This window comes from Mesorhizobium sp. M0317 (assembly GCF_040321555.1).
In the GTDB taxonomy this organism is placed as follows: Bacteria; Pseudomonadota; Alphaproteobacteria; order Rhizobiales; family Rhizobiaceae; genus Mesorhizobium.
In genome coordinates this window covers 1-57042 of sequence record NZ_JAMYRV010000004.1, presented here as the reverse complement: position 1 = coordinate 57042, position 57042 = coordinate 1, and the positions used below count along the sequence as shown (strand labels likewise).

Genomic DNA, 57042 nt, shown 5'->3' with positions numbered 1-57042 from the left:
AGCGCCAGGAGATCGGAGGCTGCCGTCATGCCGAGGAACAGCAGCAGCACATGCGAGGGCGGCAGCGGCAGGATCTTTTCAGTGAAGGCGAGACAGCCGACACCAAGCAGGCCGAAGCCCAGGATCGCCGACAGTGGATCAGTCATGCGAAGCGCCAGTCATAGGTTTTGAGGTTCTTGATCCTGGACACCTTATACACCGTCATACACCGTCGCCGGCGGAAAGTTGCGGAATGTCCGGCCAAGCCGGGTCCGCTTCCAGGTCGGAGCGCGCAAGCGTCCAGGAAAGACAAGGCATCGTTTGCAGCATGGTGGCCTCATTGCTGATGCGGGCGATTCGCCCGGCCCGCATTTCGACGAGGCGCTGTTTGCGGCTGCCAAGTTGCATGGACATTGCGAAGAGCGGGATGATTGAAAAACAATTTTTCACCAGAACGACATCTTATGCGGCCGGCGACGCGGCGCGCATGATGCACAACATCGCCTTCGTGGTATCGGGTAGCGGCATGGGCCGGGATCGCGGCGCACCAGTCGCTGGTGTTTGGCTAGGCGGCAGCGATGCTGAGGCGCGCTCCAGCCTCGGCCAGTGCCGAGGCAATGTCGCGCGGCGGCGGCTGGTCGGTGGCGAGTTCGGAAAAACCGTCGAAGCCGCAGACCTGGACTAGACCCTGGCGACCGAACTTGGTGTGGTCGGTGATGACCAGCGAGCGCTGGCCGCGCGACAGCACCATGCGGGCGAACTCCGCCTCTTCCAGATCGTAGTCGGCAAGGCCTGCGGCGGCATCGACGGCGCCGATCGAAATCACCGCATGGCTGACCGAGAAGCGGCTGACGAAATCGATCGCCGAGGCGCCGAAGGCGGCTCCGGAATCGCTGCGCAATTCGCCGCCGGCCATATAGACCTTGTTGCCGTTGACGGTGGCCAGCGTGCGGGCGATGTCGGATGAATTGGTGACCACGGTCAGCCGCCGGTGGCCGAGCAGTTCGCGGGCCAGGAACGAGGTCGTGGTGCCGGTGTCCAGCATGACCGATTCACCGTCGCGAATGGTGGCAGCGACCATGCGGGCGATCAGCCGCTTGGCCTCCGCATTGTCGCGCATGCGCCGCTCGAACGGCGCTTCGCCGGCCATCGACGGCAGGCCGATGGCGCCATGCATCTTGAGCACCGAGCCATTGCCGGTCAGTGGCTTGACATCCCGGCGCACCGTTTCAAGCGAAACCCCCAGCCGGTCGGCGAGGCTGGCAATGGTGACGGTGCCCTCTTCCTTGAGGAGGCGGAGGATTTCGCCATGCCGTTTCGAATGGATCATCTGGCTTCCTGAATTTGCGGCCTGCCCGGTTTTAGGGCAATGCCGCCGTTTTTAAAGGAATTGCTCGTGGTTTCGGGCAAAACACCCAAAAAAAGTCACAACATTTCATTGACAGTTAGGTAGCACTGGCGTGACATTGACGGCGTGACAGCTTCGGAACTGCCACGGGAGGGTGATGGCAGAGCCGCAATTCACGGACCGGACCGTCTGGCCAGACCGTCTGGGTTTGAACTGGCACAAAAGTTTCTCAAATCCGCGGGGGCGGAGACCGGGTATCAAAACCTGGCCAGAGGGGCTCGTCGGTGCGGCGCGGGATAGGAGTTCCTGCGTCCCGCACCGACGAGATTTTTTGCGTTTCCCAACGCTCGTTGCGCGGCGCATGGCGCCCAAGAAAGCTCCGCAAAAGTCAGGGATGGTCCCGTGACTGCTGAAGACCGCATCCGGACCTTGCCTTGCTGGAATGGCAGCATCGACATTGCGCCGTTGCCGGGCGGCCTCAGCAACGCCAACTATCTGGTCAAGGACGCGTCCGGGCGGCATGTCGTGCGCTTCGGCCAGGACTATCCATTTCACCACGTCTTTCGCGACCGCGAGGTGATGACGGCCCGCGCGGCGCACGCCGCAGGCTTCGCGCCGGCGGTCCACCATTCCGAACCCGGCATCATGGTCACGGAATTCCTCGGCGCGAAGACCTATGTCGCCGAGGATGTGCGCGCCAATATCGGCCGCGTCGCAGCGCTTATGCGCGGGTTCCATCGCGAGATGCCCAATCACATCTCCGGCGCCGGCTTCATGTTCTGGGTCTTCCATGTCATCCGCGACTATGCGCGAACGCTGAGCGAAGGCGGCAGCCGCAAGCGCGACGAGCTGCCCAGGCTGCTGGCTCTGGCCGACGAGTTGGAGCGGGCGCAGAAGCTGCTGCCGATCGTATTCGGCCACAACGATCTTCTGCCGGCAAATATCCTCGACGATGGCGACAGGTTGTGGCTCATCGATTTCGAATATGCCGGTTTCAACACCGCGATGTTCGATCTTGCCGGCGTTGCCTCCAACGCCGAGATGAGCGACGCGGAGTCCTTCACTTTCCTCACGGCGTATTTCATGCGCGAGCCGGATGAGGCGATCCGCCGCTCGCACGCGGCCATGCAATGCGCCTCGCTGCTGCGCGAGGCGATGTGGAGCATGGTTTCCGAACTTTACCTCGACGCGCCCGGCATCGACTACGTCGCCTACACCGCGGAGAACCTGACGCGGCTCGACGCGGCGCTGGACAATTACCGCACGAAGTACGGGACACAGTCATGACATTGCCTATACATGCCGGCATCGTCGTCATCGGCGGCGGCATTATCGGCTGTTCGACGGCCTATCACCTGGCGCGCGACCACAAGGCCGATGTCGTGCTGCTGGAACAGGGCAAGCTGACCTCGGGTTCGACCTGGCATGCGGCCGGGCTGGTCGGCCAGTTGCGCTCGTCGGCCTCGATCACCCGCGTGCTCAAATATTCGGTCGAGCTCTACAAGGGACTGGAAGCCGAAACCGGGCTCGCTACCGGCTGGAAGATGACCGGGTGCCTCAGGCTTGCGACCAATGCCGACCGCTGGACCGAATATAAACGGCTGGCGACGACGGCCAGGAGCTTCGGCATGGACATGCAGTTGCTGTCGCCGGGGGAGGTCAAAAAGATGTGGCCGCTGCTGGAGACCGGCGACCTCGTCGGCGCCTCCTGGCTGCCGACCGATGGGCAGGCCAGCCCCTCCGACATCACGCAGTCGCTGGCCAAGGGCGCGCGCATGCATGGCGCCAAGCTGTTCGAGGACGTCCGCGTTACCGGCTTTGACATGACGGACGGGCACATCACCGCGGTGAAGACCAACAAGGGCGACATTGCTTGCGACAAGGTGGTGAACTGCGCCGGGCAATGGTCACGCCAGGTCGGCGCGATGGCCGGCATTTGCGTGCCGCTGCAACCGGTCAAGCACCAGTACATCATCACCGAGAAGATCGACGGGCTGGCGACCGACGCGCCGACAATCCGCGATCCCGACCGCCGCACCTATTTCAAGGAAGAGGTCGGCGGGCTGGTGATGGGCGGCTATGAGCCGAACCCGCAGGCCTGGGCGACCGGCCTGCCCGGCGGCGATGTCCCCGATGACTGGGAGTTCCGCCTGTTCGACGACGACTACGATCATTTCGAACAGCATATGAGCCAGGCGATCGCGCGCGTGCCGGCGCTGGAGACGGTCGGCGTCAAGCAGATGATCAACGGGCCGGAGAGTTTTACGCCGGACGGCAATTTCATCCTCGGTGTCGCGCCCGAATGCGCCAACATGTTCGTCGGCGCCGGCTTCAACGCCTTCGGCATCGCTTCCGGCGGCGGCGCCGGCTGGGTGCTGGCGCAATGGGTTGTCGATGGTGAAGCGCCGCTCGACCTTTGGGTGGTCGACATCAGGCGCTTTTCCAATTTGCACCGCGACCGGCAATGGGTCAGCGATCGCACGCTGGAAGCCTATGGCAAGCATTACACGATCGGCTTTCCGCATGAGGAGTACGTCTCGGGCCGGCCGCGCATCGTCTCGCCGCTCTACGAGCGGCTGAAAGCGCACCGCGCGGTGTTCGGCTCCAAGCTCGGCTGGGAACGGCCGAACTGGTTCGCGCCGCAGGGCGCCACATCCGAAGACATTTATTCCATGGGCCGGCAGAACTGGTTTGGCCCGGTCGGCGAGGAGCATCGCCATGTGCGCGAGAAAGTCGGCATCTTCGACCAGTCGTCCTTCGCCAAATACGAAATGACGGGTTCGGATGCGGCTAAGGCGCTGGACTGGATCTGCGCCAACGATGTCGCCAAGCCGGTGGGACGGCTGACCTACACGCAGCTTCTCAACACGCGCGGCGGCATCGAGGCCGATTTGACGGTGGCCAGGCTCGCCGAAGACAAATTCTACGTCGTGACCGGCACCGGCTTCCGCACGCATGATCTCTCCTGGATCGGCGACCATGTCGGCAAGGGCCTCGACGTGACGCTGAAAGATGTCACCGAGGATTTCGGCACGCTGTCGCTGATGGGGCCGCGCGCCCGCGATGTGCTTTCGGCCGTCACCGATGCCGATGTCTCGAACGCCGCCTTCCCGTTCGGCCATATCGGCGAGATCACGACTGCCGGCCATACGGTTCGGGCGCTGCGCGTCACCTATGTCGGCGAGCTTGGTTGGGAATTGCATGTGCCGATCGCCGCCACCGGCGAGATTTTCGACACGCTGATGGCGGCAGGCAAGCCGCACGGCATCCGGCCGATCGGCTACCGGGCGCTGGAATCACTTCGGCTGGAGAAAGGCTACCGCGCCTGGGGCTCCGACATCACCCCCAACGACACGCCTCAGGAGGCCGGCCTCGGCTGGGCGGTGAAGCTGAGGAAGAACACCGATTTCGTCGGCCGGCGGGCGCTCGAAAAGATCAGCGGCGCCGACCTGAAGAAACGCTTTGCCGGCTTCACGGTCGACGATCCCGATATCGTGCTGGTCGGGCGCGAGACGATTTTGCGCAATGGCGAACCGGTCGGCTATCTCACCAGCGGCGGTTATGGCTACACGCTGGCTAAGAACATCGGCTATGGCTATGTCCGCAACGCCGATGGCGTCAGCGACGATTTTCTCAGCTCAGGGGACTATGAGCTGGTGGTCGCGATGGAACGGACGCCGGCCAACATTCATCTCGAACCGATGTACGATTCTTCGATGAGCAGGATCAAGGCGTAGACGAAACCTGGATTAGCTCACACGGAGTACAAGGCCGCGGCTGGGCACGGTGTCAGCCTCGCCCGGCATCGAAACATAAGGCGCAGTCTCCTCGGCACGAACGACCCTGACCTCAGCCTCGAGCGCAGCGATGCGATCGGCAAAGCCGGCGTTCCACAGCGTGTTCTTGATGGTCAGCACGATGACGCCACCGGGACGGCAGACGCGGATCAGTTCGTCCAGCCCCTCGGCGCCGACATGGCCGGAGGTGAAAACGCCGGCCGAGACGATGCCGGCATAGGCATTGTCGGCAAAGGGCAGTGGCCCGCCGAGCGCCAGGCAATGCAGCGCCGAATAGACGCCCTTTGCCGCCGCTTTAGACAGCATGCCTTGCGAAATATCGAGCGCTTCGACCTGGGGATAGCCGGTGATGGCTAGCCACTCGCCGATCAGCCCGGTGCCGGCGCCGGCGTCGAGAAGCGGTGCGGCGCCGCGCGGCAGATGCCGTGCGAGCAGGGCCAGGCAGATCGTCGGATGGCGGTAGCCGGCGGCCGACATGTCGGCATCGTAGGTTTCCGACCAACTGTCATAGATCGCGGCGACGTCCTCGGGCCGTTGCGCCGCATAGGCGGCGCCAAGCCCGCCATGATCCTTGTTGCCCGCCATGGCTGTTTCTCCGCCAGCTCGCTGCTCACCCTCGATCGGATGATAGCCAAACGGCGAAAACTGTGGAACCGTTGTCGCAAGAAATAACACGCCAGGGGCAACAGGCATGGGGACCGACGAGGCACGCGCAACACTTGCGGCAATTCCGGCATTAGCGGGCTACGACGGACCGCTGGAGCGGCTGGGCGGGATGACCAATCTCGTCTTTCGGGCCGGCGATATCTGCCTGCGTATCCCCGGCAAAGGCACCGAGGAGTATATCAACCGCGCTAATGAGGCGGTGGCGGCGCGTGAGGCGGCCAAAGCGGGCGTCAGTCCCGAGGTGCTGCATGTCGACCCCGCGACAGGCGTGCTGGCGAGCCGCTTCGTTGCCGGCGCCGTGACGATGTCGCCGGAAAAGTTCAAGCTGCGCGCCGGCAGCCCGGCCCGCGCCGGCGAAGCCTTCCGCAGGCTGCACGCGTCCGGTGCGGTGTTTCCGTTCCGCTTCGAGCTGTTTGCGATGATCGACGACTATCTCAAGGTCTTATCGACCAAGGACGTCGCCTTGCCGCCGGGCTACCACGACGTGGTGCGCGAATCCGACACCGTGCGTGCCGCCCTTGCCGCGCATAGACTGCCGCTTGCGGCCTGCCATTGCGATCCGCTGTGCGAGAATTTTCTCGATACGGGCGAGCGGATGTGGATCGTCGACTGGGAATATTCGGGGATGAACGATCCGCTCTGGGACCTCGGCGACCTCTCGGTCGAAGGCCGGTTCGACACCGCGCAAGAGGAAGAGATGATGCGCGCCTATTTCGGCGGCGAGGCGAAACCGGCCGAGCGCGGCCGCGTCGTTATCTACAAGGCGATGTGCGACCTGTTGTGGACGTTGTGGGGGCTGATCCAGCTTGCCAACAACAACCCGGTCGAGGACTTCCGCGCCTATGCCGACGGCCGCTTCGCCCGTTGCAAGGCGCTGATGGAAACGCCTGAGTTTTCACGGCATCTGGCGGCGGTGCGCCAAGGTGAGGTCAATTCACGCCTTTCGGCACGTTCTCCGGCGGCACGACTGTTTCGACCACCTTCTGGCGGTGGAAGATGAACAGGCCGGCGAGCACGACGATGGCCGAGCCGATCAGGATGCGCGGTCCCGGCACGTCGCCGAAGAATGCCAGGCCGAAGATCACCGCCCATAGAAGCAGGCTGTAGTGCAGCGGCGCCAGCGTCGAGGCAGGGGCCAGTTTCAGCGCCCTGGTAATCATCAGATGCGCGCTGCAGGAGACGATGCCGAGCAGGAGCATGGCGCCGAAATCGAGTGCCGAGGGCGTCTGCCAGGCGCCTATGGTCATCACGCCGCCGACCAGCAGCGTGCCGATAGTCTGCCAGGTGACCAGCGTTGTGTCGCTGGTGCCGCGCAGGCGGCGGCTGAGGATGATGGCAAAGGCGAAGGCGATGCTGCCGACCAGCGCGAACAGCGAGGACTGCGAAAACGCCGCCGAAGAGGGTTTCAAGATGATCAGCACGCCGCAGAAGCCGACCAGGATGGCGGCCCAGCGGCGCCAGCCGACCTTTTCGCCGAGCAGGAAATGCGACAGCGCCGCCACATAGATCGGCCCGGCCATGTAGAAGCTCATCACATCGGCCAGCGGCAGATAGACGACGGCCGCGTAAAACAAGGCTGTGTCCACCGTGGTCGCCAGCACGCGAAGAATCTGGAGGACCGGCCGCTCCATCTGGAACAGTCTGCCGGCGCCCTGGTTGGCGATCATCGGGCCGAGCACGATGAAGGCCCCGATCGATCGGATCAGCACCACCTGGCCGACCGAGAAGCTGGCGACCAGCCATTTGCCCATCGCGTCGTTCAGCGCGAACATGAAGTCGCCGGCCAGCATCAAAAGGATGCCGGCCAGAAGCGCGTTCCTGATGGTAAAGGTGCGGACGAGCGACTGGGCCATGCGGCTCCCTAGCTGCAAGCGGCCGCTTTGACGAGGCAAATCGGTAAGACCAGCGGCGGAAATCGGCTGTTTCTACGCAGTTTTGTGCCGCCGGTTCACCTGTCCGGGACGGCCGGCGATCGACAGCCGTGTCTCCTGTTTCGTGCGCTCGGCCACCACCTTGCCCCTGGCGACGACGCACAGCCGTTCGGCACGCAGCCTCAAGGCCTCGATCGGGTTGCCTGCATCGAGGATGACGAAGCTGGCGCGCTTGCCCACGGCAAGGCCGAGATGATCGAGGCCCATGATGGCGGCGTTGACATTGGTGACCATGTCGAAGCAGCGTGCCATGTCGGCAGGGCTCGACATCTGAGCGACGTGAAGCCCCATGAAGGCGACGTCGAGCATGTCGGCGGTGCCCAGCGAATACCAGGGGTCGAGAACGCAATCCTGGCCCCAACCGACGCGGATGCCGAGCGCCAGCATCTCCTTCACCCGGGTCATTCCGCGGCGTTTGGGAAACGTGTCGTGGCGGCCCTGCAGCATGATGTTGATCAGCGGATTGGGGATCGCCGACACACCGGCCTCGGCAATCAGCGGCAGCAGCTTGGAGACGTAGTAATTGTCCATCGAGTGCATTGAAGTCAGATGCGAGCCGGCTACCTTGCCCTGCAGGCCAAGGCGCTGCGTCTCATAGGCAAGCTGCTCGATGTGGCGCGACAGCGGATCGTCGGTCTCGTCGCAATGCAGGTCGACCATCAGCCCGCGCTTCGCCGCGATTTCGCACAATTCGGTCACCGAGCGCGTGCCGTCGGCCATGGTGCGTTCGAAATGCGGGATGCCGCCGACGATGTCGACGCCCATGTCGAGCGCGCGCAGCGTGTTCTGGCGCGCCGTCGGCGAACGGTAGAAGCCATCCTGCGGGAAAGCGACCAGTTGCAGATCGATATAGGGCGCGACAATCTTCTTGACGTCGAGCAGCGCCTCGACCGCCAGCAGCCGGTCGTCGCAGACATCGACATGGGTACGGATGGCGAGCAGGCCCATCGAGACCGCCCAGTCGCAATAGGCGAGCGCCCGCTCGCGCACCGCGTCATGCGTCAGGAGCGGCTTCAGCTCGCCCCATAGCGAAATGCCCTCCAGCAGCGTACCCGAAGCGTTGATGCGTGGAATGCCGTAGGACAGCGTTGCATCCATATGGAAATGCGGATCGACGAAGGGCGGCGAGATCAGATTGCCACGGGCGTCGATCGACGTGCCGGCGCTGACATGCAGTTCGGGCTCGATGGCGACGATCGTCTCGCCGATGATGCCGAGGTCGGCGACGGTGCCGTCGGGCAGCGTTCCGCCGCGCACAACAAGGTCGAAATCCATCTGTCGTCATCTCCCCGCAGATCAATCGCCGCAATCGTGGCGCAAAAGACACCGTGCCGCAGCCGATTGTCTCCGCGACAGCGAAAGGTTCCATCCGGCCACAACTCGCTCTATAAGCCGCCTTTCGCCCTGGTGGCGAATCCGAAATTCGTCAGTCAGGCATGGGATCGGCCATTTGTTTCGCTTCTTCCGTTCGACGGAAAACCAGCGCCTTATCGCAAGGCTTTTGCGGGAATCCTTTCACGCGCATAGATTTGGCTACGCTGCGGCCATTCTGTCGATGCTGGTGGTGGCGGCAACGACAGCAGCCAGCGCCTATATGCTGCGCGAAATCACCAATGAATTCGTGGTTTACAAGCGGATTGGGCAGGTCAATCTGATCGCGGCGGCGACCGGAGCGATTTTCATTCTCAAGGGCTTCGCAAACTTCATCCAGGCCTACTTCATGAGCAGGGTCGGCAATGCCATCATCGCCGACCGGCAGCGCAAGATCTATGACAGCATTCTTGCGCAAGGCATCGAATTCTATCATTCGACCTCTTCGTCCGAACTGATTTCGCGCATGACGAACAATGCCCAGGCCGCGCGCAGCGTGCTCGACCAAATCGTCACGTCCTATGTTCGCGACCTGGTGACGCTGGCTGCGCTGGTGGGTGTGATGGTCTGGCAGCAGCCGGCGCTGTCCCTGATCTGTCTGGTGATCGGGCCGATCGCCATTTACGGCGTCAATCGTATCCTGAAGCGCGTCCGAAAAATTGCCTCGCAAGAATTCCGTTCGCTCGGCCAGATCGTGCAGGTGATGCAGGAAACTGCGATCGGCGTGCGCGTCGTCAAATCCTTCGGTCTCGAAGGCGCCATGCGCAAGCGCATGTACAAGGCCGTGTCGGACGTGGAGAGCCGCGCCAACAACATCGCCACGCTGGAGGCCGCCACCAGCCCGGTTATGGAAACGCTTGCGGGGCTGGCCATCGCTGGCGCCGTTTTTGTCAGCGGCTTCCTGGTTCTGGGCGGCGGCGGTCAGATGCCGGGCAACATCATGGCCTTCATCGCGGCGCTGCTGTTGGCCTATGAGCCGGCCAAGCGCCTGGCCCGCGTACGCATCTCGCTTGAAACCGGCATTGTCGGCGTGCGCATGATGTTCCAGCTCGCCGACCGGCCGCTGACGCTGGCCGAAAAGCCGGATGCAAAGCCGCTGCGGGCCGGGCCGGGCGAGATCCATTTCGACAATGTCAGCTTCGCCTACCCCGAAAGCGCGCCGGTGTTCGAGGGACTGGACCTGACGCTTGCCGCAGGCAAAATGACGGCGCTCGTCGGACCCTCGGGCAGTGGCAAGTCGACCATCCTCAACCTGATCATGCGCATGTACGACCCGCAGAGCGGCAGGGTGATGTTCGACGGGCAGGACATTTCTTGTGCCACGCTCACCTCGGTCAGGGAAAAGATCGCCTATGTCAGCCAGGACACGTTCCTGTTTGCCGGCACGATCATGCACAACATCAGGCTCGGGCGCGAGGGCGCCACGGACGAGGAAGTAATGGCCGCCGCAAGGGCCGCCAATGCACATGACTTCATCAGCGCCCAGGCGAAAGGCTACGACACGGATGTCGGCGAGAATGGCGCGCTGCTGTCAGGCGGCCAGCGCCAGCGCATCTCGATCGCACGCGCCATGCTGCGCAATGCCGAAATCCTGCTTCTGGACGAGGCGACCAGCGCACTCGACGCCGAATCCGAGGCGCTGTTCCGCGACGCGCTGCAGCAGCTGACGGTCGGGCGCACCACCATCGTCATTGCCCACCGCCTGTCGACCGTGCACCAGGCCGACACGATCGTGGTGCTGGAGGCCGGCAAGGTGGTGGAAAGCGGCGCGCATCGCACGCTGCTCAACCAGGGCGGGCTGTATCAGAAGCTTTACGAATATCAGCTGATGCCGTGAGCTTTACCCTCCCCCTTGTGGGGAGGGTCGCTGCGCAGCAGCGGGGTGGGGGTCGGCGCCGCACCCCCTCACTGCGGCACGTGCCTCACCGCGCCCTTGTCTGCGCTGGTGGCGAAGGCTGCGTAAGCGCGCAGCGCGGTCGTCACCTTGCGCTTGCGCTTTTCCTCGGGCTTCCAGGCCATGGCGCCCTTTGCCTCCATGGCCGCGCGGCGCGCATCTAGCTCGGCGTCACTGACCGCCAGACGTATGGTGCGGTTGGGGATGTCGATCTCGATCGTGTCGCCCTCTTGCACCAGCCCGATCAATCCGCCTTCGGCCGCCTCCGGTGAGGCATGGCCGATCGACAGGCCTGATGTGCCGCCCGAGAAGCGGCCGTCGGTGACCAGCGCGCAGGCTTTGCCGAGGCCTTTCGACTTCAGATAGCTGGTGGGGTAGAGCATTTCCTGCATGCCGGGGCCGCCACGCGGCCCTTCATAGCGGATGACGACGACATCGCCGGCCTTGATCTCGTTGGACAGGATCGCTTTGACGGAAGCGTCCTGGCTTTCGAACACGCGGGCCGGGCCGGTGAACTTCAGGATCGACTCGTCGACCCCGGCGGTCTTCACGATGCAGCCGTCGAGCGCGAGATTCCCTTTCAGAACCGCAAGCCCGCCGTCTCTGGAGAACGGCGTTTCGGCCGAACGGATGACGCCCTTCTCGCGGTCGAGGTCGAGCTCGTCCCAGCGGCGGTCCTGGCTGAAGGCGACCTGTGTCGGCACGCCACCCGGAGCGGCGAGAAAGAAGTCGCGGACGCTCTGGCTCGAGGTGCGGGAGATGTCCCAATGGTCAAGCGCTTCGCCGAGGCTTGCCGTATGCACCGTGGGCAGGTTGCGGTTGAGCAGCCCGGCATTGTCGAGCTGGCCGAGGATCGCCATGATGCCGCCGGCGCGGTGGACGTCTTCCATATGCACGTCGGACTTGGCCGGTGCGACCTTGCATAGCACCGGAACCCGCCGTGACAGCCGGTCGATGTCTTCCATGGTGAAGTCGACTTCTCCCTCGTGCGCGGCGGCAAGGATATGCAGCACGGTGTTGGTCGAGCCGCCCATGGCGATGTCGAGCGTCATGGCGTTCTCGAAGGCGCCCTTCGACGCGATGCTGCGCGGCAGCGCCGTCTCATCATTCTGCTCATAATAGCGCTGGGCGAGATCGACGATAAGGTGACCCGCCTCGACGAACAGCCGCTTGCGGTCGGCGTGGGTTGCCAGCGTCGAGCCGTTGCCCGGCAGCGAGAGCCCCAGTGCTTCGGTCAGGCAGTTCATCGAATTGGCGGTGAACATGCCCGAGCACGAGCCGCAGGTCGGGCAGGCCGAGCGCTCGATGACCTTGACGTCCTCGTCGGAGATCTTGTCATCGGCGGCGGCAACCATGGCGTCGACCAGGTCGAGCGCTTGTGTCTTGCCGGCGAGCACCACCTTGCCGGCTTCCATCGGCCCCCCGGAGACGAAGACGCTTGGGATATTGAGGCGCAAGGAGGCCATCAGCATGCCGGGCGTGATCTTGTCGCAATTGGAGATGCAGACCATGGCATCGGCGCAATGCGCGTTGACCATATATTCGACCGAGTCCGCGATCAGCTCGCGCGACGGCAGCGAATAGAGCATGCCGTCATGGCCCATGGCGATGCCGTCATCGACGGCGATGGTGTTGAATTCCTTGGCGACGCCGCCGGCCTTCTCGATCTCGCGCGCCACCAGCTGGCCAAGGTCTTTCAGATGGACATGACCCGGCACAAACTGGGTGAAGGAATTGACCACCGCGATGATCGGCTTGCCGAAGTCCGAATCCTTCATGCCGGTGGCGCGCCACAGGCCGCGGGCGCCGGCCATGTTGCGGCCGTGGGTGGTGGTGCGGGAGCGATAGGCAGGCATGAATTTTCCTTGGCTGGCTGGCTGCGCTCAACGCGGAGCGTGGCGGCGCTGGATTTGGATCGCAGGGTTTATAGACCGGCAAGTATGGTCTGGCCACATTTTTGCAATGCGCCAGAGTCTCGCTGAAATCAGGGTTTCGAAAAAGATTGCCGGCCAGTGTCGGATCGCTAGCCCGGCATCCGTCCTTGGGACGACGGCAAGGGAATGGCACCATTTCAATAAGTCAGCCGCTTCACCTGTAACCGCAACCAAACACCCGAGGAGCATGACATGCAAAAGATCACCACCTGCCTGTGGTTCGATGGCCAGGCCGAAGAGGCGATGAATTTCTACGTCTCCATCTTCAAGAATTCGAAGGTGCTGAGCGTGCTGCGTTGGCCCGAAGGCCATGCCGATGCCGGCAAGGCGCTGGTGACCACGTTCGAACTCGACGGCGTGCAGTTCCAGGCACTCAACGGCGGACCGCAATTCAAGTTCAACGAGGCGATGTCACAGTCGATCGACTGCAAGACCCAGGAAGAGGTCGATTATTTCTGGGACAAGCTCATCGAAGGCGGCGGCGAACCGTCGCAATGCAGCTGGCTGAAGGACAAGTTCGGCGTCTCCTGGCAAGTCGTGCCGGAGCAACTGCCGCGCCTGCTTCTGGATCCGGACCGGGCCAAGGCCGGGCGGGTGATGTCGGCGATGATGCAGATGAGCAAGATCGATATTGCGAAGATCGAGGAAGCTGCGGAGGGGTGAGAAGGGGTCCGCGTAGCGGACGAAAAGCCAATTGCTTGGCTTTTCGAGCTTCGAACGCCCTGAGCCATGCGAAGGGCCGGCGCGCGTTGGAGCCAATTGACCCTTCAACGTCGGCGCTGCCCCTCATCCGCCCTTCGGGCACCTTCTCCCCGTAAGCGGGCAGAAGGAAAAGGGGCGCCTTAGGCCGCCTTGTCGCGGACCTGGTAGTCCTTGACGGTTGCGAAGCGGATCGCCTTCCAGCGTTCGGCTTCGTAGTTCAGCGAGAAGGCGTGCTGGGCCAGAAACACCGGGTCGTTGTCGAGGTCGCGGGCGATGTCGCCGCGATGCGCCTCAATGAAGCGAAGCGTTTCGGCCTTGTCGTCGGCAGAGATCCAGCGGCAGACCGAGAAGCGCGACATTTCGAATTCGACCGGCAGCGTGTATTCGAAATTCAGCCTTTCCTTCAAGACGTCGAGCTGCAGCGCGCCGACAACGCCGACGATGGCCGGCGAGCCGTCTTCCGGCGAAAACAGCTGCACGACGCCTTCCTCGGCCATCTGGTGCAGCGCTTCCTTGAGTTTTTTCGCCTTCATCGCGTCGCCGAGGCGCACACGGCGCAGGATTTCCGGCGCGAAGTTAGGTACGCCGCGGAACAGTATCTCCTCGCCTTCGGTCAGCGTATCGCCGATACGCAGCGTGCCGTGGTTGGGAATGCCGACGACATCGCCGGCAAACGCTTCGTCGGCGGTGACGCGGGTGCGAGCGAAGAAGAACTGCGGTGCCGACAGGCTCATCGGCTTGCCGGTGCGCACCAGCTTGGCCTTCATGCCGCGCTCGAGCTTGCCCGAACAGACGCGCACGAAGGCGATGCGGTCGCGATGGTTGGGGTCCATATTGGCCTGGATCTTGAACACGAAGGACGTCATCTTCTCCTCCGTCGCCTCGACCTTGCGGGTGTCTGCCTCCTGCGCGCGCGGCGGCGGGCCGAAGGCGCCGAGCGCCTCGATCAGGTCGCGCACGCCGTAATTGCGCAGCGCCGAGCCGAAATAGACCGGCGTCAGATGGCCTTCGCGGAAGGCGTCGATGTCGAGCGGGCGGCAGGCTTCGCGCGCGAGTTCCAGCTCCTCGATGAAGGCTTCGCGCTCGTTTTCCGGCAGCAGGCCGGCGACGCGGTTGGAGTCGGGGCCGTTGACCGGCGTGCGGTCTTTCTCTGCATCGCCCCTGCGCACAGCGTTGAGCGCCAGGTGGTAGGTGCCGGCAAAAGTCTTGCCGCGGCCGATCGGCCAGGTGATGGGGGCAGTGTCCAGCGCCAGCTTCTGCTCGATCTCGTCCAAAATCTCGAAGGGGTCGCGGCTTTCGCGGTCCATCTTGTTGATGAAGGTGATGATGGGGATATCGCGCAGCCGGCAGACCTCGAACAGCTTCAGCGTGCGCGGCTCGATGCCCTTGGCGGCGTCGATGACCATGACGGCCGAGTCCACCGCCGACAGCGTGCGGTAGGTGTCGTCGGCAAAATCCTCGTGGCCGGGCGTATCGAGCAGGTTGAAGACATTGTCCTCGTATTCGAAGGTCATCACCGAGGTGACGACCGAAATGCCGCGCTCGCGCTCGATCTTCATCCAGTCGGACCGCGTCTGGATGCGGTCCTTCTTGGCCTTGACCTCGCCCGCAAGCTGGATGGCGCCGCCGAACAGCAGCAGCTTTTCGGTGAGCGTCGTCTTGCCGGCGTCTGGGTGGGCGATGATCGCGAAAGTGCGGCGGCGCGATACCGCCTGTTCGATGTCTTCAGCCAATTTCTGGAATCCTGTCTGTGGCGCGGGCTTCTAGCAGCGCATTGCTGGCCTGTCGACAGTTTCGGGCCGGCAGGCCGACCACACTTGAGCTTGAATCGTTACGGTGGCATCAGAGGAGCCCATTCTGAGAGGTCCGGTATGAGCAGCGCTAAAGAAGTCATCGTCATTGGCGCCGGCATTATCGGGGCGTCCATCGCCTGGCACCTGACCAAGGCCGGGGCGCGGGTGACTGTGATTTCCGATAGTGGTGCCGGCGGCGTCGCCACGCCAAACTCCTTTGCCTGGATCAACGCCAGCTGGGGCAATCCCGAAATCTATTTCCGGCTGCGCATCCGTGCGATGGCCGAATGGAAGCGGCTGGCAAACGAGCTGCCCGGCCTGCCGCTCGCCTGGTGCGGCGGGCTGTGCTGGGATCTGCCGGCCGACAGGCTCGAAGCCTACGCGGCTGAGCACGCTTGCTGGGGTTACGGCATCGAACGCGTCGACGCCGGGCGGGCAGCGCAAATCGAGCCCAATCTCGTCGAGCCGCCGGAATTCGCTGTCTATGTCGCGGAGGAAGGCGTGGCCGAACCGGTCGCAGCGGCCAAGGCGCTGCTGGCCCACGCAGAACGGCAAGGTGCGCGCGTTCTCTCCAGTTCTGTAACCGCACTTGTCCAGACCGATGGCAGGATTGCCGGTGTCGATACATCGCATGGGCTGATGCCAGCCGAAGAGGTGGTGATCGCAGCCGGTGTCGGGGCGCCCGATATTGCCGCTACCGCCGGCATCAAGCTGCCAATCGAGACGCCGCCCGGTCTGATCGTCCACTCGCAGCCCTACAAGAAGCTCCTCAACGGGCTGGTGCATGCCGAAAAGCTGCATATGCGCCAGACGGCGGAGGGCCGCATCATCGCCGGCTCGGATTTCGCGGGGAGCGATCCCGGTGAGAATCCCGACGCCACGGCGCGCGAGCTGTTTGCAGCAATGAAGGCGGCTTTGCGCGGCGCCGACGAACTGGAATTCGATTTCCACACGGTTGGCTACCGGCCGACGCCGATCGACGGCTTTCCGATCATCGGCCGCGCCGAGGGCACGGAAGGTCTCTATGTCGCCGTCATGCATTCCGGCATAACGCTGGCGCCCGCGGTCGGGCTGTTCGCCACGCGCGAAATTCTCGACGGCGAGCGTGATCCGCTGCTGACGCCTTATGGGTTGGGTCGGTTTGCTCAGTAGCCCGGCGGACGCTTGAAGCCGCCGGTCAGCGCTTCGATCGCCTTGGCGATGCCGAGCAGCCGCGATTCCGACCAGCGCTTGCCGACCAGTTGCAGGCCGATAGGCAGGCCGTCGCGGTCTTGCCCGCAGGGCAGCGAGAGTGCCGGATGGCCGGAATAATTGAAGACCGCGCCATAGGCCGGTAGCATCCAATAGCTTTGCTCCTTGCCGTCGACTTCGATCGGCGTGCCGGGCTCACAATGCGCGAAGGCCGTGGTCATGGCGACCGGGCACAGCAAGGCATCGCAGGTTTCGAAGAACCTGTCCCAGGCCAGGATCGAGCGGTCGCGGCGAGCGAGCGCCTCGAACCAATTGGTGATCGGCGTTGGCTGCTCCGGCGGTTCGGGCTGCGCTGCCTCCAGCATCATGCCGATCAGATCGCCGCCCTGCTCCAGATCGTCATGCAGATCGATCTCAGGCAAGTTCGCTTCTTCCACAATCACCCCTGCTGATTGCAACCGCTTGGCCAGGCTTTCGACCGCGGCAGCGATTTTACCAGCCACCGGAAAGCCGGGGAAGGACGGCGCGACGGCGATGCGCAATGTCTTGAGGTCGAGCCTGGGCATGGCCTCTACGGGCACCGGCGCGAGGTCGGTGTCTGCTCCGTCCGGGCCGGCGATGATTTTGTAGATCAGCGCAAGATCCTCCACGCTGCGCGCCAGCGGGCCGAGGCAGGACATCAGCCGCACGCTACGCGCCGCGCCGTTCGGATCGGGGAAGGCGCCGGGCAGGGACACGCGGTGCTCGGTCGGTTTCAACCCGTAGACGCCGCAAAAAGCCGACGGCAGGCGGATCGAATCCTGCATGTCGGTTCCGACATCGAACGGCGTCATCCCGGTCGCCACTGCTGCCGCGGCGCCACCGCTGGAGCCGCCTGAAGTGCGCGATAGGTTCCAAGGATTGCTGGTGCGACCGAACAGCGGATTGTCTGACTGCCAGTCGCCCAGCATGGTCGCGACATTGGTCTTTCCAATCAGGATGCCGCCTGCGGCTTTCAATCGGGAGACGACCGGGCTGTCCGATTTTGCCGTATGGTTGGCGAAAGGCGGGAAACCGACCGTGGTCTCCATGTCGGCCGTTTCGTGCGTATCCTTCAGGGTGAAGGGCACGCCATGCAGCGGGCCGAGCGCATCGCCATGCGCCAATGCCACGTCGGCGTTTTCAGCGCGCTCACGGGCGCCTTCGCGGTCGAGATTGACGATGGCGTTGACGGCCTCGTTGTGTCGGTCGATTTGGACCAGATGGGCGTCCAGAGCTTCGACGGCGGAGATCTTTCGCGCCGCGATTGCGGCGGCGAGATCGATGGTCGAGGAAAAGGCGAGGTCCATGATTGCTCCGGCTGCTGCCAAACGTATCGCGGTTTAAAACCAAGTTCAGCATTCGGAGATCATCGGCGCTTGATCAAAATTGCGCTTGCCGGTCGGTTGAGGTTGGCGCTCTACGGCGCCCCCTCTGTCCTGCCGGACATCTCCCCCATTTTGGGGGAGATTGGCAGCTTTGGCTTCGGCGCCTCTTTTTTCTGCGTTGAAAATTGGCGAAGGCCGCCATGACCTCCAATCTCCCCCCTCGTGGGGGAGATGTCCGGCAGGACAGAGGGGGGCGCGAAGGAATGCGGCATAGACTAGGGCCTAGACGACCAGTGCCAGCCTTGCCACAGCCGGCACGAACGGCCGAATGCTCATCCCATCACCCGTAATGGTCACAAAACTCGCGGGCGGGATGGCCTGCCAGTCGCCGCCTTCGCGGTCGAAGGGTTCGGACACGATGCAACGACCGCCGTTGCGGAGCGACGTGTACAGCGTCGGTGCGTGGGCATCGCTTGCGTAGCGCACGGCATAGAGCGCGCGCCCATCGGAAAGGGCTGCAGTGAGTTTCAAGGCCGGTTCGAGACCGGCGTGGCGTGACGCCTCCAGAACCCGAGCGGTGGCGCGCGATACTGCCCCTTGCGGGTCGCCAGCAAGACCCTCGTCGATCATCAGCAGGAAAAACAATTCGGAATCGGTGGTGCCCTCGCGCTGGTCGAAGACGGCGTCAGAGAGCGAGTTCTCCAGCGCGCGGCGGATCTTTTCGAAGCCGCCGATCTGGCCGTTGTGCATGAACGACCAGTTGCCGGAGATGAAGGGATGGCAGTTCATGCGGCTGGTGGCGCCGCCGGTCGACGCCCTGACATGGGCGAGGAACAGGCCGGATTTGATCTGCCGGCATAGGCTTTTCAGATTGGGATCCGACCAGGCCGGCAGGATGTCGCGGTAGAGGCCGGGCTCGGGCCGGTCGCCATACCAGGCAAGGCCGAAACCGTCGCCATTGGTCGGCGACTTGGCTTCCTGGGCGCAATGGCTCTGGGCGATCAGCGAGTGGCAAGGTGCGGTGACGACGTCTTCGAGGAAGACCGCTTCACCCAGATAGGCCGCCCATCGGCACATGGCTTCTAACCAATCCTAGGCGCGATCCAAGAGAGCCTGGGGCTCCTTGACCGCGTGCGAGCCTCTGTTGTGCGTCCGCTCGTAGAGTTCGCGAACGATTCGGCTTGCCGTAGTTTCGAAGAGAAACGGCAAGAAAGCGTGAACGAGTGCCGCACCAGCGGCCATCAGGAGGCGCGAGCAGAACCAGGCGGCAAAGGCCATATGGCTGAAATAGGTCTCGCCCACCTTGGCCGGGTGAGAGGTGAACAGCTTCGAAAACAGCGTCGTCATGGTGATCCCTCCTGCCGGGATAAGCCCCGATGTGGGTATCCTGCCACGGGGTAAAGGTTCATCGGTCTCAATTTGTCCTTGTCTAACGCCGTGGTTCGGGACATTCATCCCACATGGCGCTTGAATTTGATGAAATCGACCGAAGATTGCTGGCCGAGCTGCAACGCGACGGCACACTATCGGTCGATCAGCTCTCCGAAAAAGTGTCGCTGTCGCGCAACGCCTGCTGGCGCCGGGTCAAGCGGCTGGAAGAGGACGGCGTCATCACCGGACGGGTGGCGCTGGTCGATGCCGACAAGCTCGGGCTCGGACTTTCGGTGTTCATCCTGATCCGCACCTCCAATCATGACCCGGACTGGCTGCAGAAGTTCCGTGCGGCGGTGACCGGTTTTCCCGAGATCACCGGGGTCTATCGCATGTCCGGCGATCTCGACTACGTGCTGCGCGCCCGCGTCGCTGACATGAAGGCCTATGACCGGCTCTATCAGCGGCTGATCGCCAAGGTGGCGCTGTCGGACGTTTCGGCCTCCTTCGTCATGGAGGAGATCAAGGAGACGACCGTCGTTCCGATGGAATTGCGCTAGGTCACACTGACGCCTGAAAGAAAGCCGTTGATAGGCCTGCGGACGAGTTGACCGAATCGCCGTTCGCGCCGATAGGATCGATTTTATGCGCGCAGCCTTCCAAAATTCCTCCGTCATTGGTCCCACTGTCGGCTTCGTCAGGTTGCCGCATGGAGATGGACTTCCCCTTCCCGCCTATGAAAGCACCGGCGCCGCCGGCATGGATCTGCGCGCCGCGGTGCCGGAAGACCGGCCGCTGCTGATCCTGCCTGGCAAGCGCGCCTTGGTGCCGACCGGTCTGATCCTGGAAATTCCCGAAGGAATGGAAGGCCAGGTGCGGCCGCGCTCCGGCCTTGCCTTCAAGCATGGGCTGACCGTCCTCAATTCACCAGGCACGGTCGACAGCGACTATCGCGGCGAGGTCAAGGTGCTGCTGATCAACCTTGGCGACGAGGATTTCGCGGTGACGCGCGGCATGCGCATTGCCCAGATCGTCTTTGCCGCGGTGACGCAGGTGACGGTTGAGGAGCGCTCGCTGGCCGGCGCCACGACGCGCGGCGCGGGCGGGTTCGGATCGACCGGCACCGCCTGAAATGAGCATACCGAAACTGGTCATCTTCGACTGCGACGGCATCCTGGTCGACACCGAGAACCTTGCCAACCGGCGGCTTGCCGAGTGGTTTGTTGCCGCCGGTTATCCCACCACATTCGAATATTGCCGCAAATATTTTTCCGGCCGCAGCATGGCTTCGGTGCAGAAGGAAATCGAAGAGACGACCACGGTGCGGCTCGGCGCCGATTTCGTCGATCGCTGGAATGCCGGCCTGCCCGATCTGTTTGCGCATGGCGTCGAGGCGATCCCCTATGTGCGCGACTTCATCGAGGCGGTTCGCGCGGCCGGCATTCCCTATTGCGTCGCCACTTCCGCGCGTATCTCGAAGATGCACATCACGCTCGGCCAGACCGGGCTGCTGCCGCTGTTCGAGCATGGCATGTTCTCTTCGACCATGGTCAGCCGCGGCAAGCCGTTCCCGGACCTGTTCCTGCATGCGGCAAAGACCATGGGCTTTGTGCCCGCCGACTGCATCGTCATCGAGGACAGCGTTGCCGGCACGCAGGCCGGCATTGCCGCCGGCATGCGTGTCTATTCCTATCATGGCGATCCCTATTCCGACCGCGATGGCCTGGCCAGCGCCGGCGGCGTCCTGTTCGACGACATGCGCGAACTTGCCGGGCTGGTGCCGATCCACTGAAGCTGTGTTAGGTTCCGCGCGGCCAGCCTGAGGCGCCCATGCCAACGAACCTGCTTCGCTCCATCCTAAAGCGTTTCACCGTTTCATGGAAACGGCGAACCGCTCTATCTTTTTGTTTTGTCGCAATTTCCGGCCGGAAAACCGCACACACTTTTCCTGAAATTGCTCTAGCGCTTGTGCTGCTGCCGTGGCTTTGGACCGCAGCCGGCGCGCAAGCCGTCAGCTTCCCGGAATTCGGCAGCGCCATCCCCGGCCACATGGATGTGACCTATCTGGACCTCGCAAGGATGGTCATTCCCGGCCTCGCAGGTAACAGCAACGGTTTCTACCGGGGTGGATTGCCGATCGAGATGCGCCACATCGAGGGACCGGATGGCGGCGGTTCGCCGCCTGAGACATCGGGCCTCTCCAACGCCGGCGTGCTCGCCATCAAGGCCGGGGGCAAGGACCGGCTGGCGATGCTCTACGACCTCGGCGACTCTCCCGACAGCGCCGAAGGCTATGCCGTGCTGGCGCTCTACGACATCACAGACAAGCCGAAGCTGCTCGACGCCGTCAATGTCGCGCTCGACCGCGGCACCTATTTCCGTGAACCGGGCAAGCTTTCCGTTGGGCCGAACGACGACATCGTGATCACCATGAGCGCGCATTTCAATTCAAGCCAAAACTACGCAATCACGCCGCTGATCATGGTGCGCGACGACAAATTCCAACTGATCGACATGATCTTCACCTTCGATGAGAACCTGTGCGCCTACAGCCGGAAGCAGGACGTTGCTTTCCAGACGATCGCTGACGGACAGCCTTATGCCGCGGTCAAAGTGACGGTGACCGACGCCACGGTGCTCAACGGCGAGAGCTGCGACGACCAGCCGCCCAAGCCTGAAGCCCACGCAATTTCCGTCACCTATCATTGGGACAAAAAAACGTTGCACTATGTCAAGGATTCCGATGCGCTGGACAGATTGGCAGGAGAGAACGCCAAACGCTTCTGAGCCAACCGCATTCGTTTGCTCGGTGCATTGCTGCACGATAGAATCTGCCGGCATTTCGCATCTGAAGGGAGCACTCATGGACAAGGGCAAGATCTTTCGCGACCTGCACGCCTCGACCTTCGTCATGCCCAACCCCTGGGATGTCGGCACGACCAAGCTCCTGGCGTCCTTCGGTTTCAAGGCGCTGGCGACCACCAGCGCCGGTTTTGCCTTCTCGCGCGGCCTGCCCGATGGCGCAGTGACCTTCGAGGCGATGATCCACCATTGCCGCGAGCTGACGGCGGCAACCAGCCTGCCGGTGTCGGCCGATCTCGAGAAAGGCAAGGGCGACAGCGCGACGAGTGCCGCCGAGACGGTTTTTGCGGCCGAAGCGGCAGGTCTCGCCGGCTGCTCGATCGAGGACCATACCGGCGATCCCGACAAGCCCATCTATGAGTTTTCACACGCCGTCGAGCGCGTTGCAGCTGCTGCTGAAGCCGCACGGGCGCTCAAGCATGATTTCGTCTTCACCGCGCGGGCCGAGAATTTCCTTTGGGGCAAACCGGATCTCGACGACACGATCAAGCGGCTGCAGGCCTTCGAAAAGGCCGGCGCCGACGTGCTCTATGCGCCGGGCCTCAAAGATGTCGAGACCATCCGGAACGTCTGCTCGGCAGTGAGCAGGCCGGTCAATGTCATGGCACTCCCGGCCTTCACCATCGCCGACCTCGCCATGGCCGGGGTCAAGCGCATCTCGCTTGGGCCGTGGCTGACCAATTTCGCCTTCGGCATGCTGGAAACCGCGGCGCGAGAGATCCAGCAGGACGGCACGTTCGGCTTCACCCGCGCCGCCATGCCGTTCGGCAAATTGCAGGCGCTGTTTTCCAAATCCTCAGGGTAGGGGTCCCGGCGCATGACGCTCACCGTCGTCGACATGCACACCGGCGGTGAGCCGGTCAGGATCGTCACGGACGGCTATCCAGACATTCCCAAAGGCACGATCCTGGAAAAGCGCGCCTATGTGCGCGACCACCTCGACCATTTGCGCAAGCTGCTGATCTTCGAGCCGCGCGGCCACTACGACATGTATGGCGCGCTGCTGGTGGAGCCCGACCTGCCCGGCGCCGACCTGGCCGTGCTGTTCATGCACAATGAGGGTTATTCCACCATGTGCGGCCACGCCATCATCGCGCTTGGCCGCTACGCCGTCGACGAAGGACTGGTGGCGAAACAGGAGCCAATCACCATGGTCAACATCGAGGCGCCGTGCGGCATGGTCGTCGCTTCGGTGGAGGTCAAGGACGGCAAAGCGGGATCCGTGTCGTTCGAAAGCGTGCCGGCCTTTCTGTTTGCCCATGACCAACAAATCGAATTGGCGGGATACGGCAAGATTGCGTTCGACATCGCCTATGGCGGCGCCTTCTACGCGCTGGCCGACTGCCATCAATTCGGCCTGGAGTTCGGCCGCAGCCGGGTGCGCGATTTCGTCGACGCGGCAACCGCGCTGACCGAGCGGCTGAAGGCGGAGTTCCCTCTATCGCATCCCGACCATGCCGATCTCGCTTTCCTCTACGGCACCATCCTCACCGATGGACGAGATGCGTTCTCCAGCGAGGCAACGAAAAACATCTGCGTCTTTGCCGATGCCGAGGTCGACCGCTCGCCGACCGGCTCCGGCGTCACCGCGCGGCTGGCGGCAATGCATGCCAAGGGTGAAATCAACCCTGGTCAGGAGCGGTCCTTCGAAAGCATCGCCGGCTCGCGCTTTTCCGGAGCGGTGGCGCGCACGACCATGGCCGGCCCGCATGATGCGATCATCGCCCGCGTCGGCGGCCGCGCCTACTATTCGGGCCGGGCGGAATTCACCGTCGAGCCGGATGACGAATTGGGACGCGGTTTTCTTCTGCGTTGATAGGCCTATCGCCCGGCGCTCTCCCGCGCGCCGACCGCCTTGTGCAGATGCACCATCATGGCGGCGGCAAAGAGCGGCGTCAGCAGGTTGAGCAGGGGCACGGCGAGGAAGGCAGCGATGAGCAGCCCGGCCAGAAAGACGGTGCCGGCATATTTCCGGCGCAACGCCCTCGCCTCATCTTCCGGGCGGAAGCGCATGGCGGCGAATTCGAAGAATTCACGTCCGAGCAGATAGCCGTTGACGATGAAGAAGGCGGCGATGTTGACGCCTGGAACCAACAGAAGGAGCAAGGCGACGATGTTGCCCAGGATGACGACGCCGAAGAATTTCACCGACAACACGAGCGAGCGCAGCGCCGGCATGGCGCGTCCGACGGGATCGGCCGGATAGTCGGTGCGCTCGACCACTTCGGCGATGTCGTCGAGAAACAGGCCCGCCACGATTGCCGTCACCGGCGCGATCAGCAGCGCCATCCCGAAGGCAAGCGCGATGGCAGCGATGATGCCGCTCAGCCATCCGGCCCAGGACGGCAGGCCAGGCAGCAAGGAGTGAACCCATGGCAGGGCCAGCCAATCGACAAGCCCGGTCAAGACGAACCACAAGGCGACCAGCGCCAGGACGGTCAAGCCCAGCGTCTTCAGGAAAACCGCGCGGAATTCGGGAGAAAACAGCCGGCTGAAGGCGGCGCGGGCAGCGTTGGAGATCACGGCGTTTCCACCCCCAGGAACAAACGGATATCTCCGACATAGGCGGAGACCCTGTCAGCCGCAAGCCTGCTGGAGCAGGCGCAATTCCGGACGGGAACTAGAGCATGATCCCAAAAAGTGGGTACCGGTTTTTGGAAAAGATCATGCTCCAACAAAGGGCTAGATCATGATGAGATTTCAACCAAATCTCATCACGATCTAGCGCGCCAGCGCCCGGGAGCGGGCGGGGATGGTCATTGCCGCAACGCCGGCGACGACGCAGCCCATGCCCCAGAAAGCTGTCGGCCCAAGGCTTTCACCGAGGAACAGGACGCCGATGCCGACGCCGATCGGCACGCGCAGATAGGCCTGCGACGTCGTGCCGACCGAACCAAGCGTGTGGATGAGGCGGAAAAAGATGCAGAAGGCCAGCGCCGTGGAGAACACCGACAATGCCAACAAGGCCAGTATCGACGCCATTGAAGGCGACAGCGTCCACGGGCGGTCGAAGGCCAGGCTCAAGGGGACGAGGATGACCGCGCCGCACAGCATCGAGCCGGCGGCCGGCAGCATCGGGTCGAGTCCCCTAAAGCTGCGGCCGAAAATGGCGGCGCCGGCATAGCAGACCGTGGCGGCAATGACGGCAAGCTGCGCCCACAATTGATGGCCGAGCCCGCCAAGCGCCTGGGTGCCGACGATCAGGCAAATGCCGGCGATGCCGGCACCGACACCGAACAGCTTGCGTGCGGTCACGGATTCATGGCGGGTGATAAGCGCGGTCAGCAGGAAGGTGAAGATCGGCGAGGTCGCGTTGAGAATGGTGGCCAGACCGGCGTCGATGGAGCGCTCGGCGGCGGCGATCAGCGTGAACGGCACGACGCTGTTGAGGCAGGCCTGGACCATGAACCGCCACAAGGTCGCGCTGTCCTTGGGCATGGCGAGGCCGCGCCAGCGGATCAGCGCGAGCAGGATGGCGCCGGCAATCAAGGTGCGGGCAGCGATGAAGGATATCGGCGGGATCGTCTCGACACCGATCTTGATGAAGGTATAGGACGCGCCCCACAGGGCGGCCAGCACGCCAAGCAGCGCCAGTTCGGTGGTCATGTCGGTCTTTGCTTGCATGCGGGTGCTTCCAGCGCTTGATTTGACGCCAAGCTTGTAGGCGACCCGGCGGTCAGATGCTTCGGCCACGGTCGAACTGTGATGGAGCCTCGTCCCAGGCGCGCGCGCCGGCTTGGGCCGGCAAAGGATGGAAATCGGTTGCCATTTTTCGGGGTGATGCTGTAGACCCGCCCGGGCGCGGCAGAAAGCCGGCAGGTTCCAGGGCGGAGACATTGATGCCGGATTATGACGTGCTTTGCATCGGCAATGCCATTGTCGACATCATCGCCCAGTGCGACGACGCTTTTCTCGAGACCAACGGCATCATCAAGGGTGCGATGAACCTCATCGACACCAAGCGCGCCGAGCTCCTCTACAGCCGCATGGGGCCGGCGATCGAGGCCTCCGGCGGCAGCGCCGGCAATACGGCGGCGGGCATTGCCAGCTTCGGCGGCCGCGCCGCCTTCTTCGGCAAGGTGTCGAACGATCCGCTCGGCGAAATCTACGCCCATGACATCCATGCCCAGGGCGTCGCCTTCGACACCCGGCCGCTCGAGGGCCAGCCGCCGACGGCGCGCTCGATGATCTTCGTCACCCCCGACGGCGAGCGCTCGATGAACACCTATCTCGGCGCCTGCATCGAACTCGGGCCGGAAGACGTCGAGGCCGACAAGGCGTCGGGCGCCAAGGTGACCTATTTCGAGGGCTATCTGTGGGATCCGCCGCGCGCCAAGGAGGCGATCCGGCAGACGGCGAAGCTGGCGCATGCCGCCGGCCGCGAAGTGTCGATGACGTTGTCGGATTCGTTCTGCGTCGACCGCTACCGCGACGAGTTCCTCGAGCTGATGCGCTCGGGCACCGTCGACATTGTCTTTGCCAACAGTCACGAGATCAAGTCGCTCTACCAGACAAAATCCTTCGACGAGGCGCTGGCGGCTATCCGCAAGGACTGCAAGATTGCCGCCGTCACCCGCTCCGAAAAAGGCTCGGTGATCGTGCGTGGCGAGGAGACCGTCACCATCCAGGCGACGACGATCCGCGAGCTGGTCGACACCACCGGCGCCGGCGACCTCTACGCTGCCGGTTTCCTCTATGGCTATACGAGCGGGCGCAGCCTGAAGGATTGCGGCGATCTCGGCTCGCTGGCCGCCGGGCTGGTGATCCAGCAGCTTGGGCCGCGGCCGCGGCAAAACCTGCGCAGCGCGGCCCAACTGGCGGGCCTGCTGTAGGGCCGTCTTTCGGCGCGCAGCGCCGAGCCAGATGAGGGGTGCCCGCCGGTTGAGGCTGTCCGGCGCTCCGCTCAGGCGGTGCGGCGAAGGTCGTCGGACGTAGGCCCGGGTTCCAAAGCCCCGGCGGTGACCAGCCGGTTGCGGCCGCTCTTTTTGCCGATGTACATCAGTCGGTCGGCGAGCGTTATCAGCGCCTCCGAATCGGACGCTTCCGCCGGGTAGATGGCGACGCCAACGGTGCAACCAACATGGATGGCTCCATTCGGCGTCGGCACCTTGATCCGCAGCTTTTCCAGGATACGTTCGGCGACGCCCACGGCCTTCTGTCGGGCCCGGCTAGCCTCTCCTGAAAACAGGAATGCGAACTCGTCTCCACCGAGCCGCGCCACGAAATCAGCGCTGCGCAGGATGGTGCGAAGCTGACCCGCCACCTCCTGCAGCAGCGCGTCGCCGGCCTCGTGGCCGAGCGTGTCGTTGACCTTCTTGAACCTATCGAGGTCGATGAACAGCAGGCCGGCCGCCTGGCCGGTGCTGTCGCAGCGGTCGATCACCGACCTCAGCTCGTTGTGAAAGGCGCGCCGGTTGGGCAGGCCGGTCAATGCATCGTGGTTGGCCGAATGATCGCTCTGCTGCTTGGCCAGCTCGATCTCGCGCTTTTGTACGGAGAGTTCCTCATTGGCGGCCTTGAGTTCGAGCAGCAGTTCGGCATTGAGATCCTCGACTACCTTACGGTCGCTGATGTCGACGACGAAACCTTCGAGGAATTCGAGTTCGCCGGCACCATCCCAGACCCCGCCTCCGATCTCGCGCACCCAGAGCGGCTCGCCGACCTGTGGCACGATGCGGTAGTCGACGTTCCAGTTGCAGCGCGCCTCGAGCGCGGTATCGACGGCGGCATAGACGGCAGCGAGATCATCCGGGTGGATGGCCGAGACATAGTCGCGCACGGCATTTTGAATGAAGTCGCTCGGCCGATAACCGCTGACGGTGAAAATGCCGTCGCTGATGTAGAGCATGGTGTAGGACGCATCGTTGCGGCAACGGTAGAGATAACCGTCCATGCGGCCGGTGATGCTCAGCAGCGCATCCAGGCGCTCGTCGTGATAGACCCCCTGGCCGACCACAGATGCCGTGTCATGCTTCATGGCCGCACCCCCGTTTTGGCGGTCTGAGCGCGCCGCCAATGCCATAAGGCCATAGGGGGCGAGAACGTTCCCTATAGCAGCCGAATATTATCAATCTCTTATGGGTTGGCGATTTTGCCGCCAATCAGGCTCCCGCGCTATAGGCCGCGATCGCAGCCATGTTGACGATGTCCGAATCCTTGGCGTTGAGCGAGACGATCTGGACCGGTTTGTTCAAGCCGACCAGCAGCGGGCCGATGACGGTGGAGCCGCCGAGTTCCTGCAGCATCTTGGTCGAGATCGAGGCCGAGTGGAACGCCGGCATGATCAGCACATTGGCCGGGCCGGTCAGCCGGATGAACGGATATTGCGCCATGGCGCGGGCATTGAGCGCGACGTCGGCGGCCATTTCGCCGTCATATTCGAAATCGACCCGGCGTTTGTCCAGGATACGCACCGCTTCCTGGACCCGCTCGGAACGTTCGCCCTGCGGGTGGCCGAAGGTCGAATAGGCAAGCATGGCGAGCCGCGGCTCATAGCCCATGCGGCGGGCGAAGCCCGCGGCCTCCTCGGCGATGTCGGCGATCTGTTCGGCATTGGGCATGTCGTGCACGGCGGTGTCGGCGACGAGCACGGTCTTGCCCCTGGCGAGCACGATCGAGACGCCGATGACGCGGTGGCCGGGCTTGGCGTCGATGACGCGGCGGATATCGTCGAGCGCCGTGGAATAGTTGCGGGTGACGCCGGTGACGATGCCGTCGGCATCGCCCAGCGCCACCATGCAGGCGGCGAAATGGTTGCGGTCATTGTTGATCAGCCGCTGGCAGTCGCGGAACAGGAAGCCTTTGCGCTGCATGCGCTCGTAGAGATAATCGGTATAGATGCCGTTGCGGCGCGACAGCCTGGCATTGATGATCTCGATGCCTTGCTTGTTGAGGTCGATGCCGGCGTGCCTGGCGTTTTCCTTGATGACATCGTCGCGGCCGAGCAGGATCGCGGTGCCGAGCTTCTGGTTCACATAGGAGACGGCGGCGCGCATCACCTGTTCTTCCTCGCCCTCGGCAAAGACGATGCGCTTGGGCTGGCGGCGGACGCGGTCGTAGATGCGCTGCAAGGTCGAGGCGATCGGGTCGCGGCGGGCCGACAGCTCCTGCGCGTAGCGGTCGAGGTCGAGGATCGGCTTGCGGGCGACGCCCGACTCCATCGCCGCCTTGGCCACAGCGAGCGGGATGGCCGAGATCAGGCGCGGATCGAACGGCACCGGGATGATGTAATTGGGGCCGAATTTCGGCCGGTTGCCCTGATAGGCGGCGGCGACATCGTCGGGCACGTCCTTGCGCGCCAGGTCGGCCAGCGCTCTCGCTGCGGCGATCTTCATGTCGTCATTGATGGTGGTGGCCCTGACATCCAGCGCACCGCGGAAGATGTAGGGGAAGCCCAGCACATTGTTGACCTGGTTGGGGTAGTCGGAACGCCCGGTGGCCATGATGGCGTCGGTGCGGATTTCGGCCACTTCCTCCGGCGTGATCTCCGGGTCGGGATTGGCCATGGCGAAGATGATCGGGTTCTTGGCCATCGATTGCACCATCCTGGTGGTCAATGCGCCCTTGGCCGACAGGCCGAGGAAGACGTCGGCGCCATCCAGCGCCTCGGCCAGGCTGCGCGTGGCGGTCTTGACCGCATGCGCCGACTTCCACTGGTTCATGCCTTCGGTGCGGCCCTGGTAGACGACACCCTTGGTGTCGCACAGGATGATGTTCTCGGGGGCAAACCCCATCGCCTTCATCAGTTCGATGCAGGCGATGCCGGCCGCACCGGCGCCGTTGCAGACCATTTTCGTGGTCTTCATGTCGCGGCCGGTGATCTCCAGCGCGTTGATCAGCCCGGCGGCCGAGATGATGGCGGTGCCGTGCTGGTCGTCATGGAAGACCGGGATGTCCATCAGTTCGCGCAGGCGCTGCTCGATGATGAAGCATTCCGGCGCCTTGATGTCTTCCAGGTTGATGCCGCCGAAGGACGGGCCGAGAAAGCGCACGCAATTGATGAACTCGTCGGCATCCTCGGTGTCGACCTCGAGATCGATGGAATCGACATCGGCGAAGCGCTTGAACAGCACCGCCTTGCCTTCCATCACCGGCTTGGAGGCCAGCGCGCCGAGATTGCCGAGACCGAGAATGGCGGTGCCGTTGGAGATGACGGCGACCATGTTGCCGCGCGTCGTGTAGTCGAAAGCGCGGCTGGGGTCTTCGGCAATGGCCAGCACAGGAACCGCGACACCCGGCGAATAGGCGAGGCTCAGATCGCGCTGCGTCGCCATCGGCTTGGTGGCGACGATCTCCAGCTTGCCGGGGCGGCCCATGGCGTGGAATTCCAGCGCCTCCTCGGCGCTGACGGAGGGGCCGCTATTTTCGGTTTTCTTGGCCATGATGCTTTTGATTTCCTCGCCGGTGTCGCCCCCTTGAGACGGGTGCGTGTTTTTGAAACTTCTGGATCAAGGCTACACGCCACCGCTGTAAATCGCCAAGCGATCTTCACGCCGCAGCGAATCTCCCGAAGTCGAACGGCGTCACGTCGGCTCTGGCTCGCTGACGAAGGCAGCGATTTCGCACACCGTTCCCCGCCGCATCATGCCGTCTGTGCCGGGGAAAGGCCACGTCTCGATGGGTGGCGCACGGCTTCCCTTGCGCCGCAGCAATGCAGTCAGGAACGCCATGAGTTCGATGCGCTGGGCGTGAACCTTCTCCAGCGTGCGGCGGCGGATGTGCTGACGCGGTATGGCACGATCTCGCAGCGTCTCGACGGCGCGGCGAATGGCAGCCGGTTCCGGATCGGCGACGATGCAATAATCCGGATCGAAATAGACGTCGCGACCGCCAAGGCTCGGCGTACTGACGATCGGCAGGCCGGCCATCAGATATTCCATCGAGGAGTACATCGCTCCTTCCACGGCCGACAGGCACAGCCCGACGGCGGCCTGGTTGTAGACGTGGTTGACCTGTTGCGCCGTCAGCTTGCCCGGCCAGCCGTCGACGAGCGGATTGGCGATCTGGTGGAGCGGCGAACGCGCCTGCAGTCGCCGAACAAAGGCGCGGGCGGCAACCGGCGGCAATTCGCCGATCGAATAGGTGATGTGGGCCAGCCGCTCTATGTCGAAGGCCAGGTGATGGCGTTTGATCGGCGAGATGCGGCCATTGTAGACCGCGTCGAATTCGACCGGCACGTCCGGCAGCGGCCGGAATATATCCTCCGACACCATCAGATTGTGGTTGGAGAAGATGGCATTGCCGCCCGCAGCTGCGATGAGACGGCGCTCTTCCTCGGTGTTGCACAGGAAGATGATTTCGTGCAGCGGAAACCGGCCGGCATACCAGGCGAGATCGCGGCCCATCCGGGCGATGACAGCCGGCCGCTCCATGGTCCAGGTCTGCATCGTCAGGAAGGTGACGCGGCGCGCCGCCAGGCGCCGGCCGAGCGCTGCCAGCGGATAGAGCGGCCGCGACCCGCCAATCGGGACATAGAGCACCAGCGGGTCGCGGCTGAGCACATGCAGCGACATGTCGATGCCGCCATCGACATCGGACAGCGGCCCGCGTGTCGGCAGGAGGAAGGGGACGCGCTTGCGCAGTGTCCCCCTGAGCTTGCCTTTGGTGCGGTGGACGCGCCGCGCCGCCAACAGCAGCAGGCGCTCAAGCGCCGATCCAGCCGGACCGACCAGCTCTTCGAACGCCTCCTGTTTGTCCTGATCCATGCCGCTTATCCCCGCCATGGCGATCATAGGGTCTGGTTGGCGCCCGAAGCAACCAACGGCTTCACCCGGCGTAGAGGGAGCACAAGCCGCCGTCGAGGCCGGTCGTCCCCTGCTTTTCGGGCCGCCGGCATTAAACCCCGCACCCACATCTGCTAGCGTGCGGGCATGAACATGCACACTTCAGCAGAAACCGACGCCCCCGAGGTGACACCGCCTGCGCCCGTCGGCAGCGTCACGCCGATGATGGAGCAATATATCGAGATCAAGGCGGCGAACCCGGATTCTCTGCTGTTCTACCGCATGGGCGATTTTTACGAGCTGTTCTTCGACGACGCCGAAAAGGCGAGCAAGGCGTTGGGCATCGTCCTGACCAAGCGCGGCAAGCACCAGGGTAACGACATTCCGATGTGCGGCGTGCCGGTGCATGCGGCCGACGACTATCTGCAAAAGCTGATCGGCCAAGGTTTTCGCGTTGCCGTCTGCGAGCAGATCGAGGACCCGGCGGAAGCCAGGAAGCGCGGCGGCAAATCGGTCGTACGCCGTGACGTGGTGCGCCTGGTGACGCCAGGCACCATCACCGAGGATAAATTGCTGGCGCCGTCGGAATCGAGCTTCCTGATGGCGCTAGGGCGGGTGAAGGGCGGCAACAGCGGTGACGCCTTCGCCCTGGCCTGGATCGAGATCTCGACCGGCGTCTTCCGCGTCGCCGAAACCACGGCCGACCGCCTGCTGGCCGATGTCTTCCGCGTCGACCCGCGCGAGCTGATCGTCGCCGAGCCGGTGTTTTACGATCCCGAGCTGAAGCCGGTGTTCGACGTCATCGGCCGCGTCGCCAGCCCGCAGCCGCCGTCGCTTTTCGATTCGGCTTCGGCAGCGGGGCGGATCGCGCGCTTCTTCGAAGTGGCGACGCCGGACAGTTTCGGTGCCTTCTCGCGCGCCGAATTGTCGGCGATCTCGGGCGCCATCGCCTATGTCGAAAAGACGCAGAAGGCCGAGCGGCCGCCTTTGTCGCGTCCCGAACGCGAGGAGCAGGGCTCGACGCTGTTCATCGATCCTGCGACACGCGGCAATCTGGAACTGTTGCGCACGCTGTCGGGCAGCCGCGATGGCTCGCTGTTCAAGGCTATAGACCGCACGGTCACCGGCGGCGGCGCCAGGCTGCTCGCCGACCGGCTGATGGCGCCGCTGACCCATCCGGCGGCGATCGGCGCCAGGCTCGATTCGGTATCGTTCTTCCGTGGGGAGACAAAGCTTTGCCAGTCGGTGCGGTCAAGTCTTAAGAGCGTCGCCGACATGCCGCGGGCACTGTCGCGGCTGGCACTCAACCGCGGCGGCCCGCGCGACCTCGGCGCGCTGCGTGCCGGCTTTGAAGCGGCGGGCGCCATTGCCGAAATCTTCGCCGCAACAGCGCTGCCCCATGAATTGACGGAGGCACTTGCCGCGATAAAGGCGCTGCCGCGTGCGCTGGCCAAGCATCTGGCCCAGGCTCTTGGCGAGGAACTGCCGCTGCTCAGGCGCGACGGCGGCTTCGTGCGCGGCGGCTACCATGCCGAGCTCGACGAAATGCGGGCGCTGCGCGACGAATCGCGCAAGGTGATCGCCGGACTGGAGCGCTCGCTGATCGAGGAGACCGGCATCCGCTCGCTGAAAATCCGCCACAACAATGTGCTGGGCTATTACATCGAGGTGACCGCCAACCACCATTCGATCATGACCGGAATCGACGGCGCCAAGGCGCGCTTCATCCACCGCCAGACCATGGCCAACGCCATGCGTTTCACCACGACCGAACTTGCCGAACTCGAGACCAAAATCGCCAATGCCGCCGACCGGGCGCTGAGCATCGAGCTTGCCGCTTTCGACACGCTGAGGACAGAGGCGGTCGCCGAGGCGCAAAAAATTCGCGCCGGCGCCGATGCGCTTGCCGTACTTGACGTGTCGGCGGCGCTCGCGCTGTTGTCGGAGAGTGAAGCCTGGTGCCGGCCGCTGGTCGATTCCAGCCTCGCCTTCGATATCTCGGGCGGACGCCATCCGGTGGTGGAACAGGCGCTGCGGCGCTCGGGCGAAGGGCCGTTCGTCGCCAATGATTGCGATCTGTCGCCGCAAGACGGGGCCAAGGCCGGCGCGATCTGGCTGCTCACCGGTCCGAATATGGGCGGTAAGTCGACCTTCCTGCGGCAAAACGCACTGATCGCCATCCTCGCCCAAACCGGTTCCTTCGTGCCGGCGACATCGGCCCATATCGGCGTCGTCGACCGGTTGTTCTCGCGCGTCGGCGCCTCGGACGATCTGGCGCGTGGCCGCTCCACCTTTATGGTCGAGATGGTCGAGACGGCGGCGATCCTCAACCAGGCCGGTGAGCGGGCGCTGGTGATCCTCGACGAAATCGGCCGCGGCACCGCCACTTTCGATGGCCTGTCGATCGCCTGGGCGGCAGTCGAGTATCTGCACGAGAAGAACCGCTGCCGGGCGATCTTCGCCACTCATTTCCACGAAATGACGGCACTCTCCGGCAAGCTTCCGCGACTGCACAATGTCACGATGCGGGTTAAGGAGTGGGAAGGCGACGTGGTCTTCCTGCACGAGGTCGGCAAGGGTGCCGCCGATCGCTCCTATGGCGTCCAGGTCGCTCGCCTTGCCGGTCTGCCGGAAGCGGTGGTCGGCCGCGCTAAAGAGGTGCTGCATCAGCTCGAGGAAGGCGATGTCTCCGGCAAGGCCAACCGGCTGGTCGACGATCTGCCGCTGTTTTCGGTGGCAATGAAGCGGGAAGCGGCAAAGCCTGCGGAGAGCGACGCACTGGGCGTAGCCCTGGGCGAGATCAATCCAGACGAGATGACGCCGCGCGAGGCGCTGGAAGCGCTCTACCGCCTGAAGGGGCTGGCGGGGAAAACCTAATCCGATTTCAGCCTTGACCAATTGTACCGATTGGTACAATGCTCGCCATCGCCTTTGCCGATGGGAGAATGACATGAGCCGTCCGCCGCTGCCGCCCTTCACCGCCGAGACCGCCGCGCAGAAGGCGCGCATGGCCGAAGACGCCTGGAACAGCCGCGATCCCGAACGGGTTTCGCTCGCCTATACGCAGGACAGCACCTGGCGCAACCGCGCCGAGTTCGTCTCGGGCAGAAATGAGATCGTCTCCTTCCTCACGCGCAAATGGGCTCGCGAGCTCGACTACCGCCTGATCAAGGAGGTCTGGACCTGGAACGACAACCGCATCGCGGTGCGCTTTGCCTATGAATGGCGCGACGACAGCGGCCACTGGTTCCGCTCTTACGGCAACGAAAATTGGGAGTTCGAGGCGGCCGGGCTGATGCGTCGGCGCGTCGCCAGCATCAACGACCTGCCGATCGCTGAGGGTGAGCGCAAATATCACTGGCCGCTCGGCCGCCGGCCGGACGACCATCCCGGCCTGACGGAACTTGGACTCTAGGGCATGATCCCTCGAACTGTGTCGCGGTTTTCGGCAAAGATCATGCTCAAGCGGGAAGACTAAGCGCATGCGCAGGATCGCGCCCGATCGTGCCGATCTGCTCTCCATCATCGGCGAGGTCTTTCGCGAGCACGGCTATGAAGGGGCAAGCCTGGCGCTGATCGGCGCGGCGACCGGCTTAGGCAAAGGCAGCCTTTACCACTTCTTCCCCGGCGGCAAGGAAGAGATGGCGGCGGCTGTCATCGCCCATATAGATGGCTGGTTCGAGGAGAATGTCTTCAAGCCGTTGCAGGACAGGGCCGACCCTCGTACGGGCATCAATCGGATGTTCGAAGCGACCGAGAGCTATTTCCGGTCGGGGCGCCGGGTGTGCCTGATCGGCGCCTTCGCGCTGGACGAATCCCGCGACCTCTTCGCCATCGCGATCAGAAGCTATTTCGGCCGCTGGGTGGCGCATCTTGCCGAAGCGCTGACGCGGGCCGGACACGACCCAGCCAAGGCGGATGAAATAGCCGCAGAGACGGTCGGCGCCATCCTGGGCGCGCTCACGCTGGCGCGCGCCTTCGACGACACCGCAGTGTTTTCGCGCGCGTTGCGACGGGCGCGGGCGGCGCTCGGCTAGAGTGCTACAAGGGCTCGAAGCGGAAAGCCGTCTCGGTTCGAAAAACCCGGCCGACGCCGGGCGAATCAAGATGCGCGCCGGCGACGTAGCAGTCGTTGTTGGCCGCAAGCGCCAGCATTTGCAACCGGCTTGCCCTCGCCTGCTGCTGGTCTGCGTCGAATTCCCACGTGATCTCGGGTCGATCGAATTGAAGCGACGGCACATGTACGATGTCGCCCCAGATCAACAGTGTTTCGCCTGCGCTCACAACGCGAAAGCAAGTGTGGCCGGCTTCATGGCCAGCGGAGCCGATCGTATCGATGTCAGCGCTGACGCGCTGTCCAGCATCGAGAGGCTGGGCGCGATCGTGGAAGCGTTCCAGCCTCGCCACGTCGCGAAACATGCCGAGCTCAGCGCGCGGGACAAGCAGGCGAGAGAGCTGCGGGAAGCCGTCGCCACCATCGGCAAGGATGAGCCCGTGTATATGGTCGAGATGGGTGTGGGTGAAAGCAACAGTCCGAATCCGGTCGGTGGCGATCTTCGCCTCGCGCAGCGCCTCGGGCAGGTGCCCCATTGTCGGGTGCCAGGCGTTCGAAGCCCCTGTGTCGATCAGCGTGACGTCGTCGCCGTCATCGATGGCGAAGGCGTTGACCGACAGCCTGAGCGCACCGTCGACGAGCGGTACATGCGAGGGCAGGTTGTCACCGAATGTCCGGTCTCCGGGCTGGCGCAGCCGCCTGATTGGCATGTCGACGTAACCGTCGCGCAGCGACGTGACCGTCATGGCTCCGACTCTATACGCCGTATGATGATACCCGGTCGAAACCCGTTCCAATCTAGATCATCTCCAGCCCGCGCTTGCGCGTCGGCGGTGGAAAGGCGCGGTCGAGTTCGGCGAGGTCTTCGGCCGTCAGCTCGATGTCGAGCGCGGCAAAATTCTGGCGGACATGCTCCTGGCTACTCGCCTTCGGGATGGCGATGACACCGGGCTGCGCCATCACCCAGGCAAGCGCGATCTGTGCTGCCGTGGCGTTGTGGCGGGCGGCGATGGTTTCCAGCCTGGAATTGCGCGCCAGCGCGCCCTGCTCGACCGGCGAATAGGCCATCAGCGGGATGCCGCGCTGCCGGCTCCATGGCGCGAGATCGAATTCGGGGCCGCGCCGCGACAGATTGTAGAGTACCTGGTTGGTCTGGACATGATCGCCAGACGACAGACCGGTCAGTTCCTCCATTTCGTCGGTGCCGAAATTGCTGACGCCCCAGTGACGGATCTTGCCGGCCTTCTTCAACGCCTCGAAAGCGTCGACCGTTTCGCCTAGAGGCACACTGCCCGGCCAATGCAGGAGATAGAGATCGATGCGGTCGGTGCGCAGGCGCTTCAAGCTGTTTTCGCAGGCCCGCGCCACGCCGGTGCGCGAGGCATTGGACGGCAATACCTTGGAGACAAGAAAGAGTTCGTCGCGGCGCCCGGCAATGGCTTCCGCCACCACCTCCTCGGCGCCGCCGCTGGCATACATTTCAGCGGTGTCGATCAACGTCATGCCGAGGTCCAGCCCGAGCTTCAGGGCATTGACCTCCCCGGCGCGGCGGCGGGAATCTTCGCCCATCTTCCATGTGCCCTGTCCCAACACCTGGACGGCCTCGCCCGAAGGCAGCGTGGTGGCTCTTATCGTCGATGGCATGTGGGCTCCTGGCGCCGTGTAATCGATGTGAATGGCATCACAACCACGGAGAGAAATCCAGAATGGATCTCTCCGGCATGGCCGTTGCTGCCTTACTTCGCCGGATGGGCGGCGAGCCAGGCCTGCATCTTGGCGATCTCGACTTCCTGCGCGGCGATGACATCTTCGGCCAGCTTGCGGATTTCGGGATCCTTGCCATTGGCGAGTTCCACCTTGGCCATGTCGATCGCGCCCCGATGATGCGGGATCATGCCGCGCACGAAATCGACATCGGCATTGCCGGAATATTCGATCATCATGTCGGTGTGCATCTTGTCCATCGCCGCCTTGTAGCCGTCGGTCGAAGGACCTTGCGCGCCCATCGCGCCCATGTCGTGTTTCATCTCTTCGGATTGCGCCGGGACGCTTTCGAGGAAAACGGCAAGCAGCATTCCCGCCGCCATCATCAAAAGCACGATTTTCTTAGCCAAGGTCATCCATGATCTCCTGTTGATTGAAATTCGTATCTGGGGGCTTTGCTCAGAGTTTCAACGTCCGCAGCCGCAATGCGTTGGCGATGACCGAAACCGAAGACAGGCTCATGGCCGCCGCCGCCAGCATCGGCGACAAAAGCGTGCCGGTCAGCGGATAGAGCACGCCGGCGGCAACCGGCACGCCAAGCACATTGTAGAGGAAGGCGAAAAACAGATTCTGGCGGATGTTGCGGATCGTCCCCTGGGCGAGCGTTCGCGCCCTGACGATGCCGTTGAGATCGCCCTTGACCAGCGTAATGCCGGCGCTCTCGACAGCGACATCGGCGCCGGTGCCCATGGCGATGCCGACATCGGCGCTGGCCAGGGCCGGCGCATCGTTGACGCCGTCGCCGGCCATGGCGATGCCGGCACCTTTCGCACGCAACTCCTCGACAAGGGCTGCCTTTTGTTCCGGCAGAAGGCCGGCGCGCACCTCGTCAATGCCAAGGCTTTTGGCGATGGCGCGCGCCGTGCGTTCATTGTCGCCGGTCGCCATGATGATCCGCAAGCCTCTGTCGTGCAGCGCCCTGATCGCCTCGGCTGTCGTTGCCTTGACCGGATCGGCGACCGCGACAATGCCGGCCAGTCTTTTGTCCACCGCAACGAACATCGCCGTCTTGCCCTCGGCCTGCAGCGCCTCAGCTTTCGCCGAAAGGGAAGCGGTGTCCATGCCCACGTCGGCCATCATGGCGGCGTTGCCGAGAGAAACCTTCCTGCCAGACACCGTGCCGGATACGCCCTTGCCGGTGACGGCGTCGAAGCCGCCGGCCTCGACGAGCGTCAGCCCGCGTTCGCCGGCGCCGCCGACAATGGCATCGGCCAGCGGATGCTCCGAGCCTTTTTCCAGGCCGGCGGCGAGCGCCAGCAATTCATTCTCGGACAAGCCTTCGGCAGCGACGACATCGGTCAAGCGAGGCTTGCCTTCGGTCAAGGTGCCGGTCTTGTCGACGATCAACGTGTCGACCGAAGCGAAGCGCTCAAGCGCGGCCGCGTCCTTGATCAGCACGCCCGCGTGCGCCCCGCGCCCGGTGGCGGTCATGATCGACATCGGCGTCGCCAGGCCGAGCGCGCAGGGGCAGGCGATGATCAGCACCGAGACCGCCGAGACGATGGCAAAGATCAAGCTGGGTTCGGGACCGAAGATCGCCCAGGCGGCAAAGGCCGCGAGCGCAACCAGCACGACGGCCGGCACGAAGTAGAAGGAGACGCGGTCGGCTAAACCTTGAATCGGCGCGCGCGAACGCTGCGCCTTTGCGACCAGCTCGACGATGCGCGAAAGCGTCGTTTCGGAGCCGACCTTTTCGGCGCGCATGATCAGCGAACCGTTCTTGTTGAGCGTGCCGCCGGTCAAGGCATCGCCTTTCGTTTTTTCGACCGGCAGCGGCTCGCCCGAGATCATCGATTCGTCGATGGAGGAACGGCCTTCCGTTACGATGCCGTCGACCGGCACGGCGTCGCCCGGACGGAGGCGCAGGTGGTCGCCGGTCTTGACCGCATCCAGCGGCACGTCGGTGTCGGAGCCGTCCTCCCCGATCAGCCGTGCCGTCTTCGGCGCCAGGTCGAGCAGCGCACGGATGGCCGAGCCGGTCTTTTCGCGCGCCCGCAATTCGAGCACCCGACCGAGGAATACCAGCGCGACGATGACGGAAGCTGCCTCGAAATAGACCGGGACGGTGCCGCCATGGCCACGGAACTGATGCGGAAAGATGTCCGGAAACAGTGCGGCGACGACGCTGTAGAGGTAGGCCGCACCCACACCCAGTGAAATCAGCGTCCACATGTTGGGGCTGCGGTTGACCAGCGAATCCCAGCCGCGGTGGAAGAAGGGGAAGGCCGCCCACAGCACCACCGGGCTGGCCAGCGCCAATTCCAGCCAGACCATCGTGCGCTCGTCGACAAACGCCTGGAACGTCAGGCCGAGCATCGGCGCCATGGCAACGATCAGCAGCGGCACGGACAGCATCGCACTGACCCAGAACCGTCTGGTGAAGTCTACCAGTTCGGGGTTCGGGCCCTCATCGCCAGTGGGAACGCCCATCGGCTCAAGCGCCATGCCGCAGATCGGGCAGGAGCCGGGCTTGTCTCTTATCACTTCGGGATGCATCGGGCAGGTGTATTGAGTGCCTTTCGGCACTGGCGACGCCGCCGGCCTGTCGCCGAGATAGTTTTGTGGCTCGGCCTCGAACTTCGCCTGGCAGCCGGCCGAGCAGAAATAGAAACCCTGGCCTTCGTGGCGGAAAAAATGCCTGGCGGTAGCGCGGTCGACACTCATGCCACAGACGGGGTCGGTGGCGGTCAGGTATTTTTCGGGCCCGGCGACGAATTTCGTACGGCAACCCTCGCTGCAGAAGTGAAAGAGACGGCCGCCATGCTCGGCCGTCGGCTTGCCCGCGGCCGGATCGACGCTCATGCCGCAGACCGGATCGCGCACCACGGCTTCGGCGGCCGGCTCAGCAGCCTTTGCCGCACAGCAGCTGCCATCGGCCGCGTGGTGGTGATGCTCGGAATGCGCCATCGAAAAGTGCCTTATATCTGTCTGGGTGAGGAGGTAGTGCTTCCAGTAACTGGAAGGTCAAGGGGCGATTTCCACTTTTCGATCGTGGCCGTCATCGCGCACATCGAGGGAAAATCGCTTACGCGACTTTGTTCCCATGCTATGGACGCGCGTCCCACTGCATCGATCCCACCCAAATGAAATGCCTGATTATCAATCTCGATCGGTCCCGCGATCGCCTCGCCCATGTAACGGCGGAGTTCGCCCGCATCGGCATCGCGTTTGAGCGGGTCGCCGCCATCGATGCGCGAGATCGGCCGGATCTGGCCGAAATGCCGCAGGGCAAGAAGCATTTGCGTCTGGCCGACGCCGAGATTGCCTGCCTGCTCAGCCACCAACAGTGTTGGTCGATGATCGCGGCAGGTGAGGATGCTTACGCGGCGATTTTCGAGGACGATGTCGTTTTCCCGGACAAAGCCGGTGCTTTGCTTGCCGATGCGGGCTGGATTCCCGCCGATGCGGACATCGTCAAGCTTGAAACGTTCTTCAACCGGACCGTAATTTCACGCAAGCAAGTCGCCTGCGGCCACGGTTTTTCCGCGAGCAGACTGCACGGGCTCCATATCGGTACGGCGGGATACATCCTGTCCAGACAGGCCGCGCGGGACCTTCTTGCGGCAACGAACGAGATCAGCATTCCCGTCGATCACCTCATCTTCAATCCGCGTTTTGCGACCTCGTCCGACAAGGTCATTTACCAACTCGTCCCGGCATTGTGCCTGCAGGCACAATTCCTCGGCGACAGTCCGGTGAGATTGCCAAGCCTGCTCAAGCAGGAGCGAACAGAGGAATGGGTGGCAAGCGGGATAGGTAAACAGCGCCAGAAGCCAATCACCGCCAAGGTAGGGATCGAGGCCAGGCGGTTGACGCGGCAGATCGCCGATCTCTTCCGGCTCCGGCGCGAGATGATCATCCCTTTCTGGTATCGCGGCCGACGCGTCCGTCCGCCCCATACACAGCGCCGTGAAAACGCGCTATAGACGCCGCGCAAAGGCGAGGCCCACCGGCAATCCATGGCAAAAATCTCCCTCAAGCTCGACGCGCTGATCGACAGCGAGGCTTTGCGCCGCGACATGACGGCGCTGATCTCGGCGGCCAGCGGCATCGAGCCCGGCGCGCGCGTCGGTGCGCTCCGGCTGCTGAAGGATCGGCTGACCGAGGGCCGCAAGGTTGCCGAGCGCATGCTGATGGACGATGGCAGCGGCACGGCCTGCGCCGCCCGGCTGTCGCATCTGATGGACGAGATCATCCGCGCCCTCTACGAGTTCGCCGCGACCCACGTCTACCGGGTGAAAAGCCCCTCGACCGCAGAGCGCATGGCGGTCGTTGCCGTCGGCGGCTATGGCCGCGGCACGCTGGCGCCGGGCTCCGACATCGACCTGTTGTTCCTGCTGCCCTACAAGCAGACGCCGTGGGGCGAACAGATCGTCGAATATATGCTCTATATGCTGTGGGACCTCGGGTTGAAGGTTGGCCACGCCACCCGCAACATCGACGAGTGTCTCAGGCTGTCGCGCAGCGATATCACCATCCGCACCACGATCCTGGAAGCGCGGTTCCTGTGGGGCGAACAGAAGCTCTTCGACGAATTGCTCACCCGCTTCGACCATGAAGTGGTGCGCACCACCGGACCGGAATATGTGCAGGCCAAGCTCGCCGAACGCGACGATCGCCATGCCAAGGCCGGCGAAAGCCGCTATCTGGTCGAGCCCAACGTCAAGGACGGCAAGGGAGGCCTGCGCGATTTGCAGACGCTGTTCTGGATCGCCAAATACTTCTATCGCGTGCGCACAGGCGAGGAACTGGTCGACAAGGCTGTGTTCACCGAGGCCGAATACCGGGAATTCCTCAAGGCCGAGGATTTCCTCTGGGCGGTGCGCTGCCACATGCATTTCCTCACCGGCAAGGCCGAGGAACGGCTGCATTTCGATATCCAGCGCGAGATTGCCGAACGTCTCGGCTACACCACCCATCCCGGTCTGTCGGCGGTCGAGCGCTTCATGAAGCATTACTTCCTCGTCGCCAAGGATGTCGGCGACCTCACCCGCATCTTCTGCGCCGCGCTCGAGGAAGAGCAGGCCAAGCATGTGCCCGGCTTTAACCGCATCTTCCTCACCTTCCAGCGCCGCAAGCGCAAGCTGGCCGGCACGTCGGACTTCATTGTCGACAATCACCGCATCAACGTCGCCGACGACAGCGTGTTCGAGCGCGACCCGGTCAATCTGCTCAGGCTGTTCTGGTTCGCCGACAAGCACGGGCTGGAGTTCCATCCCGATGCGCTGAAGCTGCTCACCCGCTCGCTCGGTCTGGTCAACAAGTCGCTGCGGCGCGACGAGGAGGCCAACCGGCTGTTCCTCGACATCCTGACCTCGGACCGCAATGCCGAGCTTAATTTGCGGCGCATGAACGAGGCCGGCCTGCTCGGCAGGCTGATCCCCGATTTCGGCAGAATAGTCGCCATGATGCAGTTCTCGATGTATCACCACTATACGGTGGACGAGCACCTGATCCGCTGCATCGGCGTCTTGGCCGAGATCGAGCGCGGCGACGGCGAAAAGGTGCATCCGCTCTCGCACACGCTGATGCCGGGGCTAGAGAAGAGCCGCGAGGCACTCTATGTCGCGGTGCTGCTGCACGACATCGCCAAGGGCCGGCCGGAGGATCACTCAGAGGCCGGCGCCCGGATCGCACGCCGCGTCTGCCCGCATATGGGGCTGTCGGCCGCCGACACCGAGACCGTCGCCTGGCTGGTCGAGAACCATCTGGTCATGTCGATGACGGCGCAGACGCGCGACCTCAACGACCGCAAGACGATCGAGGATTTCGCCTCGATCGTGCAATCGGTCGAGCGGCTGAAAATGCTGTTGATCCTGACCGTCTGCGACATCAGGGGTGTCGGGCCGGGCGTGTGGAACGGCTGGAAGGGCCAGCTCCTGCGCACGCTCTACTACGAGACCGAACTGCTTTTGACCGGCGGCTTCTCGGAAGTGTCGCGCGCCAAGCGGACGGCGGCGGCGCGCGAGCGACTGGCCGAGGCGCTGGCCGATTGGCCGGACAAGGCCCGCAAGCGCTATGTCGGCCTGCATTACGAGAACTATCTGCTGACGGTCGACCTCCCCGATCAGCTGCGCCATGCCGAATTCATCCGCGAAGCCGACGCGGCAGGCAAGAAGCTCGCCACCGTGGTCAGGACGCACCAATTCGAGGCGGTGACCGAGATCACCGTGCTGGCGCAGGATCATCCGCGCCTGCTTTCGGTCATTGCCGGCGCCTGTGCGGGAGCCGGCGGCAACATCGTCGACGCGCAGATCTTCACCACGTCCGACGGCCGCGCGCTGGACATCATCCTGATCTCACGGGAATTCGACCGCGACGAGGACGAGCGCCGCCGCGCCGAGCGCGTCGGCCGGCTGATCGAGGACGTGCTGTCGGGCAAGAGCTGGCTGCCCGAGATGATCGAGAAGCGCACCCGGCCGCGCCGCGGCGCCAAGGTGTTCAAGATTCCGCCGCGCGCCGAAATCCGCAACACGCTGTCGAACCGGTTTTCGGTGATCGAGGTCGAGGGACTGGACCGGCCTGGGCTGTTGTCGGAAATCACCAGTGCGTTGTCCGATCTCTCGCTCGACATCGCCTCGGCTCACATCACCACCTTCGGCGAGAAGGTGATCGACACTTTCTATGTCACCGACCTTACGGGGCAGAAGATCGACAATCCGGCACGCACCGCCACCATCCACGCCAGGCTGATCGCGGCACTTGAAGGCGTTGTCCCAGACCGCGGCGGCAAGGCCAAGGCGGCGGCCGAGTGACCATCACTTTGTCCCGATCACCCCCTTTGTCCCAATCATCCCCTTTGTCCCAATCATCCAGGCAATCTCCCCGCGCATGAGCCTCGTCAAGAAATTCGCCACGGTTGCGTCCGGCACGCTGATGAGCCGCGCCCTTGGCTTTGGCCGCGAAATGCTGATGGCGGCCGCACTCGGCACCGGGCCGGTGGCGGACGCCTTCAACGCCGCCTTCCAGTTTCCCAACACGTTTCGCCGGCTGTTTGCCGAAGGCGCTTTCAACGCCGCCTTCGTGCCGCTGTTTGCCAAAGAGATCGAGACCCACGGCACCGACGGCGCCAAGCGCTTTTCGGAGGAAGTGTTCGGCGTCCTGTTCACCGCACTTCTGGCGCTGACCATCGTCATGGAATTGGCGATGCCGCTGATCGTGCGCTATCTCGTGGCGCCGGGCTTTGCCGACACGCCGGGCAAATTCGAGACGACCGTCCTGCTGGCGACGATCATGTTCCCGTATCTCATCTGCATGTCGCTCGCAGCGATGATGGCCGGCATGCTGAATTCGCTGCGCCGCTATTTCGCGGCTGCCGTGGCGCCGGCTTTCCTCAACATCATCCTGATCAGCGTGCTCGGCTACGCCTGGTACCACGGCATGGATGCCCGTGAGGTCGGTTTCAGCCTGTCCTGGGGCGTGCTGGCGGCGGGGCTGGTGCAGCTTGCAATCGTCTGGGTGGCGGTGCGCAATGCCGGCATCGCCATCGGCTTTCGCCGGCCGAAGATGACGCCCAACGTCAAGCGCCTGCTGATCCTGGCGCTGCCGGCGGCGATCACCGGCGGCATCACCCAGATCAACCAGCTGATCGGCACGGCGATCGCGTCGGCGCAGGACAGCGCCGTGTCCTCGCTTGCCTATGCCGACCGCATCTACCAACTGCCGCTCGGCGTCGTCGGCGTTGCCGTCGCCATCGTGCTGCTGCCGGAGCTGTCGCGGGCGCTGAAATCGGGCAATCTGGTCGAGGCGGCCAATCTGCAGAACCGCTCGGTCGAGTTCACCCTGTTCATGACCTTACCGGCGGCGGCGGCACTGTGGGTCATGGCGGAGCCGATCGTGCGGCTGGTTTATGAGCGCGGCGCCTTCGCCGCCAACGGCTCGACGCCGACCGTGGCCGCGATCCTGGCGATTTTCGGCCTCGGCCTGCCGGCCTTCGTGCTGATCAAGGCCTTCACTCCCGGCTATTTCGCCCGCGAGGACACGCGCACGCCGATGATGTTCGCCGCCATCTCGGTCGGCGTGAACGTGATCACCGCGCTGACGCTGTTCCCGAAAATGGGCGCGCCCGGCATTGCGGTGGCCTCGGCCGTCGCCGGCTGGGTCAACGCGGTGATGCTGCTTGCGGTGCTGATCCGACGTGGCCATTGGGGCCGCGACGTGCCATTGCTGAAGCGCATTCCGCGCCTGGTGCTGTCGGCTGCGGTGATGGCGGTGGCGCTCTATTTCGCCGAGCACTGGCTGGCCGTCAGGCTCGGCCCCGGCTCGCCACTGGTGATCAAGGCAACGACGCTGCTGGCGCTGGTAGCCGGCGGCGCTCTGCTCTACTTCATCACGGCCTTTGCCACCGGCGGCGCCGATTTCGGCATGATCCGGCGCAATATTGGGCGGAAGGGCACACCGCCGGTCACGGAACAGTCTCCAGATCCGTAGCCTAACCGTAGAACCTGGTTAAACTTCGCCAGACAATTTGTCGTAAACCGAGCGTGGCAGCGGTTCGGGTGCCTGCTTGCTAAGCTCGACCCCGAATTCGGCCCGAAGCCGCGCCGCTGTTTCAAGCGGCGTCTCGTGGTCCTGTCGGGGCTTTGGGGCTTCCTCGTTGTTGACGGCGGGCATCGATTTCTCATCCGATGATATGCAATGCAGGTACAAATATATCATAAATGTCGATGTCAGCGCCGCCCCTCATTGCCCTGCCGGGCATTTCTCCCCGTGAACGGGGAGGCTGAACATGGCGCCAGCGCTTTCTCTGGCGATTGGCGAAGCGGGCGATGACGGCGTTTTTCTCCCCGTCTCTATACGGGGAGAAATGTCCGGCAGGACAATGAGGGCGGCGCCAGCCTGTCGGGTCAATATACAGGGGCATCAGACGCGACCGCGCCATCCCCGCCTCTTGATCCTCTCCGCCCCTTCGTCCATAAGCACGCCGTCGCAAGACTCGCCGCGCGTGGTTTCCAGCCGCGTGATTGGCTCCGAAAAGTCTGCAACTTTTCGGAATCACGCTTATACGGCCCTCCACAAGCCATGAGGAACCCATGACCGCCTTCAAACAGCTCGTCTTTTCCGGGGTACAGCCGACCGGCAATCTGCATCTCGGCAACTATCTCGGCGCCATCAAGAAATTCGTCGCCCTGCAGGAAACGTCCGACTGCATCTATTGCGTCGTCGACCTGCATTCGCTGACGGCACAACTCGTCCATGACGACCTCGCCGACCAGACCCGCTCGATCACCGCGGCCTTCCTTGCCTCCGGCATCGACCCGAAGAAGCACATCGTCTTCAACCAGTCGCGGGTGATGCAGCATGCCGAGCTTGCCTGGATCTTCAACTGCGTGGCGCGCATCGGCTGGATGAACAAGATGACGCAGTTCAAGGACAAGGCCGGCAAGGACCGCGAGAACGCCTCGCTGGGCCTGCTTGCGTATCCCTCGCTGATGGCGGCCGACATCCTGCTCTACCGCGCGACCCATGTGCCGGTGGGCGAGGACCAAAAGCAGCATCTGGAGCTGACCCGCGACATCGCGCAAAAGTTCAATAATGATTTTTCGAGCCGCATCGCCAGTCTTGGCGTCGGCGTCGAGATGCAGGTCGGCGAAGAGACGGTAAACGGGTTCTTCCCGATAACCGAACCGGTGATCGGCGGGCCGGCGGCGCGCATCATGAGCCTGCGCGACGGTTCGAAGAAAATGTCGAAGTCGGACCCGTCCGACCTGTCGCGCATCAATTTGACCGACGATGCCGACACCATCTCGAAGAAGATCCGCAAGGCCAAGACCGACCCGGAAGCGTTGCCAAGCGAAGTCGACGGCCTGGAAAGCCGCCCGGAAGCGGAAAACCTGGTCGGCATCTATGCAGGGCTGGCCGAGATGTCGAAGGCGGACGTGCTGAAGGAATTCGGCGGCCAGCAGTTTTCCGTGTTCAAGCCGGCGCTCGCCGACCTTGCCGTGGAAAAACTGGCGCCGATCGCCGGCGAGATGCGCCGTATCGAGGGCGACCGCGCCTATGTCGACGCGGTGCTGAGAGACGGCGGCGAACGCGCCGGCGCGCTGGCTGAGACCACCATGAAGACGGTACGCGACATTATCGGCCTGTTGCAGGGCTGATCCTACCGTCAGTGCACCGCACCATTCTGGCCCAAGGCCGGCGGCTTGCCGCCGGTCTGTCGCGGTGGCAGATTGCGGTCGAAAACATCGAGTAGATAGACATGGTCTCCAAACGCCTCAGTCGCGAAGCCGGCCATCGCAGGAAATTCCTGACGATCATCGACGACACGCCGGAGTGCGAGCGCGCCGTCGCCTACGCCTCCAAGCGGGCGCAGAGCACCAGCGGCACGCTGGTGCTGCTCTACATCATCACACCGGACGACTTTCAGCACTGGCTGGGCGTCGAGAAGATCATGCGCGAGGAAGCCAACGCCACGGCGCGCGCGGCACTCGACGGCTACGCCAACAAGGTGCGCCAGAAGCTCGGCATCGAGCCCGAGATGGTGGTGCGCGAAGGCAAGCCGACCGAAGAGATCCACAAGCTGATCGAGGAAGACCAGGACATCGCCATCCTAGTGCTGGCGGCAGGTGCCGGCAAGGAAGGACCCGGGCCGCTGGTCGGGGCTGTTGCCGGCAAGGGCGCCGCCTTCCCTATTCCCGTCACAGTGGTGCCGCAGAACCTTTCCGACGAGGAGATTGACAGCCTCGCATAGAGAGTGATGCGGGAAAGTGTGAAGCGGTTCGGATAACATCACGATCCTGGATTTATAGCCCGCGCGGGATTCCTTCCCAGCCAGCAAAAACATTCCGCCAGCCAGCCATTTTGAGCGATGCGTTTCGCTTGAATGTACAGCCGATTGAGCCTATTTAGAACTATTCCAAACTAGCTGCCCGACTGGGGCACGGAGACGGCCATGTTCATCCAGACCGAATCGACGCCGAACCCGGCAACGCTGAAGTTCCTGCCCGGCAAGGAAGTGCTTGTCGAAGGCACCGCCGATTTCCGCGACGCCGACAGTGCAGCCAACGCCTCGCCGCTGGCCGGCCGCCTGTTCGAGATCCCCGGCGTGACCGGCGTCTTCTTCGGCTATGACTTCATCACCGTGACCAAGGACGGCCCGGACTGGCAGCACCTGAAGCCGGCCATCCTCGGCGCCATCATGGAGCATTTCATGTCGGGCGCGCCCGTCATGGTCAATGCCGGCCCCGCCGCCGAGACCAGCCAGACCGGCGAATTCTACGACAAGGCCGATGAGCAACTGGTCATCACCATCAAGGAACTGCTCGACACCAGGGTGCGCCCGGCGGTTGCCCAGGATGGCGGCGACATCACCTTCCGCGGCTTCGAGAACGGCACCGTGTTCCTGCACATGAAGGGCGCCTGCGCCGGCTGCCCGTCCTCGACGGCGACGCTGAAGCACGGCATCCAGAACCTGCTCCGCCACTTCGTGCCGGAAGTACAGCAGGTCGAGCAGGTCTCCTAAGACCCCTTCACGCATTCGAGCGAGCAACAAAAAACCGGGCCAGATTGCCCGGTTTTCTGTTTTGGACGTCCGTTGTTGCCTAGACGGTCCGCGTACGAAGGGTAACGCCTATTTTGACCATGGTCTTCCCGAAAACCGGTTCCACTTTTCGCTTTCGTGGACCTCGGTTCCGGATCATGGTCCTACATCACGATGACCTTGGCGCCGACCGACGTTCGGTCGTAGAGGTCGATGATGTCCTGGTTCATCAGCCGGATGCAGCCTGACGACATCGCCTTGCCGATCGAATTCCATTCCGGACTGCCGTGCAGGCGGTAGCCCATGTCGCCGCCCTTGTTGAACAGATACATGGCGCGCGCGCCGAGCGGGTTCTTCAAGCCCGGCTCCATGCCGCTCGCGAACTTCGCTAGCTCCGGCTGGCGCTGGATCATCTGCCGCGGCGGCGTCCAGGTCGGCCATTCGCGCTTCAGCGCGATATGGGCGGTGCCGTGCCATTCAAAGCCTTCGCGGCCGACGCCGATGCCGTAGCGGATCGCCCGGCCGTCGCCTTCGACGAAGTAGAGAAACTTGTTCTGGGTATCGACGACGATGGTGCCCGGCTTTTCCGAGGTGTCGTAGTTCACCTCTTGCCGGTGGTACTTCAGCGGCACCCTCTCGATCGGGATGCGCGGCAGTTGGTAGCCTGCATCGTTCACCGAACCGTAGTTGTTGGTGAACAGTTGCGAGCCGATCGTGCTGCAACCCGAGATCGCGGCCGACAACGCAAGTGCGGCGACGATTGCAAATGACTTCATGCGCATGAAATGGTCCGATGCCCCGCCAAGATGTCGCGACACGTTACGGCCGCTTTTCCTGAAACCATTCATGCTGGCATTTGCTTTGCTTGCCAAGCGCGCGATGCCTATATGCAGGAGCTTACGTGCCGGTAAGCCGTCAACTATGGCATTTCGGCAACAGGACTCACGGGATTGTGAAGGAAAAACAATGGTCGGTCCTGTCGGATAGCCTAGAATCAGGGAACCACATCGAGGAATCACAATGAATGTAGGCGACGCCGCGGCGCGGTCCGGCCTGCCGGCCAAGACCATCCGCTACTATGAAGAGATCGGCCTGATCGCCCCGGCGCGCGCCGGCAATGGCTATCGCGATTATTCCAGCGACGACATCCATCGGCTAGCCTTCCTGCGCCGCGCCCGCAACCTCGGCTTTTCAATCGACGATTGCCGCCAGCTGATGGCGCTCTACCGGGACCGCAGCCGCGCCAGCCACGATGTGCGCGAGATTGCCGCCGCCCATGTCAGCGCCATCGAGGAAAAGGTGCGCGAGCTGCAGTCGATGCGCACGACCTTGCAGACGCTGATCCAGGCCTGCCATGGTGACGACCGGCCGGATTGCCCGATTTTGGATGACATTGCGGGGGCTGCGCTACTCGAGAACAGGCCGGCTTCGGCCATATAGGTAGTATCTCGACTGACTAAAATACGGGAACGTCCAAGGGACAAGAACGGAACCAAAGCGGTTACATCAGACCTTTGCGTTCACGGCGCAAGACTTTAGTCCGGCCGCCTTATAGCTAAGAACGGAAGTTGATCGGCGGACGCAGGGGCGTTCCGGAGCAATACCGGACCGCGCCGATACAGATATGGTGCGATCGCGGAAGGCGCTCGGATCAAGTCGCAGCCTCAGTTCTGTCAACCGTATAATCGCCGCCATTCCCCTACGGCTGGGTAGCGCTCGTGAGCAGTGGGTCATCTAGCTCTGCCTTTGTCTTCAGGACGGCATCAACGAGGGAACCGAACTCCTCGACGCTGAATGTGCAACTATCCTGGACCGCTCCCATATGGCTGAGGCGGAAGCGTACGAATTTCCGGTTTTCGGCTGGGATGCGCTTCACCAGAAACATGAATGAATAGGGACCCGCGATCGCTGAGTACCGGCGCAACTCTTCGGTCGCGGGGAAAAGCCGGTTGATGAATCCCAAAAACCCCATGGTGTCTCCCCTCGTGCCAAGGACCGTGCTTCTTATCATTGCGAGAGAAAATTCGCCTATGGTTTGTCAATCATACATCGCCATGGCACAGGCGATTATCCGGTTGACAAACCCAAAGTGATTACGTGGGGTAAGGGCATAGGAGATTTCCATGTCCGTTCTGTCCCGCCCCGAGTTCCACGACGAAGCCAAGGCTTTCGAGCATGTGGAAGGCATCCTTTGGCCGAATGGTCCGGTCTGCCCAAAGTGCGGCTCTGTTGATCGCCACTACTCGTTGAAGGGCGTTCGCACCAAGCCCTCCAAGAAGAACCCCAATGGTGTCGAGCGTCACGGCCTGTACAAGTGCAGCGCTTGCCGCTCGCAGTTCACCGTCCGCATGGGTTCGATCTTTGAGGAAAGCCATATGCCACTGACCAAGTGGCTTCAGGCTATCCACCTTATGTGTGCCTCTAAGAAGGGCATCAGCGCCCACCAGATGCACCGCATACTCGAATGCAAGTATGAGACCGCTTGGTTCCTGTGCCACCGCATTCGTCTTGCGATGGCGTCTGGCGACTTCTCCCCGCTTGGCGGCAACGGCAAGACCGTAGAAGTTGACGAGACCTACATTGGCCGTCTCGCTAACGCTCCCGTCAAGCGTGCGGTGGCGCCCACAAGAACACGGTCGTTACGCTGGTTGAGCGTGGTGGCCGCGCCCGTTCCTTCCACGTCGGTACCGCCCGCATGGGCAACGTCATGCCGATGGTTCGAGCCAACATCGCTAGGGAAACTGCTCTCATGACCGACGAGAGCGGCATCTATCGCCGCGCGGGCCAGGAATTCGCCTCTCACGATGTCGTCACGCATTCCAAGGACGAGTATCTCCGCTACGAAGGCGCAAAGACCATCCACACAAACACCGTGGAAGGCTTCTATTCGATCTTCAAGCGCGGCATGAAGGGCGTCTATCAGCATTGCGGTGAGCAGCACTTGCACCGCTATCTGGCAGAGTTCGACTTCCGTTATGGCAACCGCATTGCCTTGGGAGTTGATGACGGAACCCGCGCTTTTATCGCGCTCGTAGGTGCAAAAGGTAAGCGTTTAATGTATCGTCAGGAGGCATGAGATAACCTATCTAACAGTAGGTTCGCCTCATGGTTAGTACGAAGGCGTACGCGAGCAATGGCAGACAGGCCTTATGACAGAGAGCGCCTAAAGCACCTATTTCACTATGTGATATGGGGCGCTGGTGCTCGCGCTGGATTTGGCGCCACCAAGCTGTACAAGGTCGCGTGGTTCTCAGATGCCCGCAGTTTCGTGTTGACCGGCCAATCAATTACAGGCGCACCCTATATCCGCGAAAAGCACGGTCCTATCCCGCGCGATGGAATGTACGTGCGCAATGAACTGGTGGCGTTGCGCTTGGTAGAGCAGTGGCGAGGCACTGGTGATGAGTGGGTCTTCAAGGGCCTTGTGCCGCCCCCGCGCAATGTCTTCCACCCCGCCGAAACCAAGGAAATTGATTACTGGATTAAAGAGATTGACGGAAAGCACACGGCAAAATCAGTGAGCGAATATTCTCACGATTACGGGTGGGAAATCGCGAAGATGAAAGAGCCATTGCCGTTCCACTCTATCTTGGCTGGACGTGGCCGTGAGCCTAACGACGCTGAGACAACTCGGTTGCGCGCACGCGCTAGGGAACTGGGTTTGATGTAAATGAAGGATTGCCGCGAGGAAGACCGCGTGCGCCTCGCGAGAGATTTGGCCGAAGAAAAATGGTCAAGGGCTTTCGACGCTTGGGAAGACGTGACTTGGACCATTGTGCGTGACGAGAATTGCGGCAGTCCATTGAACGATACCGGCTCCATTCGAGGCTATGTGTTCGACGGAGCCCGCTCAATCGATATGCCTTCAATCGAAGTGATTTATGAGATCCACCCCAATCTAATCATCATCCACTATGCGGATTTTCGAGATGCCCCATACGGACAAGCCGGAAGAGCCTAAGCAGCAAATCGACAAATTCCGAGATGCCGCTCGGAAGCTAAAGGGCGATCCATCCGACGCCACTTTTGAAGCTGCCGTGGGAAAGGTAGCCCGCGCTCCGAAGCTCTCAGCGGAGCAAATAAAGGCACTGGTTCGGAGACACCGTGAAAAGCCGAAAAAGATTGGCGCCTAGCCTCCTTGTCGCAAAGTTCGACGCTTTTCCTTAAATTTCTCAAACTGGCGTTCGGCGTGAGCCTGTGCCTTCTCACGTTTGACGCTTCCAAGGTGCGTTAGAAGCGGACGATTGTTGAACTTAATAAACCCGTTCATTCTCTCTTCTGCTTCAGCCATCATGACAAGCCGTCCGATGTCTACCTGATCCTCGAAATAGTCGAGAAGCATTGTTGTCAGCCGGTTTTTCTCCCTGATCTCCGCGCCAGCTAGAAAATTGTTAGCGATCCAAACATCATTTTTCCGGATGTTTTCATTTGCCCAGGTTGTAAGGCCCATCTTTTCCGCATCGGCATTGGCCCGCTCCAAAATCAACTCCGGGCCGGTCTTAGACGCGACCGCCGACAAGAGCTTGTTCTGCATCCCCGCATAGAAGTTTCGCCACTCCTCGGATTGCGGGTCATAGTCTTGGCACATTGCGCAGATGCTACGAACTTCCCGATATAGGTTTGCCTCCGAAGATCGGACGTCTCGTATGGTCTCCTTTAGCTCTTTTAGATGGTCGCGGCTCTCTGGGTTCTTCATCCTAGCGACGTCAATGGACCATCCTTTCAAGAGGATTTCCTTTAAACGCTCGGTCGCCCATATCCTGAATTGAGTGGCCTGTTTCGAATTAACGCGGTAGCCAACCGAGATGATGACATCGAGGCTGTAGAGAGCGACCGGTTTGGTGGCACCAGCAATTTGCGTTTTCTGCAAATTGCCCTCTTCAACCAATTCACCCTCTTCAAAAACGTTCGTGATATGGCGCGATATGGTCGAGACCGTCTTCCCGAATAACTGACCTATTTGGGCCTGTGTCATCCAAAGTGTTTCGCCCGCATATCGAATATCGATCTTGATGCCCTTGTCGGTCCCATAGACAAGCAACCTGTCTTCAGTGGTTTCGCTGCCGCTCAATTGTGCTAGCCGCTCTAGTTCTCGTTCAAATCCGTCTTCGCGCTTAATGGGCATTAGCCGCTCCGATTCGCTGATTCATACAATTAGCATGCACTGATACCAGTGCGCGAATACGGCTTGCGATGATCCCACAGTGATTATTTCGTGATCTTGGAAGGGGAGCCATTCCCCTACGGCTGGGTAGCTTTCGGAAATTGCGCACGGTATGTTTCGCGTTCCATAGATTCTTTGAGGCGCTCCGTGCCACTTCCGATGTTTCTTTTTGCTGCAACGCCAGTCATGATATTTATATATTTCAGTCTTTTAGATAACAGAGCAAATAGGTGGAAAAAGACCGATAGTAAACCCCTGCTATACGTCTATATAGCACTTCATCTCGCCGTAATTATTGGAATAATTGTATCCTTTTTTGAGTTATATATTAAAGATTGATAGCAGGGCGGCCTGAATTCTCCTCTGCGCCGGCCTGTCAGGCATATAATCCTATTTCACTTTGGGTTTGTCAACCGGATAATCGCCTGGTCACACAGGGTTCAAACCGTGAACAAAATCTGGCATGGTGGCTGCCATGCCGATCATCTCCTCGATTCTCCTCAATCCCCTGATCGATGGCCGCCAGTCGGAACGCGCCATGCTGGTGCGGCGTGGCGTGCAGCGGCTGCTTATGCAAATGGGCACGCATGTGCTGCCCGAACTGTCGCTGGCCACCGGGCGGCGCGCCGACCTTGTGGCGCTGACCAGGCAGGGCGACATCTGGATCATCGAGATCAAATCCTCGATCGAGGATTTTCGCGTCGACCGCAAATGGCCTGATTACCGGCTGCACTCCGACCGCTTCTTCTTCGCCACCCATCCGGGCGTGCCCTCGGATATTTTTCCGGAGGAATGCGGCTTCATCCTCTCCGACGGCTACGGCGCCGAGATTCTGCGCGATGCGCCCGAGCACCGGATGGCGGCGGCAACGCGCAAGGCGCTGATGCTGCGCATCGCACGGGCGGGTGCGGCGCGGCTGCTGGCGGCGGAACTGGCGGGTGTGGCGGTGCCGGCGCTGGCGGGAGAGAGCGAGTAGACGAAGCTCAAGTTCCTCGCCCCGCTTTGCGGGGGCGAGGAACCCAAGAACACCTACTCCACCACCTCCTCCACCCCTGCCGCCGGCGCCATCAGCAGCACGGCGGCACCCAGCAGCGCTGCAACGAAGGACCCCGCCAGGATGCCGACCTTGACGGCGTCCTGCAGCGCCATGTCGTTGGCGAAGGCGAGCAGGCCGATGAACAGGCTCATGGTGAAGCCGATGCCGCAGAGCAGCGAAATGCCGATCATGTGCAGCCAGCCGGCGTTGACCGGAAGGTCGGCGAAGCCGAGACGGATGGCAAGCGCCGACGAGCCGAAGACGCCGACCAGTTTGCCCAGCACCAGGCCTGCGGCGACTCCGAGCGTCAGCGGTTCGACCAAAGCGGCGGCGCTCAGGCCAGCCAGCGACACGCCGGCATTGGCAAAGCCGAAGATCGGGATGACGAAGAACGGCACGATCTTGTGCAGGCCGTGTTCGAGCCGGTGCAACGGCGAATGGTCGAGATCGTGGCCGCTGCCGGCAGAGATTTTCAGCGGAATGGTGAGCGCCAGCGCGACGCCGGCCAGCGTGGCATGCACGCCCGATTTCAGAACCAGCACCCACAGCACGGCGCCGAGCACTAGGTAGGGCGTCAGCCTCGTCACCCGCATGCGGTTGAGCATGATGAGCACCGCGATGACGGCGAAGGCCGCACCGAGATAGGCCAGCGACAGGCCGCTTGTGTAGAAGATGGCGATGATGATGACGGCGCCGAGATCGTCGATGATGGCGAGCGCGGTGAGAAAGATCTTGAGCGACGCCGGCACGCGGTTGCCGAGCAGCGACAGTACGCCGAGCGCAAAGGCGATGTCGGTGGCGGTCGGGATCGCCCAGCCGGAGAGCGCGGCGGCGTTGTTGCGGTTGATGGCGACATAGACGAGTGCGGGAACCAGCATGCCGCCGGCGGCGGCGACGCCCGGCAGCACGCGGCGCGGCCAGGTCGAGAGCTGACCGTCGAGCATCTCGCGCTTGATCTCGAGGCCGACCAGCAGGAAGAACACCGCCATCAGCCCATCATTGATCCAGTGCGACACGCTGAGCGGGCCGAGATAGGCGTGGAGAGCGACGAAATAGGTTTCGGCCAATGGTGAATTGGCGACGATCAGCGCAAGGGCTGCCGCAACCATCAGGATGATGCCGCCCGCCGCCTCGCCGTCGAGGAATTCGCGAAGGATGGATTTCGGCTGCTTGTCGCGCATCTGTGCTCCGTTGCCGGGTTTTCCGGCGGCGTTATTGCCGATGATGGGCAAAGGTCGATGGCACGGCAAGCGCAACTGTTTCCAGCGTTGGCGCCGCCCCAACCAATCCGCTTGGCGCTGCGGCGGACAAGCTTCATGTGCCGTGTGTCGATGATGCCGAGCGGGTGGGCATGGAATGAGAGTGTCCATTGTCCGTCTTCGGTCTCCAACGCAGCGACCGGTTCGCCCGCCAGCGCTTGCGAGACATATATGAAGCCGCCATTCCATCGGATCTCGCCATTGTGGCGCACGCGGCGGACCGAGGCCTCGGCCGGATAGACGGGCTCGGGTGGTGTCCTGGGCATGGCGCGCTGTGAGGACCGGTAGTGCTGGGCGGGCGTATCCATGCCCAGCGCCTCATGGGGACGTTCCTCATTGTAGCTGTGGCGGAAGGTCTCGAAGGCCTGGCCCTGTG

General features: G+C 62.9%; 49 protein-coding genes and 2 pseudogenes (1 of these 51 only partly in view). 27 read left to right on the top strand and 24 right to left on the bottom strand.

Annotated elements, in window-relative coordinates; translation table 11 throughout:
• The 3 genes from NKI88_RS05600 to NKI88_RS05590 all read right to left on the bottom strand — a co-directional run.
• A protein-coding gene (locus NKI88_RS05600) for a DedA family protein (protein ID WP_023692634.1) crosses the window boundary here: on the bottom strand, positions 1-146 show its start. Its footprint begins 466 nt before the window's first position; the window shows 146 of its 612 coding nt (coding positions 1-146); it begins with the start codon at positions 144-146; the stop codon falls past the left edge of the window.
• Between the two features lie 55 nt (positions 147-201).
• Entirely contained in the window at positions 202-387 is a 186-nt protein-coding gene (locus tag NKI88_RS05595; RefSeq protein ID WP_156933986.1) for a hypothetical protein, read from the bottom strand.
• Between the two features lie 157 nt (positions 388-544).
• Positions 545-1309, bottom strand: a complete 765-nt coding sequence (locus tag NKI88_RS05590) for a DeoR/GlpR family DNA-binding transcription regulator (RefSeq protein WP_023685103.1) — start codon at positions 1307-1309, stop codon at positions 545-547.
• Positions 1310-1729: 420 nt separating this feature from the next.
• Here NKI88_RS05590 and NKI88_RS05585 point away from each other — a divergent pair, with 420 nt between their 5' ends.
• Together NKI88_RS05585 and NKI88_RS05580 are read left to right on the top strand one after the other, a co-directional pair.
• Positions 1730-2614: a phosphotransferase gene (locus NKI88_RS05585; protein WP_352654124.1), complete on the top strand. Its 885-nt coding sequence runs from the start codon at positions 1730-1732 to the stop codon at positions 2612-2614.
• Positions 2611-5064 carry a GcvT family protein gene (locus NKI88_RS05580; protein ID WP_352654122.1) on the top strand — a complete coding sequence of 818 codons (2454 nt, stop codon included), beginning with the start codon at positions 2611-2613 and terminating at the stop codon, positions 5062-5064. Before NKI88_RS05585 ends, NKI88_RS05580 begins: the two co-directional genes overlap by 4 nt.
• Positions 5065-5076: 12 nt before the next feature.
• Here NKI88_RS05580 and NKI88_RS05575 read toward each other — a convergent pair whose 3' ends face one another.
• Positions 5077-5709, bottom strand: a complete 633-nt coding sequence (locus NKI88_RS05575; protein WP_023692639.1) for a class I SAM-dependent DNA methyltransferase — start codon at positions 5707-5709, stop codon at positions 5077-5079.
• A gap of 106 nt (positions 5710-5815) precedes the next feature.
• Between NKI88_RS05575 and NKI88_RS05570 the strand changes: the two genes are divergently transcribed.
• Positions 5816-6790, top strand: coding sequence for a phosphotransferase family protein (locus tag NKI88_RS05570; protein WP_023702650.1), 975 nt, complete (start codon positions 5816-5818; stop codon positions 6788-6790).
• Here NKI88_RS05570 and NKI88_RS05565 read toward each other — a convergent pair.
• Together NKI88_RS05565 and NKI88_RS05560 are read right to left on the bottom strand one after the other, a co-directional pair.
• Positions 6720-7643 (bottom strand): DMT family transporter, encoded by a 924-nt coding sequence (locus NKI88_RS05565; protein WP_023688809.1) that lies wholly within the window; start codon positions 7641-7643, stop codon positions 6720-6722. The genes NKI88_RS05570 and NKI88_RS05565 overlap by 71 nt on opposite strands.
• Positions 7644-7715: 72 nt before the next feature.
• Positions 7716-8996 carry an amidohydrolase family protein gene (locus NKI88_RS05560; RefSeq protein WP_023702648.1) on the bottom strand — a complete coding sequence of 427 codons (1281 nt, stop codon included), beginning with the start codon at positions 8994-8996 and terminating at the stop codon, positions 7716-7718.
• 175 nt (positions 8997-9171) lie between these two features.
• On the opposite strand from NKI88_RS05560, the gene NKI88_RS05555 reads away from it, so the two are divergent.
• Complete coding sequence (locus NKI88_RS05555) at positions 9172-10929, top strand: ABC transporter ATP-binding protein (protein ID WP_023685110.1); 1758 nt, start codon at positions 9172-9174, stop codon at positions 10927-10929.
• 68 nt (positions 10930-10997) lie between these two features.
• On the opposite strand, the gene ilvD is transcribed toward NKI88_RS05555, so the two are convergent.
• The gene (ilvD, locus tag NKI88_RS05550) at positions 10998-12842 is read right to left on the bottom strand and encodes a dihydroxy-acid dehydratase (RefSeq protein ID WP_023806963.1); all 1845 of its coding nucleotides are present in this window, start codon (positions 12840-12842) and stop codon (positions 10998-11000) included.
• Between the two features lie 270 nt (positions 12843-13112).
• On the opposite strand from ilvD, the gene NKI88_RS05545 reads away from it, so the two are divergent.
• The gene (locus tag NKI88_RS05545) at positions 13113-13583 is read left to right on the top strand and encodes a VOC family protein (RefSeq protein ID WP_023672886.1); all 471 of its coding nucleotides are present in this window, start codon (positions 13113-13115) and stop codon (positions 13581-13583) included.
• Between the two features lie 179 nt (positions 13584-13762).
• Here NKI88_RS05545 and NKI88_RS05540 read toward each other — a convergent pair whose 3' ends face one another.
• Positions 13763-15355 (bottom strand): peptide chain release factor 3, encoded by a 1593-nt coding sequence (locus NKI88_RS05540; protein WP_023755673.1) that lies wholly within the window; start codon positions 15353-15355, stop codon positions 13763-13765.
• Between the two features lie 138 nt (positions 15356-15493).
• On the opposite strand from NKI88_RS05540, the gene NKI88_RS05535 reads away from it, so the two are divergent.
• Positions 15494-16567: an NAD(P)/FAD-dependent oxidoreductase gene (locus tag NKI88_RS05535; RefSeq protein WP_023672884.1), complete on the top strand. Its 1074-nt coding sequence runs from the start codon at positions 15494-15496 to the stop codon at positions 16565-16567.
• Here the strand turns inward: NKI88_RS05535 and NKI88_RS05530 are convergent.
• The 3 genes from NKI88_RS05530 to NKI88_RS05520 all read right to left on the bottom strand — a co-directional run bounded on the left by NKI88_RS05530 (position 16561) and on the right by NKI88_RS05520 (position 19299).
• On the bottom strand, positions 16561-17934 hold the full coding sequence (locus tag NKI88_RS05530) for an amidase (protein WP_352654119.1): 1374 nt from the start codon (positions 17932-17934) through the stop codon (positions 16561-16563). The two genes, NKI88_RS05535 and NKI88_RS05530, sit on opposite strands and share 7 nt — an antisense overlap.
• Before the next feature lie 300 nt (positions 17935-18234).
• Positions 18235-19029: a class II glutamine amidotransferase gene (locus tag NKI88_RS05525; RefSeq protein ID WP_023685116.1), complete on the bottom strand. Its 795-nt coding sequence runs from the start codon at positions 19027-19029 to the stop codon at positions 18235-18237.
• A gap of 15 nt (positions 19030-19044) precedes the next feature.
• Positions 19045-19299, bottom strand: coding sequence for a DUF6356 family protein (locus NKI88_RS05520; RefSeq protein WP_023685117.1), 255 nt, complete (start codon positions 19297-19299; stop codon positions 19045-19047).
• Between the two features lie 113 nt (positions 19300-19412).
• Here NKI88_RS05520 and NKI88_RS05515 point away from each other — a divergent pair, with 113 nt between their 5' ends.
• The 6 genes from NKI88_RS05515 to NKI88_RS05490 all read left to right on the top strand — a co-directional run bounded on the left by NKI88_RS05515 (position 19413) and on the right by NKI88_RS05490 (position 24001).
• Complete coding sequence (locus NKI88_RS05515; protein WP_023672880.1) at positions 19413-19883, top strand: Lrp/AsnC family transcriptional regulator; 471 nt, start codon at positions 19413-19415, stop codon at positions 19881-19883.
• A gap of 85 nt (positions 19884-19968) precedes the next feature.
• Positions 19969-20454, top strand: coding sequence for a dUTP diphosphatase (gene dut, locus NKI88_RS05510; RefSeq protein ID WP_023672879.1), 486 nt, complete (start codon positions 19969-19971; stop codon positions 20452-20454).
• Between the two features lies 1 nt (position 20455).
• On the top strand, positions 20456-21115 hold the full coding sequence (locus tag NKI88_RS05505) for an HAD family hydrolase (RefSeq protein ID WP_023713561.1): 660 nt from the start codon (positions 20456-20458) through the stop codon (positions 21113-21115).
• 176 nt (positions 21116-21291) lie between these two features.
• The gene (locus tag NKI88_RS05500) at positions 21292-22110 is read left to right on the top strand and encodes a hypothetical protein (protein ID WP_023672877.1); all 819 of its coding nucleotides are present in this window, start codon (positions 21292-21294) and stop codon (positions 22108-22110) included.
• 76 nt (positions 22111-22186) lie between these two features.
• Positions 22187-22990, top strand: coding sequence for an isocitrate lyase/PEP mutase family protein (locus NKI88_RS05495; protein ID WP_023672876.1), 804 nt, complete (start codon positions 22187-22189; stop codon positions 22988-22990).
• Between the two features lie 12 nt (positions 22991-23002).
• Positions 23003-24001 (top strand): proline racemase family protein, encoded by a 999-nt coding sequence (locus NKI88_RS05490; RefSeq protein ID WP_352518561.1) that lies wholly within the window; start codon positions 23003-23005, stop codon positions 23999-24001.
• Between the two features lie 5 nt (positions 24002-24006).
• Here NKI88_RS05490 and NKI88_RS05485 read toward each other — a convergent pair whose 3' ends face one another.
• Positions 24007-24708, bottom strand: coding sequence for a sulfate transporter family protein (locus tag NKI88_RS05485; RefSeq protein ID WP_023672874.1), 702 nt, complete (start codon positions 24706-24708; stop codon positions 24007-24009).
• A 198-nt stretch (positions 24709-24906) separates the two neighbouring features.
• Positions 24907-25809: a DMT family transporter gene (locus tag NKI88_RS05480; protein ID WP_023672873.1), complete on the bottom strand. Its 903-nt coding sequence runs from the start codon at positions 25807-25809 to the stop codon at positions 24907-24909.
• Between the two features lie 215 nt (positions 25810-26024).
• On the opposite strand from NKI88_RS05480, the gene NKI88_RS05475 reads away from it, so the two are divergent.
• Positions 26025-27017: an adenosine kinase gene (locus NKI88_RS05475; RefSeq protein WP_352518562.1), complete on the top strand. Its 993-nt coding sequence runs from the start codon at positions 26025-26027 to the stop codon at positions 27015-27017.
• Positions 27018-27088: 71 nt separating this feature from the next.
• Here NKI88_RS05475 and NKI88_RS05470 read toward each other — a convergent pair whose 3' ends face one another.
• The 3 genes from NKI88_RS05470 to NKI88_RS05460 form a co-directional block, all read right to left on the bottom strand.
• The gene (locus NKI88_RS05470) at positions 27089-28162 is read right to left on the bottom strand and encodes a GGDEF domain-containing protein (protein WP_031206324.1); all 1074 of its coding nucleotides are present in this window, start codon (positions 28160-28162) and stop codon (positions 27089-27091) included.
• Between the two features lie 124 nt (positions 28163-28286).
• A complete protein-coding gene (locus NKI88_RS05465; protein WP_023672870.1) occupies positions 28287-30566 on the bottom strand; it encodes an NADP-dependent malic enzyme in 2280 nt (759 codons plus the stop codon).
• Positions 30567-30707: 141 nt separating this feature from the next.
• A complete protein-coding gene (locus tag NKI88_RS05460) occupies positions 30708-31889 on the bottom strand; it encodes a glycosyltransferase family protein (protein WP_031206325.1) in 1182 nt (393 codons plus the stop codon).
• A 165-nt stretch (positions 31890-32054) separates the two neighbouring features.
• On the opposite strand from NKI88_RS05460, the gene mutS reads away from it, so the two are divergent.
• From mutS to NKI88_RS05445, 3 genes are all read left to right on the top strand, one after another.
• Positions 32055-34784 (top strand): DNA mismatch repair protein MutS, encoded by a 2730-nt coding sequence (mutS, locus tag NKI88_RS05455; protein WP_352654114.1) that lies wholly within the window; start codon positions 32055-32057, stop codon positions 34782-34784.
• 73 nt (positions 34785-34857) lie between these two features.
• Entirely contained in the window at positions 34858-35322 is a 465-nt protein-coding gene (locus tag NKI88_RS05450) for a nuclear transport factor 2 family protein (RefSeq protein WP_352654112.1), read from the top strand.
• Positions 35323-35389: 67 nt separating this feature from the next.
• The gene (locus NKI88_RS05445; protein ID WP_352654110.1) at positions 35390-35944 is read left to right on the top strand and encodes a TetR/AcrR family transcriptional regulator; all 555 of its coding nucleotides are present in this window, start codon (positions 35390-35392) and stop codon (positions 35942-35944) included.
• Between the two features lie 4 nt (positions 35945-35948).
• Here NKI88_RS05445 and NKI88_RS05440 read toward each other — a convergent pair whose 3' ends face one another.
• The 4 genes from NKI88_RS05440 to NKI88_RS05425 all read right to left on the bottom strand — a co-directional run bounded on the left by NKI88_RS05440 (position 35949) and on the right by NKI88_RS05425 (position 40632).
• A complete protein-coding gene (locus tag NKI88_RS05440; RefSeq protein WP_352654108.1) occupies positions 35949-36707 on the bottom strand; it encodes an MBL fold metallo-hydrolase in 759 nt (252 codons plus the stop codon).
• A gap of 52 nt (positions 36708-36759) precedes the next feature.
• Positions 36760-37605: an aldo/keto reductase gene (locus NKI88_RS05435; protein WP_352654106.1), complete on the bottom strand. Its 846-nt coding sequence runs from the start codon at positions 37603-37605 to the stop codon at positions 36760-36762.
• 92 nt (positions 37606-37697) lie between these two features.
• Entirely contained in the window at positions 37698-38081 is a 384-nt protein-coding gene (gene copM / locus NKI88_RS05430) for a CopM family metallochaperone (RefSeq protein WP_352654104.1), read from the bottom strand.
• Positions 38082-38124: 43 nt separating this feature from the next.
• Complete coding sequence (locus NKI88_RS05425; protein ID WP_352654102.1) at positions 38125-40632, bottom strand: heavy metal translocating P-type ATPase; 2508 nt, start codon at positions 40630-40632, stop codon at positions 38125-38127.
• A gap of 176 nt (positions 40633-40808) precedes the next feature.
• Here NKI88_RS05425 and NKI88_RS05420 point away from each other — a divergent pair, with 176 nt between their 5' ends.
• The 6 genes from NKI88_RS05420 to NKI88_RS05395 all read left to right on the top strand — a co-directional run bounded on the left by NKI88_RS05420 (position 40809) and on the right by NKI88_RS05395 (position 49189).
• Positions 40809-41651, top strand: a complete 843-nt coding sequence (locus tag NKI88_RS05420; RefSeq protein ID WP_352654100.1) for a glycosyltransferase family 25 protein — start codon at positions 40809-40811, stop codon at positions 41649-41651.
• 33 nt (positions 41652-41684) lie between these two features.
• Complete coding sequence (locus tag NKI88_RS05415; RefSeq protein ID WP_352654098.1) at positions 41685-44480, top strand: [protein-PII] uridylyltransferase; 2796 nt, start codon at positions 41685-41687, stop codon at positions 44478-44480.
• A gap of 76 nt (positions 44481-44556) precedes the next feature.
• Positions 44557-46155, top strand: coding sequence for a murein biosynthesis integral membrane protein MurJ (gene murJ / locus NKI88_RS05410; RefSeq protein WP_352654096.1), 1599 nt, complete (start codon positions 44557-44559; stop codon positions 46153-46155).
• Positions 46156-46757: 602 nt separating this feature from the next.
• Entirely contained in the window at positions 46758-47825 is a 1068-nt protein-coding gene (gene trpS / locus NKI88_RS05405) for a tryptophan--tRNA ligase (RefSeq protein WP_352514575.1), read from the top strand.
• A gap of 101 nt (positions 47826-47926) precedes the next feature.
• Positions 47927-48418 carry a universal stress protein gene (locus NKI88_RS05400; RefSeq protein WP_023672856.1) on the top strand — a complete coding sequence of 164 codons (492 nt, stop codon included), beginning with the start codon at positions 47927-47929 and terminating at the stop codon, positions 48416-48418.
• Between the two features lie 201 nt (positions 48419-48619).
• Positions 48620-49189: a NifU family protein gene (locus tag NKI88_RS05395; RefSeq protein WP_352654094.1), complete on the top strand. Its 570-nt coding sequence runs from the start codon at positions 48620-48622 to the stop codon at positions 49187-49189.
• Positions 49190-49371: 182 nt separating this feature from the next.
• On the opposite strand, the gene NKI88_RS05390 is transcribed toward NKI88_RS05395, so the two are convergent.
• The gene (locus NKI88_RS05390) at positions 49372-49989 is read right to left on the bottom strand and encodes a L,D-transpeptidase (protein WP_023692663.1); all 618 of its coding nucleotides are present in this window, start codon (positions 49987-49989) and stop codon (positions 49372-49374) included.
• A 238-nt stretch (positions 49990-50227) separates the two neighbouring features.
• On the opposite strand from NKI88_RS05390, the gene cueR reads away from it, so the two are divergent.
• From cueR to NKI88_RS05370, 4 genes and pseudogenes are all read left to right on the top strand, one after another.
• Positions 50228-50647 (top strand): Cu(I)-responsive transcriptional regulator, encoded by a 420-nt coding sequence (gene cueR, locus NKI88_RS05385; RefSeq protein ID WP_023703112.1) that lies wholly within the window; start codon positions 50228-50230, stop codon positions 50645-50647.
• A 683-nt stretch (positions 50648-51330) separates the two neighbouring features.
• Positions 51331-52283: pseudogene (locus NKI88_RS05380) on the top strand (IS1595 family transposase).
• A 57-nt stretch (positions 52284-52340) separates the two neighbouring features.
• Entirely contained in the window at positions 52341-52877 is a 537-nt protein-coding gene (locus NKI88_RS05375) for a Panacea domain-containing protein (RefSeq protein ID WP_352654092.1), read from the top strand.
• Positions 52878-53168, top strand: a complete 291-nt coding sequence (locus tag NKI88_RS05370; protein ID WP_156932586.1) for a hypothetical protein — start codon at positions 52878-52880, stop codon at positions 53166-53168.
• 168 nt (positions 53169-53336) lie between these two features.
• Here NKI88_RS05370 and rhuM read toward each other — a convergent pair whose 3' ends face one another.
• Positions 53337-54332, bottom strand: coding sequence for a RhuM family protein (gene rhuM / locus NKI88_RS05365; RefSeq protein ID WP_352654090.1), 996 nt, complete (start codon positions 54330-54332; stop codon positions 53337-53339).
• 514 nt (positions 54333-54846) lie between these two features.
• On the opposite strand from rhuM, the gene NKI88_RS05360 reads away from it, so the two are divergent.
• Complete coding sequence (locus tag NKI88_RS05360; protein ID WP_352654088.1) at positions 54847-55347, top strand: MmcB family DNA repair protein; 501 nt, start codon at positions 54847-54849, stop codon at positions 55345-55347.
• A 53-nt stretch (positions 55348-55400) separates the two neighbouring features.
• Here the strand turns inward: NKI88_RS05360 and nhaA are convergent, their stop codons facing one another.
• Both nhaA and NKI88_RS31820 read right to left on the bottom strand, forming a co-directional pair.
• Entirely contained in the window at positions 55401-56588 is a 1188-nt protein-coding gene (nhaA, locus tag NKI88_RS05355) for a Na+/H+ antiporter NhaA (RefSeq protein WP_352654086.1), read from the bottom strand.
• Positions 56589-56701: 113 nt separating this feature from the next.
• Positions 56702-57042 (bottom strand): annotated as a pseudogene (locus NKI88_RS31820) (integrase); the annotation flags it as partial.

Bases quoted from the DNA above. Each gene is read 5' to 3' on its own strand.
- NKI88_RS05425 (WP_352654102.1), bottom strand. From the start codon at position 40,632: ATGGCGCATTCCGAGCATCACCACCACGCGGCCGATGGCAGCTGCTGT.
- NKI88_RS05495 (WP_023672876.1), top strand. From the start codon at position 22,187: ATGGACAAGGGCAAGATCTTTCGCGACCTGCACGCCTCGACCTTCGTC.
- NKI88_RS05450 (WP_352654112.1), top strand. From the start codon at position 34,858: ATGAGCCGTCCGCCGCTGCCGCCCTTCACCGCCGAGACCGCCGCGCAG.
- NKI88_RS05590 (WP_023685103.1), bottom strand. From the start codon at position 1,309: ATGATCCATTCGAAACGGCATGGCGAAATCCTCCGCCTCCTCAAGGAA.
- NKI88_RS05400 (WP_023672856.1), top strand. From the start codon at position 47,927: ATGGTCTCCAAACGCCTCAGTCGCGAAGCCGGCCATCGCAGGAAATTC.
- NKI88_RS05565 (WP_023688809.1), bottom strand. From the start codon at position 7,643: ATGGCCCAGTCGCTCGTCCGCACCTTTACCATCAGGAACGCGCTTCTG.
- NKI88_RS05460 (WP_031206325.1), bottom strand. From the start codon at position 31,889: ATGGATCAGGACAAACAGGAGGCGTTCGAAGAGCTGGTCGGTCCGGCT.
- rhuM (WP_352654090.1), bottom strand. From the start codon at position 54,332: ATGCCCATTAAGCGCGAAGACGGATTTGAACGAGAACTAGAGCGGCTA.
- NKI88_RS05530 (WP_352654119.1), bottom strand. From the start codon at position 17,934: ATGGACCTCGCCTTTTCCTCGACCATCGATCTCGCCGCCGCAATCGCG.
- NKI88_RS05435 (WP_352654106.1), bottom strand. From the start codon at position 37,605: ATGCCATCGACGATAAGAGCCACCACGCTGCCTTCGGGCGAGGCCGTC.
- NKI88_RS05375 (WP_352654092.1), top strand. From the start codon at position 52,341: ATGGCAGACAGGCCTTATGACAGAGAGCGCCTAAAGCACCTATTTCAC.
- NKI88_RS05480 (WP_023672873.1), bottom strand. From the start codon at position 25,809: ATGCAAGCAAAGACCGACATGACCACCGAACTGGCGCTGCTTGGCGTG.
- NKI88_RS05570 (WP_023702650.1), top strand. From the start codon at position 5,816: ATGGGGACCGACGAGGCACGCGCAACACTTGCGGCAATTCCGGCATTA.
- NKI88_RS05545 (WP_023672886.1), top strand. From the start codon at position 13,113: ATGCAAAAGATCACCACCTGCCTGTGGTTCGATGGCCAGGCCGAAGAG.
- copM (WP_352654104.1), bottom strand. From the start codon at position 38,081: ATGACCTTGGCTAAGAAAATCGTGCTTTTGATGATGGCGGCGGGAATG.
- NKI88_RS05505 (WP_023713561.1), top strand. From the start codon at position 20,456: ATGAGCATACCGAAACTGGTCATCTTCGACTGCGACGGCATCCTGGTC.
- NKI88_RS05420 (WP_352654100.1), top strand. From the start codon at position 40,809: ATGAAATGCCTGATTATCAATCTCGATCGGTCCCGCGATCGCCTCGCC.
- NKI88_RS05370 (WP_156932586.1), top strand. From the start codon at position 52,878: ATGAAGGATTGCCGCGAGGAAGACCGCGTGCGCCTCGCGAGAGATTTG.
- NKI88_RS05395 (WP_352654094.1), top strand. From the start codon at position 48,620: ATGTTCATCCAGACCGAATCGACGCCGAACCCGGCAACGCTGAAGTTC.
- NKI88_RS05595 (WP_156933986.1), bottom strand. From the start codon at position 387: ATGCAACTTGGCAGCCGCAAACAGCGCCTCGTCGAAATGCGGGCCGGG.
- NKI88_RS05440 (WP_352654108.1), bottom strand. From the start codon at position 36,707: ATGACGGTCACGTCGCTGCGCGACGGTTACGTCGACATGCCAATCAGG.
- NKI88_RS05490 (WP_352518561.1), top strand. From the start codon at position 23,003: ATGACGCTCACCGTCGTCGACATGCACACCGGCGGTGAGCCGGTCAGG.
- NKI88_RS05520 (WP_023685117.1), bottom strand. From the start codon at position 19,299: ATGACGACGCTGTTTTCGAAGCTGTTCACCTCTCACCCGGCCAAGGTG.
- NKI88_RS05390 (WP_023692663.1), bottom strand. From the start codon at position 49,989: ATGCGCATGAAGTCATTTGCAATCGTCGCCGCACTTGCGTTGTCGGCC.
- NKI88_RS05535 (WP_023672884.1), top strand. From the start codon at position 15,494: ATGAGCAGCGCTAAAGAAGTCATCGTCATTGGCGCCGGCATTATCGGG.
- NKI88_RS05360 (WP_352654088.1), top strand. From the start codon at position 54,847: ATGCCGATCATCTCCTCGATTCTCCTCAATCCCCTGATCGATGGCCGC.
- NKI88_RS05465 (WP_023672870.1), bottom strand. From the start codon at position 30,566: ATGGCCAAGAAAACCGAAAATAGCGGCCCCTCCGTCAGCGCCGAGGAG.
- nhaA (WP_352654086.1), bottom strand. From the start codon at position 56,588: ATGCGCGACAAGCAGCCGAAATCCATCCTTCGCGAATTCCTCGACGGC.
- murJ (WP_352654096.1), top strand. From the start codon at position 44,557: ATGAGCCTCGTCAAGAAATTCGCCACGGTTGCGTCCGGCACGCTGATG.
- NKI88_RS05560 (WP_023702648.1), bottom strand. From the start codon at position 8,996: ATGGATTTCGACCTTGTTGTGCGCGGCGGAACGCTGCCCGACGGCACC.
- dut (WP_023672879.1), top strand. From the start codon at position 19,969: ATGCGCGCAGCCTTCCAAAATTCCTCCGTCATTGGTCCCACTGTCGGC.
- NKI88_RS05415 (WP_352654098.1), top strand. From the start codon at position 41,685: ATGGCAAAAATCTCCCTCAAGCTCGACGCGCTGATCGACAGCGAGGCT.
- mutS (WP_352654114.1), top strand. From the start codon at position 32,055: ATGAACATGCACACTTCAGCAGAAACCGACGCCCCCGAGGTGACACCG.
- NKI88_RS05575 (WP_023692639.1), bottom strand. From the start codon at position 5,709: ATGGCGGGCAACAAGGATCATGGCGGGCTTGGCGCCGCCTATGCGGCG.
- NKI88_RS05515 (WP_023672880.1), top strand. From the start codon at position 19,413: ATGGCGCTTGAATTTGATGAAATCGACCGAAGATTGCTGGCCGAGCTG.
- NKI88_RS05525 (WP_023685116.1), bottom strand. From the start codon at position 19,029: ATGTGCCGATGGGCGGCCTATCTGGGTGAAGCGGTCTTCCTCGAAGAC.
- trpS (WP_352514575.1), top strand. From the start codon at position 46,758: ATGACCGCCTTCAAACAGCTCGTCTTTTCCGGGGTACAGCCGACCGGC.
- NKI88_RS05580 (WP_352654122.1), top strand. From the start codon at position 2,611: ATGACATTGCCTATACATGCCGGCATCGTCGTCATCGGCGGCGGCATT.
- NKI88_RS05475 (WP_352518562.1), top strand. From the start codon at position 26,025: ATGCCGGATTATGACGTGCTTTGCATCGGCAATGCCATTGTCGACATC.
- cueR (WP_023703112.1), top strand. From the start codon at position 50,228: ATGAATGTAGGCGACGCCGCGGCGCGGTCCGGCCTGCCGGCCAAGACC.
- NKI88_RS05470 (WP_031206324.1), bottom strand. From the start codon at position 28,162: ATGAAGCATGACACGGCATCTGTGGTCGGCCAGGGGGTCTATCACGAC.
- NKI88_RS05445 (WP_352654110.1), top strand. From the start codon at position 35,390: ATGCGCAGGATCGCGCCCGATCGTGCCGATCTGCTCTCCATCATCGGC.
- ilvD (WP_023806963.1), bottom strand. From the start codon at position 12,842: ATGCCTGCCTATCGCTCCCGCACCACCACCCACGGCCGCAACATGGCC.